Source organism: Rathayibacter tritici, from assembly GCF_001641005.1.
GTDB classification, from domain to species: Bacteria; Actinomycetota; Actinomycetes; order Actinomycetales; family Microbacteriaceae; genus Rathayibacter; species Rathayibacter tritici.
In genome coordinates this window covers 1,079,454-1,135,541 of record NZ_CP015515.1, presented here as the reverse complement: position 1 = coordinate 1,135,541, position 56,088 = coordinate 1,079,454, and the positions used below count along the sequence as shown (strand labels likewise).

Genomic DNA, 56,088 nt, shown 5'->3' with positions numbered 1-56,088 from the left:
TGGCATCGTAGGCGAGGCCGAGGCGGTACCAGGCGCGCCAGCTCTCCGGCTGCGCGTCCACCTCCTCCGCGTACCGGGGGAACAGCGCGTCGGCCTCTCCCCGTAGCGGACGTCCGCTGGCGCGCGAATCGAGGACCTCCTGCGGGAGTGCGTCCTCGCCCTCCAGCCGGCGAGCCAGCCTCTCGGCGCGCAGTCCGAACAGCAGCTCGCGGATGAGGCCCCACACCCCGACAGCGCCCAGGATCAGCAGGCCGATGCCCATGACGATCCCCGGCGCGGTCCCCGCGGCGAAGGCGACGACGGAGTACTGCAGGCACACGACCAGGTAGAGGGCGAGCAGGACCGCCATCAGGACGACTCCGACCCGGGTCCTCACGGGGCGCTGGTCGCCGCGGCGGCCTGACCGGACGGAGCCGGGCCAACCACGGGCTGCTCGTCGAGGAGCCGCTCGGCCAGAGGAGCGGCGTCGAAGGCGGCGCGCAGGTCGATCAGCGCGTCCAGACCGACCACGACGCCGGTCGTCGTCCGGACCGCGTCGAGAGCGCGAAGTATGCCCTGCTCGTAGGACGCCTGCGAGCTGGTGTCGTGGCGGATGGTCACCGTCTCGCCGGTGCCGCCGAGGACGACCTCCTGGCGCGCCTCGACTCCGGGCAGGCGAAGGCTGTGCACGGGCACACTCGCGACCTGCTGGCCGCGAGCCCGCTGATCGGTATGCGGCGCCTGCACCGGACCGAGCTCGGACCGCGCACGCAGCAACAGCTCGGCGGTGCGCACCGCGGTACCGGAGGGCGAGTCGACCTTGCGCGCTCCGTGGGTCTCGACGATCTCGGCGGCATCGAAGAACCGCACGGCCACCGTGGCGAGGGCGGTCGCGAGTACCGAGCCGAGCGAGAAGTTGGGGATGATGACAACACCTGCCTCTGGCTGCTCCGTGACGGTGCGCCGAAGCGCCGCGATGCGGCCGCCCGTCCAACCGGAGGTGCCCACGAGCACCTTCTTGCCGTTCGCCACAGCGACATCGACAATCTGCTGGCTGACGGCCGGCACGGTCATGTCGACGACGACGTCGGCCGTGAGCATCTCGGCGAGATCGCTCCGCGAGCCGAGCCGTGCGACAAGCGTGAACTCGCTCGACGCGTCGATGAGGGAGCAGGTGAAGGAGCCGAGTCGGCCGGAGGCACCGACCACGGCGACGGAAGTAGTCACCGGCTCAGCGTATCCCGCGGCGCAGTGCGCCTGGGTCGCGCTGGCGGCGGATCGCGCACCAGGGTCAGCATGGGCGCTCCCGAGAGCGGATGCGGAACGGGAGCGCCGAGGGGCCGCCATCCGGTCGAGGGCGAGAGGGCGAGCGCGGAGGCGTTCCCGGTCAGGACGTGCAGTACCACGGTCGCCGCTGCTCGTGCCGCGCAGTCCTCGACGGCCGCAAGGAGGCGCCGACCGACTCCGGCACCCTGAGCCCGCAACGGTCAGGGCGCGGGCTCAGTACGGCTGCGCCTCGGGAAGGCCGGTGCGCAATTCGACGGGGAGGTGGGACAGGTCGTTGTGCACGACGAGTACCGGCGGCTTCCGGGAGCGCACGCGGATGATCGTGAGGCCGCAGTTGGCCTGGTTCAACCCGAGCCACCGCCAGTCGGGGGCGTCGAAGACCTGGCGCACGAACCAGCCGATCACGAAGTTATGGGTGATCAGGAGGTCGTGGCGGTCCTCGCGGGACGGTGCCAGGAACTCCGCGACCGCGTCCTGCATCTGCGCGTGGCCCGCCTCGATCTCGGCCGCGGTCACGCTGCCGAAGAAGGGCTCGAACGCCTTGGGCATGTCCGGGGTCGGACCGGAGGGAATGCAGTCGAACAGCAGCGACGACGGTTGCAGGGGCAGGCTCGGGAGCAGCGTCTGGAAGCGCGCGGCCGTCTCCTCGGCCCGGCGCAGCGGCGAGTGCCACGCACCGGTGAACGGCACTCCGCCGAGCCGCTCGGCGATCAGTCGCGCCTGGCGCTCGCCTCGCGCCGAGAGGGGACCGTCCGGCAGACCGTGCTCGGCGTCCTGCTGCTCGCCGTGACGGACGAGGTAGATGTAGTGGGACACGGGAGTCCTCCCTGGTGCGGCGCAGCGGTGCGCGGTCGGCGGGCGTTCGACGATCGGATCAGATCGCGGAGGCGCTCATGACCCCGGCGATTCCGGCGAAGGCCGACTCGTCGACCGCACCGACCGCCGAGATCGATGACGGCCCCCGGGCCAAGTCTGCCGCGAGTGCCTGGACGTCCTCCGCGCCGACGAGGGCGAGTCGGCGCAGGCTCTCGTCGAGGTCCACGAACTCGCCGAAGGTCAGCTCGGCACGGCCGAGGCGGGACATCCGGGTGTCGGAGTCCTCAAGCGCGAGAGCGGCCGCTCCCGACAGCTGGCCGCGGGCGCGGATCAGCTCGTCGTCGCTCACCCCGTGCTCGGCGAGGCGGTGGAACTCGGCGAGCAAGAGCTCGGCGACCGTCCCCGCCTTCGCGGGCGTGCACGCGGCGTACAGGCCGAAAAGCCCGGCGTCGGAGTAGGAGGGCGCGAAGGAGTAGACGGAGTAGGCCAGGCCCCGCTTCTCGCGCACCTCCTGGAACAGCCGCGAGGACATGCCACCGCCGAGGATCGAGTTGAGGACGCCCATCGTCATCCTCCGCTCGTCGCCCGCAGCGAGACCGGGGAAGCCGACCAGGAGGTTCGCCTGCTCGGTGGGGCGGTGCACGACCGAGAGGGCGCTGCCGCGGGTGTAGGAGGCGCGTCCGCCGACGCGGCGCTCGACCGGGGACGCCGCCGTGCCGAGGTCCCAGCCGTCGGCGACGAGCACGCGCTCGAGCAGGGCGACGAGTGCCTCGTGGTCGACGGCGCCGGCGACAGTGATCACAACGTCGCGGGGGCGGTAGGCGGAGCGGTAGTGCGCCCATACCGCGTCGCGGGTGGCTTCACCGATGGTCGCGGCGGTGCCGCCGATCGGTCGGCCGAGGGGGTGGTCGCCGAAGACGGCCTCGAACAGCTTCTCCCCCGCGACGTCGGCCGGGTCGTCGTCCGCCATCGCGAGTTCCTCGAGGATGACCCCGCGCTCGGTCTCGAACTCGTCCGGGTCGATCAGGCTGGAGGTCACCATGTCCGCGATCACCTCGACCGCCATCGGCAGGTCGCGGTCCTGGATTTTGGCGTAGTAGCAGGTGTACTCCTTGGCGGTGAGAGCGTTGTGCTCCCCGCCGACGGAGTCGAACGACACGGCGATGTCGAGGGCCGAGCGCTTCTGCGTGCCCTTGAACAGCAGGTGCTCGAGGAAGTGCGTCGAGCCGACGTTGGAGGGCACGGCCGGCTCCCCCGCGGTGGCGGGGTGCCCGGTCCGCTCGTCGCGCGATCCCGCGGCGACCCAGAAGCCGATCGTGGCGCTGCGAGCGCCCGGCACCGCTTCGCTGAGGATGCGGACACCGCTCGGGAGAACGGAGCGGCGGACCGTGGATCCGCCTGCGGCCCGGACCGAGGTCTCCGGTTGGTCGAGGGGCAGTGCGACTCCGTGATTCATCGTGCTTACCCTAGGCCACCCCGGCGACGGGCCACCGCGGGCTGTCGCGCCGTGGCGGGTGGCGGCCGCGGGACGTCGCAGACGGGCGCAGTCAGCGGCGCGCGCGCTCCAGAGCGGCCAGGTGCCCGGCGTCGAGGTCGAGCGAGACCGCGCGTACCAGTGCATCGACATCGGCCGGTGAGCGCGGGGCGACGGTCGCCGCGGCCAGGTGCGGGCGCCCGAACAGCCAGGCGAGGGCGACGGCAGCGGGCGCGGCCGAGAGCTCGGTGCCGATCGCGTCGAGGACCGCGAGCACGCGGCGGCCCCGGCGGCCGACGTGGGCGGCGGCGAGGGCCCCGTCGGGGAGGCGGCTCAGCTCGCGACGGGTCCGCTCGACTCCGCGCAGGAAGCCGTGTGCGAGCGGCACGGTCGAGACCAGGGAGAGCCCCTGCCCCGCGGCCACCAGGCCGAGATCGCTCTCCGACTCCTGCCGCTCCAGCAGGTTCCAGCGCACCTCCGCGCCGACGAACCGGGGCAGGCCGTGAGCGGCCAGCACGCGCGCCTCGAACAGCTCCTCCGGCGAGAACCCGGAGGCGACCACCGAGCGGATCAGCCCGCGCGCCACAAGAACCTCGACGGCGCTCAGCAGCTCGTCGAGGCGACCCGCGCCGCCAGGGCGGACGGCGAGCACGTCGAGGCGGTCCGTGCGGAGGCGGCGCAGCAACTCCTCGACACGGCTGACGAGCGCGCGCGGGGTCGCGGGCGTTGCGCTCGGGGCGCCGAAGCGGCCCAGCAGGACGAAGTGGTCGCGGTCGCGGTGCCCCGCGGGCCAGCCGCCCGCGCCCTCCGCGAGGCTCGAGTCGGTAACGACGACGCCGTTGCCGCCCCACGCCCCGTAGCGCTCGAGCAGTGCCGCGCCGTCCTCGCGGCCGAGGGCGGCGGAGTCGAGCATGAAGGGGAAGAGGTCGTGGCCGGAGTCGCCCAGTGGGCGGCGGCGAGAGGGAGCGACGACGCTCGGCTCGACCGGCTCGCTCGCGGCGAGGGCACCGCCGGCGGCGCGAGCGAGGAAGCCGCGAGGGGGAAAGGCACGAGCGGGCACGGCGCGGAGGGCGACAGCGCCGTCGGGAGCAGCGCCGTCGAGAACAGCGCCGTCAGAAACTGCGCCGTTGGGACCAGCACTGTGGCGGGGCGCCTTCACGGCTGCGCCGGTCCTGTCCCTGGGCACGCCACCACTCTCCCTGCGGCGGCTCGGGCCCGCCGGGGAGAGAGTAACCGAGCAGCGGAGCCGCCACCCCGCCGGATCCGCGACGGTTCACCAGATCGTTACACGGCGCCGCTGACGGGTGCGGATCGCGCCTGAGGCTGGTGCGCCAAGCCCCCCTCCGTGTCGGTCGTCCCGGCTAGATTCGCGACCATGAACTCTGACGACTCGACCCCCTCTGTCACCGCCTCGCCGACTCCCGGATCAGCCGCACCGGACACATCGACGCCCTGGTGGACGAGCGCGGTCGTCTACCAGATCTACCCTCGCTCCTTCGCCGACTCGAACGGCGACGGCATCGGGGATCTGGGCGGCATCCGCTCCAAGCTCGACCACCTCGCCGACCTGGGTGTCGACGTGGTCTGGCTCTCGCCGATCTACCCGTCGCCGCAGCACGACAACGGCTACGACATCTCGGACTACGAGGACATCGACCCCCGCTTCGGAACGCTGGAGGAGTTCGACCTGCTGCTCGCGGAGGCGCACGAGCGCGGCATCCGCATCGTGATGGACCTCGTGGTCAACCACACCAGCAACGAGCACGCCTGGTTCGTCGAGTCGCGCTCCTCGCAGGAGGACCCGAAGCGCGACTGGTACTGGTGGCGTCGCGGGCGCCGCTCGGTCCAGCCGGGACGCGAGCTCGACGCGGCGGCCGACGCCGGGCTCGATGTCGCCGAGCCCAACGGCTGGCGCTCCTACTTCTCGGGGCCCGCGTGGACGCTGGATCCCGCGACGGACGAGTACTTCCTCCACCTCTTCGCGGTTCAGCAGCCCGACCTCAACTGGGAGAATCCGGAGGTGCGGCGAGCGGTGCACGCGATGATGAACCGCTGGCTCGACCGCGGAGTCGACGGCTTCCGGATGGACGTCATCAACCTCGTCTCGAAGGACGTCGAGGCGATCGACGGTGAGCAGGGCGGCACGGGCATCATGGGCGGCGTGGGGCCGCGGCTCCACGAGTACCTCCGCGAGATGAACGAGGCCGTGTTCGCGCACCGCGAGGGCGCCTTCCTCACGGTCGGGGAGATGCCCGGGGTCACTCTTGAGGAGGCCGTGCTGGTCACGGATCCGCAGCGGCGCGAGCTCGACATGGTGTTCCAGTTCGAACACGTCGGGATCGACCACGGCGTCGACAAGTTCCACCCGGTGCCGCTGGATCTGGTCGCGCTGAAGGCCAATCTCGCGCGCTGGCAGGAGGGTTTGGCCGAGCGCGGCTGGAACAGCCTCTACCTCGGCAACCACGATCAGCCCCGGCTGGTCTCCCGCTTCGGCGACGACGGCGCCCACCGCTACGAGTCCGCGACGCTGTGGGCGACCCTCCTGCACCTGCAGCGGGGCACGCCCTACATCTACCAGGGCGACGAGATCGGGATGACGAATGTGCCGTTCGCCGGAATCGAGGATTTCCGCGACGTCGAGTCGCTGAACTACTGGGCAGAGGCCGTCGACGAGCGCGGCGAGGACCCGGCGACGGTGCTCGCCGGGCTTCGCGCGCAGAGCCGCGACAACGCCCGGACTCCGGTGCAGTGGGACGACGGTCCGCAGGCGGGCTTTACGACCGGGGAGCCGTGGATCGCCGTGAATCCGAACGCCGCCCACGTGAACGTCGCCGCCGATCGGGCAGCCGAGCGGTCGGTGTTCGAGTACTACCGCGCCCTGATCGCCCTCCGGCACGCCGACGAGACCGTGCAGCTGGGCCGCTTCGCACTGCTGGAGGCCGAGCACCCCACCCTGTTCGCCTTCACCCGCACCGGACCCGGCGAGCTCCTCATCGTCGGAAACGTGTCGGGCGAGCCGCTCGAGGTCCCGCTGCTGGCAGAATGGGCGGGAGCCGAGGCGGTGCTCGGCAATGTCGCGGGTGCGACGGGATCGACGCTGGGTCCGTGGGAGGCGCGCATCCTACGCCGCTGAGGCGGCCGGTCGGGCTATCCGGGGCAGCCGGGGCGGGAGCCGCCGGCGCGGTCCGCCGCGAGTGCGAGCGGGCCGGCGGGCCTCCTCAGGCTGAGACGCGGTCGAGCTGGGCGATGTCGCTGCGGGTCAGCGGGAGGAGCGCCGACGCGAACAGAGCCTCGAGTTCCTCGGCGTTCCGGGCTCGCACGATCGCGGCCGAGACCTCCTGGTGCGAGAGCACCCACGCGAGCGCGACCACGGCCGGCTCGGTGCCGTGCGCCTCGGCGATCTCGTCCAGAGCCGCCAGCACCCTCGAGCCGTGCCGGCCGACGTAGTCCAGTCCCGCCTCGAACAGGGCCGACTCCGGCTCGTCGGTGCGGCTGCGCAGGGTGCCGGTGAGGTAGCCGCTGGCGAGCGGCAGACGCGCGAGGGTGCCCAGCTCGAGCCGCACCACGTCGGGCGCGACATCGGACTCATAGGTCCTGCGCTCCATCAGGCTGTACTCCGCTACGACGGCCGCGAGCGTGGGCAACGCGAACGCGGTCGCCGTCTCGTGCAACGCCGTGATCGCCGCTCCGCTGAAGTGCGCGGCACCCAGGGCTCCGACCGAGCCGTCGGCGAGGAACGGCGCGACCGCCGCCAGGCTCTCGGCGATCGGAATGTCGGGGTCCTCGCTGTCGAACGAGAGGAGGTCGATCCGGGTGCCGAGCCGCTCGAGGCTCCCCTCGATCGCGATGCGGACGTCCTCGGGTGCAAGGCCCGGCGCGTCCGGGTGCCGGCCGACCTTCGTGGCGACGAGCATCTGCTCGCGCAGCCCGCTCTGCTCCAGCCATCGCCCGATCATGTACTCGCTGCGGCCGGTCGCATAGTGGTCGGCCGTCGAGATCAGCGTGCCGCCCAGGCGCCCGAACGCATCGAGCACCTCGGTGGTGTCGTCGATGCCGGCGGCCCAGCCGAAGACGGAGCCGTCGAGCGCGAGCGGATGAACGGGGAGGCCGGTCCGGCCCAGTGGTCGCGAGAGAGGTGTTCGCGAGAGGAGTGGTCGCGAGAGAAGCGTGCTCGAGACGGAGGGCGTCTCCGGCTCGGTGGCCAGGGGCGTCGGGTCGGTCACGGAGTCCTCCGGTCGGCGCGGTGCGGTTCCGACACCGTACCCCATGTCTCCCGGCGACGACGGACGCCCGCCCCACCGAAGTGGAACGGGCGTCACGGTCGTGCGGGAGTGATCAGCTCTCGGCGGGAACCTCGGCGTCGGCTTCTTCGGCCACGACGGGCGCGAGGGACAGCTTGCCGCGGTCGTCGATCTTGGTGATCTGGACGAGCAGCTTCTGGCCGACTCCGAGGACGTCCTCGACGTTCTCGACGCGCTTGCCGCCGGCGAGCTTGCGGACCTCACTGATGTGCAGCAGTCCGTCCTTGCCCGGCAGGAGCGAGACGAACGCACCGAAGGTCGCGAGCTTGACGACGGTTCCGAGGAACTGCTCGCCGATCTCGGGGTTGGTCGGATTGGCGATGGCGTTGACCTGCGCACGCGCGGCCTCGGCGGACGGACCGTCGACGGCTCCGATGTAGACCGTGCCGTCCTCCTCGATGGAGATGTCGGCACCGGTCTCGTCCTGGATCGCGTTGATCGTCTTGCCCTTCGGGCCGATCAGCTCGCCGATTTTGTCGACGGGGATCTGCACCGAGATCACGCGGGGGGCGGTCGGAGCCATCTCGTCGGGCTGGTCGATGGCCGCAGTGAGCACCGCGAGAATCGTGGTGCGGGCGTCCTTGGCCTGCTTGAGCGCGGCGTCGAGGACCGACGACGGGATGCCGTCGAGCTTCGTGTCGAGCTGGATGGCGGTGACGAACTCGGAGGTGCCGGCGACCTTGAAGTCCATGTCGCCGAGCGCGTCCTCGGCGCCCAGGATGTCGGTCAGCGCCGCATAACGGGTCTGACCGTCGACGACGTCGGACACCAAGCCCATCGCGATGCCCGCGACCGGAGCGCGCAGCGGCACACCCGCGTTGAGCAGCGACAGGGTCGACGCGCAGACCGAGCCCATCGAGGTCGAGCCGTTAGAGCTCAGCGCCTCGGAGACCTGGCGGATCGCGTAGGGGAACTCCTCGCGGCTGGGCAGCACCGGCACAAGGGCGCGCTCGGCGAGGAAGCCGTGCCCGATCTCGCGACGCTTCGGCGACCCGACGCGGCCGGTGTCACCGGTGGAGTAGGGCGGGAAGTTGTAGTGGTGCAGGTAGCGCTTCTTGGTGACCGGCGACAGCGAGTCGATCTGCTGCTCCATCTTGAGCATGTTCAGCGTGGTGACGCCCAGGATCTGGGTCTCGCCGCGCTGGAAGATGGCCGAGCCGTGGACGCGCGGGATGACCTGCACCTCGGCGTCGAGCGGGCGGATGTCGGCCAGGCCGCGTCCGTCGATGCGCACGCCGTCGCGGAGGATGCGGCCGCGGACGACCACCTTCGTAACGGACTTGTACGCCGCTCCGACCTGGGCGTAGGCCTCGGCCGAGAGCTGACCCGAGGCGATGCGCTCGGCGATCTGCTCCTTGACGCGCGCCTTGAGGGCGTCGTCGGCGTCCTGGCGCTCGACCTTGTCGGCGATCTGGTAGACGCGGACGAGCTCGTCGTAGCTGAGTTCGGCGACGCTGTCGTAGGTGTCCTGCGCGTAGGGCAGGAACACCGGGTAGTCCTTGACCGGCTTCGCGGTCTCTGCGGCGAGCTTCGTCTGCGCCTCGACGAGCGCGCGGAGGAAGGGCTTCGCTGCCTCGAGGCCCTCGGCGACGACGTCCTCGCTGGGCTTGGTTGCACCCGCCTTGATGAGGTTCCAGGAGGACTCGGTGGCCTCGGCCTCGACCATCATGATGGCGACGTCGGAGGAACCGTCCTCGTTGGTGACGACGCGGCCCGCGACCGTGAGGTCGAAGACGGCGTTCTCGAGCTGCGAGGCCTTGGGGAAGGCGACCCACTGGTCGTTGCCGGAGCCGTCGGACATGAGCGCGAGGCGGACGCCCGCGACGGGGCCGGAGAACGGCAGGCCCGAGATCTGCGTCGAGGCGCTCGCGGCATTGATCGCGAGGGCGTCGTAGAACTCGTCCGGCGCGATGCTGAGGACCGTGATGACGATCTGGACCTCGTTGCGCAGGCCCTCGACGAACGAGGGGCGCAGCGGCCGGTCGATCAGACGGCAGACCAGGATCGCCTCGGTGGAGGGGCGGCCCTCGCGGCGGAAGAACGAGCCGGGGATCTTGCCGGCGGCGTAGGAGCGTTCTTCGACATCGACGGTCAGCGGGAAGAAGTCGAAGTTGTCCTTCGGGTTCTTCGACGCCGAGGTGGCCGAGAGGAGCATGGTGTCCTCATCGAGGTAGGCGGCGACGGCGCCCTGTGCCTGCTGCGCGAGGCGGCCGGTCTCGAAGCGGATGGTGCGGGTGCCGTACGAGCCGTTGTCGAGAACGGCTTCGGCGAATGTGATTTCAGGACCTTCCAAGAGGTCTGTCTCCTTAAACGTCTGCGGCGGCGCCCCTTCTGGGCGCCGGCGTTCGTCGGAGCAGCGGTCCGGTCAGGAATCGAGACGATCCCACGGCAGGGCTTCGCGCCGTACCGTCGTGTGGAGGGCGTTCGTGCTGGCCACCAGTAGAAAAGCTCCGGGCTGTCGCGACCGACTGCCGCTGCAACTGTCTACCGCTGCAACTATCTGCCGCTGCGGCCGTCTGCCGCTGTCCGGGACTCCACCACCGAGGACCAGCTTCCTGCCGGCCTGCTCCGTGGCTCGAATCCGGCATCGACCGGCGGTCGCTTTCGGATTCGGAACCGGTTCATGCTATCAGCAGCCGTACGGATCCTCCAGGAACCGCGCTACCGCGGCGATCCGTGGCCGACTCAGCCGCGGGTCTCGTGCATCAACAACTGCACGCGCAGACCGCCCTTCGCCGTCACGATCCGGGCGGGGATGCGGGGCGACCCGCCCGCCTCCGCGAGCCGAGCGAGAGCCGCGTCCACGACGTTCTCGAGGCCTCGTGGCACGTGGCCGACGAGTCCGGAGGGGCGCTGGGCCGCGAAGAGGCGCACCGGCATCGGAGCGTCCACGCGCTCCTCCTCGAGGGTGCGGCGTGGGATCACGGCGGTGATCTCGTCCTCGCCGAGAGCGAGCACCCGGGCGATCTCGTCCTGGTGGGGTCGGGAGTCGGCGAGGCCGAGGAGCGTGTCACCGCGCCGCGACCCCGGGCGCAGCTCGTAGTCGTAGTCGCCGAGCTTGCCCGAGCCGCGGTCGTCGGCGGGGAGGGGGTTCGCGTCACCGCGTCGGAACGGGAAGAACTTCATCCCCCCATCATGGAGCGCCTGGGCGTTCCCCCGCCGGAGTCAGGTGGTGCGGCGCATCCGCGATCACCGGGGCACGCACGACGACGACGCCGGACTAGCCTGCGAGCAGGAGGTGGCGGCGATGGGCAGGCGCGGCGTGGCACTCCTCCTGGCCGCCGCGGCACTCGTGACCGCCGCCGTCGCCGGGGTGCAGGGCGCCCTCACCGCTCAGGCCTCCCTCGGCGGAGCAGTCTCCGCAGGCTCCGACGCTCCCGCCCAGTGCGACGACAGCCGGGAGCTCTTGGCCGCTTCCTCCGCGCTGGAGGGCGGAGCGGGCGTGCCGGCCGGGCATCTCGTCGCCTGCCTCGACGAGGACCACCGCCGCCTCACCCTCCACAACCGCACGCCCGTCGTCTGGAGCCTCGGCGACTCCTCCGTGCGCGGAGTCGCAAGCGGGGTGGACGCAGTGACGGGGCTGCTGAGTCTGCACGCGTCGCAGTCCTCCTCGGGGTTGCTCCTCGCACCCGACTCGGCGGCCTCGGTCTCGGCCGGCGAGGGCAGGATCCGGCCGCGGCCCGATCGGCCGTCGACACGGCTGCAGCTCGCGCTCACCGCCCTGGTCGCCGCGCAGGATCAGGCGATCGGCCCCTCGGCCGGCCCGGACAGCATCATCCGCGGCGCCGCCCTGACCTGCGCAGTCGTGGTTGCCGAATCGAGCACCGGCTGGCAGGTGACCTCGCCGCAGGCTCTCACCGCGGTTGCCGCCGATCCGGTCTGCGCCCGTGACTGGGCCCGCGCCCAGCGCAGCGCCGCGGGCTGGCGGATCGCCCTGCCGGACCTCGTCGACGCCGTGCGGGCGCCCGGTCGCCCCGAGGCGGACGCGGTGCTCCAGCGTGCGGCGGCCGACTGGTTCTCGGCCTCGAGCGGCTTCTCGTGGGGCGGCGTCGACCGGCCGGCCCCGCTGCCCTGAGCCGGAGCGCTCCACAACGCGGAACGGACCGCCCTCCGCGAGGAGGACGGCCCGTTCGGCAAGAAGTTCGCGGTGTCATCGAGACCGCGCCCTGCTCCCAGGGGAACTAGCGGCGGAGGCCGAGACGCTCGATCAACGAGCGGTAGCGGTTGATGTCCACGTCCGAGAGGTAGCCGAGGAGTCGACGACGCTGACCCACGAGCAGAAGCAGGCCACGACGCGAGTGGTGGTCGTGCTTGTGCTCCTTGAGGTGCTCGGTGAGGTCCTTGATCCGCTTGGTCAGGACGGCCACCTGCACCTCGGGGGATCCGGTGTCACCGGGGTGGGTCGCGTACTCTTCGATGATCGCCTTCTTGACATCTGCTTCGAGTGCCATAAATGGGATCCCCTCTCTCTCGTTGCGCGGTGCCCGGCGCCTGCTGCGTGGGCTCTCTTCATCCGCGGCCGTCGAACGGCAACCTGCTGACCCTACCAGAGGGAGGTGGTGTCAGGAGCCGATGGCTCGGTTCCAGAGCACGACCAGCCACGGCGAGACCAGCAGCTGCCAGTAGACGAGCACGAGTCCGTTGGCGACGACACCGATCCAGCCTGCGATCGGCGGGCGCTTCTCGCGCCGACGGGCGCGGATCGAGGAGACGGCGAGCAGGATCCCGGCGAGCAGGACCGCGTGGATGAGCGCGGTGTAGAGCACGCCGACCAGTAGGTCGCTGACGGCCTGGTCGCCCGGGTATGCGCCGAGTGAGATCAGGGCGTACCAGACGAAGAACGAGATCGGCACGGCGAGGGCCGCGAGGAGGATCGCGACGATCCCGGCCCCGTAGCGGCGGACGAACCTGCCGGCGTCGGAGTCCGTGGCGTTCGTCCTGGACGACTCGGTGCGGGTCCCGCCGGTCGAGCTGCGCCGACCACCGGTGACCACGGCGGCGCGACGCGCACCCGCCTCGGCGGCCATACGGATCGAGCGTCGCGAGGGGGCGGCTCCGGCTGCTCGCGGGGCAGAAGGATCCTGACGCCCGGGCGCGCCGTCGGATGACGTGCTCATGACTCACACCCTAGGGTATGCCCCCTGAGCCAGGGGCTCAGCGCGACAACGGCCGCCAGGGCGACGGAGTCAGGACACTGGAGCGAGTGAGCCCGACTCCCCGCGCCCCCCGGCGCAGCCACGTCCTCGACGTCGCTCCCCTCCGCGAGTCCCCCGCCTTCGCCCGCCTCTGGGCCGGCACAGTGATCTCCGGCATCGGCGGCCAGATGACGATCGTCGCGGTCGGCCTGCACATCGACGAACTCACCGGCTCGACCCTGGCTGTCGCGCTTGTCGGCGTGGTGGCGCTGGTGCCGACCGTGATCGCCGGACTCTACGGCGGGATGCTCGCCGACGCGTTCGACCGCCGCCTGGTGCTGCTGCTCGCCGCGATCGTGGCCTGGGGCTCGACCGCGGGCATCGCCGCGCTCGCCTGGATCAGCGCCGCGACTCCGCTCTCGCTCTACCTCCTGACGGCTGCACACGCCGTGGCGACCACCGTGATCGTGGCCACCCGAATGACGCTGGCTCCGCGACTGCTCCGGACCGAGCTGGTCCCCGCGGCCGCCGCCCTGGGCGGTATCGCAAGCGGAGTGGAGGTGACGGTCGGACCCGCACTCGCCGGCGTGCTCGTGGCCTCCTCGGGCTTCGCGGTCACCTACACGATCGACGTCGTGCTCTTCCTGGCCGCGTTCCTCGGCATCGCGGGTCTGCCCGCGCTCGTACCGGAGGGAGAGCGGCAGCGGCCGGGGCTGGAGTCGCTCCGCTACGGCCTGCGCTTTCTTCGGAGTGCACCGAACGTCCGGATGTCCTTCCTCGTCGACATCGTGGCGATGGCTTTCGGGCAGCCCCGCGTAGTGTTTCCCGCCGCCGCCGCGGTGCTGCTGGGCGGCGGGGCGGTGACGGTCGGGGCGCTCACGGCAGTGTTCGCGATCGGCGCGCTGCTCAGCGGTATGTTCTCGGGGCGCCTGACCGGGGTGCGTTCGCTCTAGCCCGGTCGGCTCGCGGGACGGCGCCGGACGGGCACCGGGTCAGTCGCCGGAGGCCGCGTCCGCGCCGCCGCCGTCGGTCAGCTGCTCGTCCGAGACCGCCCCGCTGTCGTCGTCGCGGCCCACCACCCGCACGGGGCGGTAGACATGGAAGCCGTCGTCGTCGGGCTCGAGTTCCCAGACCACCTCGACTTCTTCGCCGTCGATGTCGGCGACACGGGTGAAGGAGCGCTGCGGGGAGCCGTTGATCATCTCGAGGCGGATGCTCTCCTGCTCCTCTCCGCTATCGAGGAGGGCGGTGTACGTCGATTCGGTATCCATGTCTCGACGCTAGACACGGGCGCGGAGGCGTCGCCACCCCTTGCGGCAGCGCCTGGTCCGCGTAGCGTCGGCCCCATGACCGAGACCGAGATCACCCCCGCCGACTCCGACGACCGCGCCCAGATCACCGAGCTGGTGACGAGCGCGGGCATCGGACTGCTCACCACCGTCACTGCGACCGGGCAGCTCGTCAGCCGCCCGCTGAAGGCCCAGGACATCGACTTCGACGGCGAGCTGTGGTTCTTCACGCAGGATCCGTCGCCCAAGGTCGACGACATCCGCGCGAACCCGAGCGTCAACGTGGCGTTCGAGTCCAAGAAGGGCTACTTGTCGGTGGCCGGCTCGGCGAGCATCGTGCACGACCCGGCCAAGGTGGACGAGCTGTGGTCCCCGGCCGTGGCCGGCTGGTTCCCCGACGGCAAGGACGACCCGACCGTCGCGCTGATCCGCGTGCACGCCGAGACCGTTGAGCTGTGGGCGACCGACGAGCCCCGACCAGTCGTGCTGTTCAAGGTCCTCAAGGCCGCCGTCACCGGCGGACAGCCCGACGTCGGCGAAAACCGCACCGTTTCGTTCGAGTGACGTCTTCCCTCCCGCGACATGTCGCTCGGGCGCTCCGGCCGGCAGGCCGTGCGCACGAGCCGAATGTCGCGGGAGGGAGGGTGCTCACTTCGGGCTGTCGGCGGGGCAGAAGGTCGACGGAGCCTCGCCGGGGCGGATTGCGACGGCGCAGCCAGCCGGTGCCTCAAGCGCGTCGACGCTTCCGAAGTTGACGGTCACCGTCAGCGACGACGGTGCGTCCTCGTCGCCGAAGGTCGTGCGCTGCAGATCCGGGGAAAGGCGCTCGAAGGAAGACATCGGATCGGTACCGGCGGCATCCTGCAGAAGAGCGAAGAAGGCTTGCATCGCGGCGATCTGCTGGCCGTGCTCATCGAGGACTCGATGATCCAGCGCGAGCATCGCCGGAGTGTTGGTCAGCAGCGTGCTGAGGATGCGCTCCTTCTCCCATCCCTCGAACTTGTAGAGACCCATCTCCCATCGGTCGGTCGACACGACGGAATCGTGGAGGACAGTCTCGTAGAGCGGCACGCGGAAGCGGGGATCCACCATCTCCTTCGCCAGCGCATCGGACAGCGCGACGGGCGTGAAGAAGAAGGCCGGACGCTTGGCGGGCCAGTAGCCGCCCCACTGCTTCTTGTCCTTCTGGAGCGTCCAGATGCCGTTCGAGATCGGGGTGCTCGAGCCGTGCGAGAAGGCGAGCGGAGGGTTCGCCCACCACTCCGCCTTCTCGGAGCCGACGACGAGCGGCTTCCCGTCGGAGAATCCTCCGGCCGCGAGCTTCTCCAGGCGATCGATGCGGTTCTTACGGTCCTGCGCCTCAGTCTGCGGATGAGCGGGCGTGACGTCGTGTGCCAGGTCCCCCGTGGCATCGACGTCGAGGAAGTAGGACGGGACGTTGTTCGCGGTCATGGTCCGGACGCGATCGGTGAGCACGCCCGTGTCCGCTTCCGCGTTCGCCATCGCCGAGGTACGCAGGGTGCATCCTCGGCCGGCGAACCCCTCACGACGGTCGCCGTTCTCGTCCGTCACGCAGCCGTTCGGCCAGATGTCTCCCGGCCACACGCTCGACGAGCTGTCGGACGATGACGGATCCTGCGCGTTCTCCCAGGAGTCGTACGGCGCTGCGAGGTAGCCGGCGTCCGTCACCGCTTGGACCGTGGACGAACTCATCGACGCGACATCGGCGTTGTAGCCGAGCCATGCGTTCTGGATGCCGAGCTCCTTCAATCGGCTGACGATCGTCGGGTCGTCACCGTCTCCCCAGAGATATCCGTGCACTGCGCCGAGGAGCTTGCGCGTCTGCGGATTCGCAGCGATTTTCTCGTCGAGTGTCGTGATTCCTCCCCGGGAGAGAAGAAGGCGGCGGTAGTCCTGCGCCGCTGCGACGGGATTCCCGTCCGTCGCGGCCATCGTGACTCGGAACGTCGATGTCCTCCGCGTGCTGTCGAAGGAGTGCTCGGCGGAGGCGGACAACCGCTCGTTCTGTGCAGCGAAAGCGACCTGGGTGCCGATGTCCGTGTCCGCGTCCACGATGTAGCTCACGCCCGCTCCGCCGAATGTCGTTCCCCAGAAGGGCATCGTGACGTTGTCGGTCATACCCCACGGGCTGTCCGTGAGATGCGAGTCCTTCGACCACCAGAACGGGTCATCGACCGGGATCGACTGGCCTTCGCCGTTGGGGAACTCGATCGATCGCGTCGACGGTTCCGTCGCGGTAACGGGCCAGGACACGGTGCGGTCCGTCGGGGAATCGAGGTCGACCGCGAGTCGACCGTCCTGATCCGAGACCGTGACCCTCAGGTCCGACTCCGCATAGCCCCAGGAGACGGCTCCCTCCCCGTCGAGTATCGGCGGCGTCGGGCGGCCGAGGTCGCTCGGAGTCGGTGCAGACCAGACGACCGGCGGCCCCGACGCCGGAGCGAAGGTGACGGCGAGAGTGGCAGGGTCGACCGCCGCGGCTCCTCCGCCGGTCGGGATCACGATGGGAGAAGGCGGCTCGGCCGCGGCCGACGGCACATCGGTACCGGAGGCCAGGTGGAGCCCACCGGCGATCAGAGCGAGCGAGAGCGCGCCTCCGAGACGGGCGGTCCAGCGAAGGGCGCGTGGTGGTGGAGTCATCATGGCGGCAGCCTGGCCGCCGGAGGTGAGGCGAACATGAGGTCGAGGTCGTACGCCGAGGACCCCGGGTTATCAGGCGCCGCCGAAACGCTCGGTGCGCACGCGCTCGGGGGCGTGGCCCTGCTCGACCAGGGTGGTGGCGACGGCCTCGACGAACGAGGTCGGGCCGCACAGGTACACGGTCGGCTCGAGCGAGGCCGGGAGAGCGGCGCCGGCAAGCAGTTCCGGAGTGACGCGGCCGGCCGGGCGCGCGGCTCCCGGCGGCGCCACCCGGGTGAAGACATGGTCCACCGTGACTCCGCCTGAGGCGGTCGGCCGCTCAGCGAGCGCCGCCAGCTCCTCGCGGTAGTAGGCGAATTCCGGCGAGCGGACCGAGTAGAGCAGCTGCATCCGCGCCGCACTCCCGGACCGGGCGTGCTCGCGCGCCATCGCCATCAGCGGCACGACGCCGCTCCCGCCGGCGATCAGCTGCACCGACTCCGTCTGCTCGGGGCGCCAGACGAACCAGCCGCCGATCGGACCGCGGATCTCGAGCCGGTCGCCCGCCTCGAGGCCGTCGACCAGGTACGGCGAGACCTCGCCGTCGTTGAGCCGCTCCACCGCCAGCTCGACGCGCTCGCCGTCGGCCGGGGCGCCGATCGAGTACGAGCGGCTCGCCTGATAGCCGTCGGGAGCGGTGAGGCGAACGTCGAGGTGCTGCCCGGCGAGGTGGCCCGGCCAGCGGGGCACGTGGAGCACGATCAGGCGCGAGGTGGGCGTGAGCGGGGCGGCCGACTCGGCCAGCGCCTGCATCCAGATCACCAGTAGCGTTCTTCTTTCCACGGATCTCCGTGCAGGTGGTAGCCGTTCTGTTCCCAGAAGCCGGGCTCGTCGCCGGGCATCAGGCGCAGCGTCCGCACCCACTTCGCGCTTTTCCAGAAGTAGAGGTGCGGCACCAGCAGGCGGGCGGGGCCGCCGTGCTCGGCCGCGAGCGGCTTCCCCTCGAACTCGGTGGCGATCCAGGCCTTCCCGCCGCGGATCTCGGCGAGCGGGAGGTTGGTCGTGTAGCCGCCGAAACTGTGCGCCATGACGAAGCCGGCGTCGCTCTCGAGTCCCTCCAGGAGCGTGTCGACCGACACTCCGCGCCAACTCGTGCCCAATTTCGACCAGCGCGTCACACAGTGGATGTCGGTGCGGACGTCCTCGTGCGGGAGTTCGGCGAACTGCTCCCAGCTCCAGCGGCGGACGCCGGCCGGACCGGCATCGATCGAGAGAGCCCACTGGTGAATGTTCGGGGTGGGCCCGACCGAGAGCACGGGGAAGTCGCGTTCGAGGTACTGGCCCGGCGGGAGAGCGGGATTCATGTCGCGCTTGCCGAAAAAGCCCCGCGTGATGATGCCCATGTCCGCCCTCGTCATCCTCGGGGCAGCACCCCGGGTCCGTGGAAACTGCTCGTGGCGCCCACGCTACCGCTCGCTCAGCTCAGGGACCGGGCGCGTAGCGACACACTCATGACCTTGTCGGCGGTCAGTGGGAAGATCACCCCATGAAATGCGCTGCCGTGCCACCGTACCTTCTCGTCCGCATCTCTCAGCTCGAAGATCCCGCCTTCGCCAGGGCAGCACAGGCTGCGAGCCGCTCCCTCCAGCAGGACCTGCCCTTCCGCCGCGACCGCCCAGACGAACCGGGCCATCGAGCGCCGACCGCGTCGGCGACACGGTCGACGCGCACCAGCCCGCAGGCGCTCCAGCGCACCATCTCCGACGCGAAAAACACCCAGACCCTGCCCGGCACCGTTATCCGCCGAGAAGGTGAGCCGCCGCTCGGCGACACCGCAGCGGATGAGGCGTACGACAGCCTCGGTGCGATGTCCACCTTCCTGCAGAAGGCGTACGGCCGTGCCTCCATCGATGACGCGTGGCTGCCGCTGGACGCGACGGTGCACTACGGCCATGAGTACGACAACGCCTTCTGGGACGGCTCACGGATGGTCTTCGGAGACGGCGACGGGCAGGTCTTCCGCCGCTTCACGGTCTCGCCGAGCGTGATCGGACACGAGCTCACGCACGGGATCACTGCCTCCACCGCCAACCTGGTCTACCGCGGTCAGTCGGGCGCCTTGAACGAGTCGATCTCGGACGTCTTCGGCACGCTGCTGGAGCAGTTCGGCGCAGACCAGAGCGCGAGGGACGCGAGCTGGCTGATCGGCGAGGGCCTGTTCACCGACGACGTGCAGGGCACGGCGATGCGGTCGATGCTCGCCCCCGGGACCGCGTACGACGACGACGTGCTCGGCTCCGACCCGCAGCCGGGGTCGATGGCTCACTACGTCGAGACCGACGAGGACAACGGCGGAGTGCACATCAACTCCGGCATCCCGAACCGGGCGTTCGCCGTCGCGGCGACCACGCTCGGTGGCCGCGCCTGGGAGCGCATGGGTCAGGTGTGGTACGACGTCCTCACCGGCGGGGTCCTCACGGCGACGGCCGACTTCGCGGCTTTCGCAGCGCTCACCGTGACGGCTGCTTCGGCGCGCTACGGCGCCGACTCCGACGTCGAGGACGCGGTGCGCCGGGGCTGGACAACCGTGGGCGTCGCGCTGCCGGAGTGACGTCGGGCCAGCTGCTGGCCCACGGAGAGTAACATCGCGCTCATGGACGTCATTGTGTCGCGCAGCGGTGGATTCGCCGGTCTCCGTCGCGAGTGGCGGGTCGACGTGGAACAGCAGCCCGACGAGCGAGCCTGGCACGACCTGCTCGGCTCGCTCCCCTGGGATGACGCTGACGGTGACTCCCCCGCCAGCGCCGACCGTTTCGTCTACGAGATCCGCGTGCAGACCCACCACGTCCGCCTCGGCGAGACCGAGCTCGACGGTGCCTGGCGGGAGTTGGTCGACCGCGTGAAGAAGGCGCAGCCCCGCTAGGAGCTGCGCCTTCTTCGCGGGCTCGGGCTAGCGGGTGCCGAGCAGGTCGATCACGAAGATCAGGGTCTTGCCGGAGAGCGGGTGCCCGCCACCGGCTGGGCCGTAGGCCAGCGCGGGCGGGCAGACCAGCTTGCGGCGGCCGCCGACCTTCATCCCCGGGATCCCCTGCTGCCAGGCGCGGATCAGGTTGCTGAGGGGGAAGTTGATCGACTGGTGACGGCTCCAGGAGGAGTCGAATTCGTCACCCGTGTCGTACTCGACGCCGAGGTAGTGCACCTCGACGGTCGAGCCGGGCTGCGCCTCGGCGCCGTCACCGACGACGATGTCTTCGACGACGAGAGTGTCGGGCGCCGGGCCCTCAGGTGCGTCGAGCTCGGGCTTAGTCAGGTTCTCGCTGCTCATGCCTCGATCCTACGGCGCCCGGGGGCGGAGTCTGGGAGCGGGCTGGAGGCGCTCACTCGACCAGGGTGAGGCGCTGCGTCGGCCGGGTCATCGCCACGTAAAGGGAGGCGGCGCCGCGCTCGCCGGCCTGCGCGATCAGGCGCGGGCGGGCGATGATCACAGAGTCGAACTCGAGCCCCTTGGCGTCGTTCGTCGAGAGCACGGCGATCGCGCGGTCGAGCCCGGACGCTCCGCGGCCGACCTCCCGGCCGAACCGCTCCCCGAGGCGCTCGGCTACCGCGGCGAGGACGTCGTCGGGCGCGATGACCGCGAGGGTTCCCTCCGCCTCGATCGCCCGGTCCTCGACCACGGCCGCGAGCACGCGTTCGGGAAGGCTCGCGTCACCGCGGTCGCGAATCGTCCGCACCGGCCACTCGGTGGAGCGCACGGCCTCGCCCGGAGTGATCTCGAGCCCGTTCTCGCGCGCCGTCCGCTCAGCGAACGCGACGATCTGCGCCGGCGTGCGGTAGTTGACCGTCAGCTCCTCGAGGTGCCACGGCGCCGCCTCCACTCCGCGCCCCTGGCGGCCGAAGGTGTCGCGCAGCGCGGCGTCCCAGCTCGACGCGGCGGAGGCTCCGGACGCCTGCGCGACATCGCCGACGATCGTGAAGGAGCGCATGGGGCACCGACGCAACAGCACCCGCCACTGCATCGGCGAGAGCTCCTGCGCCTCGTCGACCACGATGTGGCCGTAGGTCCAGGTGCGATCCGCCGCGGCCCGCTCAGCGGTGGTGCCGAGCACGGAGCGCTCGGCGAACCCGGCCGCGAGGTCCTTGGCGTTGACGAGTCCGTCGACTCCCATGTTGCGGATGGCCGCCTCCGCGTTCTCGATGTCGCGGCGGCGCTGCTCCTTCTCGGCCTTCTTCGACGCGTCGGCATGGTCGTCGTAGGCGCCGAGCAGTTCCGCGGCCTCATCCAGCAGGGGCACATCCGAGACCGTGAAGGGAGCGTCGCGGTCACGGCGCAGGAGCGAGCGTTGCTCCGCGCTCCAGCGCGGGGTGAGGGTGGCGAACCAGTTCGGGCGAGCGAAGAGATCCTGCAGCAGCTTCTCGGGGGTGAGCGGGATCCACGCCGTGTTCAGCGCGACGCGCACGTCGTACGCGGTGCGGACGTCCTCGCGCAGCACCGCCTCGTCGGCCTCGTCGACCGTGCTGCCGTGGCGGCGCAACTGGTCGGCGAGCTGCCGAGTCAGCTGCGAGAGCAGCGTCTTGACGAAGGTGACCCGGGCCTCGTTGTGCGGCTTGCGGGAGTCGCGGGCGCGGGTGATCGCGCGCTCCACGTCCTGGGGCTCCAGGCGCAGCTTCTCGCCGTTGACATCGAGCAGCTGCACCTCGGCCGGGACGACCTGGCGGGAGCGGACGGCACGCTTGAGCAGCTCCGCCATCCGCGCCGAGCCCTTCACGCGCGCGACCGCCGGCACATCCTCATCGACGAGGTCGAGGCCCGGGTAGAGCTGGCCGAGCGTGGCGAGGACGACGCCCGTCTCGCCGAGCGAGGGCAGGACCGCCTCGATGTAGCGGAGGAAGGAGCGCGACGGCCCGACGACGAGCACGCCGGAGGAGGCGATCCGGTCGCGGTAGGAGTAGAGCAGGTAGGCGGCGCGGTGCAGGGCGACCGCGGTCTTGCCGGTGCCGGGTCCACCCTGCACGACGAGCACGCCGCGCAACTCGGAGCGGATGATGCGGTCCTGCTCGCTCTGGATGGTCGCGACAATGTCGTGCATCCGACCGGTGCGCTGCGCACCGAGGGCCGCCATGAGAGCCCCCTCGCCCTGCAGCACGGTCCCCTCGCGTAGCAGCTCCTCGTCGAAGACCTCGTCCTCGAAGCGAAGGACCTCGCGCCCGCGAGTGGTGAGGTGGCGCCGCGCCCGGGTTCCCATCGGGCGGGCCGCGGTGGCCTGGTAGAAGGCGGCCGACTGGGGGGCGCGCCAGTCGAGCAGCAGCGTGTCCTGCTCCTCGTCGCGCAGCCCGATGCGGCCGATGTAGCGGTGCTCGGAGTCGCCATCGGCCAGAGTCAGCCGGCCGAAGGCGAGGCGGTCGTCGGCGCCGGTGAGCGAGCGGAGGCGGTCCTCGTAGAGCCGTGCATAGGCGTCGCGCTCGGAGCGGCTCTGATGGTTGCCGCCGACGCTCTCGATGCGGACGGTGTCCAGCGCCTCGCGGGTCTGGGCGATCAGCTCGTCGAGGCGCGCGTAGAGCGCCGCCACGTACTCGCGCTCACGAGAGAGCTCGGTGCCCTGGAGCGTACTGCCGTCCGTCATCGTCCGCCTTCCGTGGATCCGCCGCCGCGGGGCGGGAGGCGCGGGATGCGCTCCGAAGGCCGCGGGAAAAGAGGCGGTCCAGTCTACCGAGCGTTCGACGGCGGCCTGCGTGGCATGCAGGATCCGACTACCTCTTGCGCTCGGCGCGACCGAGGAGCATCCTTTTTCTCACGAAGAGTTCGACGCCCCGTCCGAGCAGCCGGCCCTGCCGCTGCCGCAGGGCGTCGAACTCTTTCTCGTTCCGGGCCCACGGACCGCGTCCTCCTACCGCCCGAGTCCTACCGGGCGCGCCGGGATCCTGCCGGGAACAGAACCGACCGGCTCCGCGTTGCAGGCCGCATGACCACTCCGAGTAGCAGCGTCACTGCACCCTCCCGCGCCTCAGTCGACCTCACGGAGGCGGCGCGCGCCGGCTGGGAGTCGTGGCTCGCCCGACGCGTCGAGCGCGTCACCGGACCCCGCGGCGACCTCGCCCTCGTCGAGACCCGCTGGCTCGAGCCCGGCGAGAGCGTCGACGACGAGCAAGCGCTGGCCGGCTACGGTCCCTCCGCCACCCTGACCCGCATGCGCCGCGAGAACCTCGACACCGGCGAGCCCGAATACGGCTACCGGGTGTGGGACGCCGCCTCGGCAGGCATCCGCTCGTTCGACGCCATCGAGACCTTCCCGTTCGACGCCGCCTGGGTGCTCGAGGCGTGGTTCGAGCCGGTGAGCGAGGACCGCACGGTTCCGTTCGAGCACCTGCGCGACAACGGGGCGACCCGGGACTTGGTCGTTCCCGGCGACATCATCTTCTCGCTGGTGGAGGACGGCCGCGCCCAGGAGTACACGGTGGCGGCGTTCGACGACGGCGGCACACTGCTCGTGCCGTTCGGCGACCCGACCAACCGCAGCGACGACCCTGACCTCGCAAGCTACCCTGTCGGCCGCTTCCTCGTGGTGCAGCGGATCGGCGGCGCAGCGGATGCGGGCACGCCAGGCCCGGTGCTCCTGGACTTCAACCGCGCCTACATCCCGCCGTGCGGGTTCTCGCCGCACTACAACTGCCCGCTGCCGCCCGCGCAGAACCGGCTCGGCGTGCCGGTGACGGCCGGCGAGCGGCGGGTGCGGCGCGACTCCGCCTGACGCTCAGCGGGCCTACGCGGCTCAGCGGGTCAGCGCGGCCCGGCGAGCGACGAGTTCCTCGAGCAGGACGCGCTCGTCCACCTCGCCGGTGCGCCCACCCCGGCCGAGCACGAGGTGCTGCCGGTGATGGGCGAGCCGCGTCGCCGCGCGGAGGAAGTCCCGCATCGCGCGCGGCCGGTCACCGCCCGCGCTCCGGGCCCAGTGCGCGGCGGTGCGCCGCCCCTCCGCAGTGCCGATCATCCGCACCTCAGCGGGCGAGAACCAGCCGGCACGGGCGTAATCGTCGAGCCGCGCCAGCGTCACACGCCGCTCCTGCCTGCGCAGCAGCACGACGACGACCACGGCAACCGCGAACAACGGCACCTGCACCACTCCGTAGAAACCGAACCAGTCGGACACCAGGAACGACGAGCCGTTCCACAGGCCGTGCAGGAACGCGGCGAGCGCCAGACCGAGCAGGGCGATCGGGACGCGCGCGGCTGTCGGACGGTTCGAGGCGAAGCCGAGCGCGGCACCTGTGCAGGCGGTGAACAGCACGTGCGCGAACGGCGAGAGCACTCCGCGGAGGAAAAAGGTGACGGCGAGCGAATCGAAGCCGCCCTCGACCAGCGCGCTGCCGAAGTAGAGGATGTTCTCGACGAAAGCGAACCCGGATGCGACGACGGCCGCGTAGACGACGCCGTCGACCGGGCCGTCGAAGGTGCGGCGCCAGATCAGCAGCACGAGGAGGACACCGAGTCCCTTGGCGCTCTCCTCCACCAGCGGCGCCTGGATCACGGCGCCGACGAGGTCGGATCCGCTCGGCTGCCGGCCCGAGGCGTAGACCGCGATCTGCACGCCGAGGTCGACCAGGAGTGCGATCGCGACGGACCCCGCCGCGCCCCAGAGGAACGCGAACCAGAGGCCGAGTGGCGGCTCCGGCTCCCAGCGGTCGACCCAGTGGACGCCGAGGAGCACCACGGTGAGCGGGACGAGCGCGATCACCGCGCAGACCGCCGCTGCGCTGACGCCGAGCCCCAGCACAACGTAGGCCAGCACGAGCAGCAGCAGAATCCCGAGCAGTGCGACGCCGATCGAGCCGAGCACGGTCGGAACAAGGGAGGGACGGGCGGGCGCGGGGGCGGGCGGCGGAGAGGCGCTCATGGGGCCGAGAGTAGGGCACGGGCGGGGTGCGCCGTCGGCGGTTGACGCGCACGGCACGACCGGACCAGGACACGGTCGGGCGACCGGAGGAGGACAGGGCTGCGCGACCGGAGCAGGACAGGGCTGCGCGACTGGAGCAGGCCTGGAGGGCCCACCCAGGTGTCCGATTCCCGCCACCGGCCGGGGAGCGGACGTGCCAGGCTCGAGGAGTGCCCGACTCCGACCCGCTCTTCGAGGAGCGATACCGCGCCGTCGCCTCCCGCGACTCCCGATTCGACGGCCGCTTCCTGACCGGCGTGCACTCCACCGGCATCTACTGCCGCCCGAGCTGCCCAGCCATCACGCCGCAGCGCGCGAACGTGCGCTTCTACCCCACGGCGGCCGCGGCGCACGAGGCGGGCCTGCGTGCCTGCAAGCGCTGCCTACCCGATGCGGTGCCCGGCTCCCCCGAGTGGAACCTCCGCGACGACACGGCGGCGCGCGCGATGCGAATGATCGGAGACGGCGTCGTCGACCGGGAGGGGGTCGAGGGGTTGGCCGCGCGGCTCGGCTACGGGGCGCGGCACCTCGGCCGGATCCTGCGCGAGGAGCTGGGCGCGCCTGCCCTCGCCCTCGCCCGCGCCCAGCGCGCCCAGACCGCACGGCTGCTGCTCACGGGCACCGACCTGCCGGTGTCCGACGTGGCGTTCGCGGCCGGATTCGCGAGCATCCGGCAGTTCAACGCGACCCTCGTCGAGGTGTACGAGCGGACGCCGACGGCCCTGCGCGCCTCGGCCCGCGGTGTCCGCTCCGGCGCGGCGGTTCACGACGGGGCGACGACGCTCGAACTCCGGCTCCCGGTGCGCGCACCCTTCGATGCGGGAGTCCTCGACCAGCTCGGCGCCCGCGCGCTCCCCGGGCTGGAGGAGGCGTCGCCCGGCGGCTACGCGCGCTCGCTCCTCCTGCCCGCAGGCCCCGCGCTGGTCCGGCTCGGAGTGGACGGGGAGAGGGTCCGCTGCCGCGCCACCCTTGTCTCGGTCGCCGACGTCGGGCCGCTGGTGGCTCGCATCCGGCGGCTGCTCGATCTCGACGCGGACGCGCGCGCCGTGGACGAGGCGCTCTCAGCCGATCCCGCTCTCGCCGCGAGCATCGCCGCGCGCCCGGGGATGCGCGTACCCGGCTCCGTGGATCCGGCCGAGACCCTCGTTCGCGCGCTGGTCGGCCGACGAACGGTCGGCCGCCTGGTCGCTGCGCTGGGTGAGACGCTTCCGGAGGCGGTGGCGAGCGGATCCATCACGCGGACGTTCCCCTCCCCCGCCGTGATCGCGGAACACGCCGGGGGGCTACTGCGCGGGTCCGCCGAGGTCCTCCTGCGGGTCTGCGGGCTGCTCGCGGACGGCTCCCTCCGACTGGACGCCGGCAGGGACGAAGTCCTCGAGCAGTTGCTGGCCGTCCCGGGCATCAGGCGGTCGACGGCCGCCGCGGTGGCCCTCCGCGCGACCGCCGATCCGGACGTGCTGCTCACCGGCGACCCCGCGGTCCGGAGAGGGGCGGCTGCGCTCGGCCTGCCCGCCGGGGAGCGCGCTCTGGCCGAGGCGGGCCGCCGCTGGGCGCCGTGGCGCAGCTACGCCGGGGCGCACCTCGCGGCCGCAGTCACTCCTTCGGCGCGGGGTCGATGATCGGGAGCGCGGCGGTCATCGCCTCGATGCCCGAGAGGCGGGCGGGCGAGATGAGCCGCAGCACCTCCTCGCGCGACATCAGCCCCGCCTCGACCACCAGATCCGCCACGTTGCGGCCGGTCGCGAGCGCGGCCTTCGCCAGGGCAGCGGAGGCGGTGTAGCCGATACTCGGGGTCAGCGCCGTGACGACACCGACCGAGGACGCGACCATCGCCTCGAGCCGGTCGATGTTGGCGGTGATGCCGTCGATACAGTTCTCGCGGAGCGTCCGGCAGGCCTGCGTCATCCAGGTGATGCTCTGCAGCAGCGAGTGCGCGATCACCGGCTCGAAGGCGTTGAGCTGCAGCTGCCCCGCCTCGGCGGCCATCGTGACCGTGACGTCGGCGCCGGCCACCGAGTAGGCGACCTGGTTGACGACCTCGGGGATGACCGGGTTCACCTTGCCGGGCATGATGCTCGATCCGGCCTGACGCGGCGGCAGGTTGATCTCACCGAAACCGGCCTGCGGGCCCGAGGAGAGCAGCCGCAGGTCGTTGCAGATCTTGGACAGCTTGATCGCCGAGCGCTTGAGCGCGCTCGAGAACGACATGAAGACGCCGGTGTCGCTGGTCGCCTCGACGAGATCCTGCGCCATCTCGAGCTCGAGATCGGTGATCTCGTTGAGATGGCGGACGGCCGCCGCACCGTAGCGCGGGTCGGCCGTGATGCCGGTGCCGATTGCGGTGGCTCCGATATTGACCTCGGCGAGCAGCCAGATGGTCTCGGAGAGTCGCGCGTGATCCTCGCCGAGGGTGGTCGCGAAGCCGTGGAACTCCTGGCCGAGCGTCATCGGCACAGCATCCTGCAGCTGAGTGCGGCCAACCTTGAGCACGCTGCCGAACTCGACGGCCTTGCGGGAGAACGACTCGCGCAGCAGCGCCAGCTCGTCGAGCAGACGGCGAAGCGACCAGGTCATCGCGATCTTGATCGCCGTCGGGTACACGTCGTTCGTGGACTGGCTGCGGTTGACGTCGTCGAGCGGGTGCAGGTGCGCGTACTCGCCACGCCCGTAGCCGCCGATCTCGAGCGCGACGTTGGCGACGACCTCGTTCGCGTTCATGTTCGTCGAGGTGCCGGCTCCGCCCTGGATCACTCCGACCACGAACTGGTCGTGGAACTCGCCGTCGATGATCCGCCGACACGCGGTCTCGATCAGCTCGGCCTTGACCGGAGCGAGACTGCCCAGCTCGGTGTTGGCCCGAGCGGCCGCGAGCTTGACCGTGGCGAGCGCCCGGACCAGGTCGGGGTAGATCGAGATCGGGCGCTTGGAGATCGGGAAGTTGTCGAGGGCGCGCGCCGTATGAATGCCCCAGTAGGCCGCCGCGGGAATCTCCATCGAGCCGAGGGAGTCGCTCTCGGTGCGCGTGGCGGGGGTCTCGGTGTGGTCCAGTGCTCTGCCTTCCGGGTCGCTGTCGGGGAGGGTGCTCGGTGCGAGGGTCACGTCCAGCTCCGTTGCTGTCGTCGTGCGGCCCCGGAGGAGCAGGGGGTCCGCGAACTGCGCAGCCAGCCTATCGCCGGGGTGCGGGGCGAGGACGGTCTGCGGCGCGAGAACGACCCGCGCCTCCCTCCGCCGAAGCGGACAGGAGGCGCGGGTCGGATCGCGGAGGATCAGAGGTAGGAACTGTCCGACGCGACGCCCTCGAGCGGTACCAGCACCAGCAGGACGACCATCGCGATGGCGAACAGCAGCACGATGCCGAGCATCACGGAGTTGAGCACGATGCCCCAGATCGAGAGCGTGCGGCCGGTCGGCTCCCGGCGCAGGCCCAGGATGCCGAAGACGAGGCCCACGGTCGGGGCGATCACGGTCAGCCCGAAGAAGACGGAGGTGACGCCGAGGATCAGGCTGGTGAGGGAGAACGGGGTGGAGGGAGCAAGGGCGAGCACCGCGGGCGGGACGGACGGGGTGCCGTAGGGGGCGTACGGCGGGTGGGAGGCGGCGGGCTGGTCGGCCGCGGGGCGGTCCTCGGTGAGGACGGCGGTGGCACCCAGGTCCACGGTCGGCTGCTCGTCGGCGGAGGTGGAGAGGCGGGCGGTGCGGTCGTCGGTGGTCACGGGGTGCTCCTTTGGAGGGGTGCCGGTCGCCCGGCGGGATGCGATGATGCCGGCTGCGGCCGGCGGTGGTGCCGGCTGTGCTCCGGCGATGCCTCTACGCTACGGACGGGCTCCAGCCCGCCCCATCCGGTGAACCCCCGGAACTCGGGGGCGATCCCCCGCAGGAGAGCGGGGGCGGATGCGAGACTGGAGCCGACGCGAGGAGGCGGCGACTGATGGACGACGACGAGCTGCGGCACCGCACCCGCGATGGCAACGGTGCCCGAGCCGTCTGGTTCGCCGGGCTCTCGGCGCTCGCCGGCTTCGTGGTGGTCTCCCCTGTGATCTCCCTCACGGCAACGGTGATGGTCTGGGGGTCGCGGCGGCGGATCGGCACCCTCAGCGACCGGAACGGCCTAGTGGCCGTGAATTGGCAGCTCACCTACCTCGCGCTCCAACTGATGCTGGTGCCGCTGCACCTCGCGCTGGTGTCGGTGCGCGACTCGCTCAGCGGCGACTGGCCGCTCGTGACGATCACCGCGATCCTCGCGCTGGCCGTGCTCAACCTCGTGCTGTGCGTCATCCTGGGGATCCGCTCCGGCCGGGGCCGGACCGTGCGCCTCTGGTTCGCCGTGCCGTTCGCCCGCTCCACTCGCCCGCCGCGCTGACCGTCGCGGCTCCTCCGCGTCCGGCCGCTGCGGCGGGACGCCCCTCCTGACGCTCCGCCGCGGCGTGTCGTCCGTACGGGTGGCCGCGCAGCAGCAGCGGGCAGGGTGGTGCGGTGATCGCATTCCCCCCGCCCGTGTACGTCGTGGCCGATGACGGGGTGCGACTCGCCACCTACTCCGTCGGTGAGGAGGGAGCGCCGACCGTGCTGGCAGTGCAGCTTCGCGTCGAACGCGGTGCTCAACTGGGAGACGGCGGGCTGGCTGCGCACCCTCAACCGGGTCGGCTACCGCGTGGTCGCACTCGACCAGCGGGGACACGGTTCGAGCGAGAAGCCGCACCACTCCGACGCCTACAGCGTGAGCGCGATGGAGAGCGACCTGGTGCGGGTGCTCGACTCCTACGACCTCGACGCGCCGCACGTGCTCGGCTACTCCCTCGGCGCTCGGATGGGCTGGGTGCTCGGACTCGAGCACCCCGAGCGGATCGCCTCGCTCAGCCTGGGCGGGCTCACCGTCGGCGAGCCGCTGCGCCACTTCGACGCGGCGGCTGCTCGCTGAGGGCGTCCGATTTGCAGGAGCGTGTGCGATCTGCAGGGGATGCGCGCGTGAGAGCGTTCTCTCCCGCATGAACGGCGTCGCAGGGTCGGGATCCCCTGCGAATCGCACCTCCGCCATCGGGCGCTGAGGCGCGCGGCGTAGCCTCGGACGTATGCAGGCGATCCGCGTCGAGAACCCCGGCCCCGACTCCCGACTCGTGCTCGACGAGGTGCCGACTCCGTCTCCCGGCCCCGGCGAGGTCCTGATCCGCGTCGCAGCCGCCGGCGTCAACCGGGCCGACCTGGGCCAGCGCGGCGGCGTCTACCCGCCGCCGCCCGGCGCCTCCGAGATCCTCGGGATGGAGGTCTCGGGGTCGATCGCCGCGCTCGGCGTCGGAACGACGGGACTCGCGGAGGGCGACGAGGTCTGCGCGCTGCTCTCGGGCGGCGGCTACGCCGAGTACGTCACGGTCGACGCAGGGCTGGTGCTGCCGGTCCCGGAGGGCGTCGGCCTGGTCTCTGCGGCGGCCCTTCCGGAGACGACCGCCACCGTCTGGTCGAACCTCGTGATGGTCGCCGGACTCGCCTCGACCGACACCGTCCTCCTCCACGGCGGCGGGAGCGGGATCGGCACCACCGGCATCCAGATCGCCTCCGCCCTCGGCGCCCGCGTCGCGGTCACGGCCGGCAGCCCGCGCAAGCTCGACGCCTGCCGCGCGCTCGGCGCCGACATCCTGATCGACTACCGCGAGGAGGACTTCGTCGAGCGGATCCGCGACGAAACCGGCGGCCGCGGAGTCGACGTGATCCTCGATCCGGTCGGTGGCGACTACCTGGCGCGCGACCTGGAGGCGCTGGCCGTCGGCGGACGGGTCGTCTTCATCGGTAACCAGTCGGGCACGCTCGGCGCCCTCGATCTCGGCGTGTTGATGCGCAAGCGTGGGACAGTCCACGCCACGACCCTCCGCGCCCGACCCCTGAAGGAGCGGCGCGAGATCATCGCGCAGGTGCGTGCCGAGGTCTGGCCTCTGGTCGCGGGCGGGACGGTCCGCCCAGTGGTGGACGAGGTGATTGCGCTCGCGGAGGCCGAGCGGGCGCACGAGCGGATGCGCTCGTCCGGCCACATCGGCAAGCTGCTGCTCACTCCGTGATGCACAACGTCAGCTGAGAGGCCCTGTCATCCACGATGGTGGATGAGCAGGCTTCTCAGCTGACGTTGCGCGGACGAGGCCTGGTCAGACGCTGGAGCGCAGGAGTCCGAGCGACCGGTTGATCGCGTCCACGTCGACCGCTGCCGGGTCGAACGAGGCGCCGGCGGCGAGACCCAGGGCCTCGAGCGCCTCGGCGTGATCGACCGAGGACGGATCGGTCGCGGCCCGCACCGTGTCGGCCCAGGTCTCAGGGCCACCCGGCACGTCCAGCGGAGCCGCGCCGCGCGCCGCCGTGCACCGCGGCAGAGCGGTCGACAGCGGCGCGATCGACTCCAGGCGGATGACGTGGCGCCACTCGTCCTCGAGGTCGTAGACGTAGAAAAGCTCGTCCTGCTCCTGCTCGAGGACTTCGGCGAGCGCTACGCCCGACTCGTCCACGAGATCGGCGCCCAACTCCTCGGCGTCGGCAGGCGAGCCGATCGGCGTCTGCTCCTCGTCGGGCACGTCGAGGGTGAAGTAGTGCGGCTGCGCGTCGGTCCAGCCCAGCGAGAGCTGGAGCGCGAGGTGCAGATCGCGCAGGGACGACTCAGAGGAGAGTTCGAGCCGGCGCCAGACAGCGGGTCTGGTGCCCAGCAGCGCGACCGTCAGGGCGTAGGCGGTGGCGGTGTCCTGGGTCGCCTCATCGAGGATCTCGAGACGGGTCGCCTCGCGTTCGTTCAGGAGCACGACGGTCGCGCGGACGACGGCGGCGAGAACGGGGGCCAGGCCCGCCGGCAGCGCGTAGCCGAACTCGGGCGAGTGCAGCAGCAGCCCCAGCTCGGCGGCGTCGTCGAGCATCCGCTCGGCCGACCCGACCATGCGCTCACGCTCGTCCAGCGCCTCGTCGAGCGAGACACCGGAGTCGGCGGCCAGCTCGTCGACCAGCTCGCCGACGACCAGGCCCGGGTGGATCTCGGCCTGGCAAGCGACGGCGATACGCACCAGCACGGCGTCGGTGGTGGTGACCGCGCGCTCCTCCGGGGAGAAGGCGCCGTCCTCGGCGTCGGCCGCGGCGAGCGCGGACTGCGCGCTGAGGAGCCACTGTTCAAGGAAACGGGCGACGTAGGCGACGCGCTCGGCGGCGGCCTCGTGCGCGTCGGAGCTGCGCCAGAGCACGGCGGCGTCGCCGAGCCCTGCTACCGTCCCGTCCCGCTCGAGGACGGCCGAGCCGACCAGCGCGTCCCACCAGGCCGAGACCGGGATGCGGACGGAGTCGTCGCTCGGGGTGGACCCGGCGGAGGAGATTCCCGCCTCGATGGCGATCTCGCGGGCGGCGCGCTCGGTGAGGGTCGCGCCCTCGGTGGCGGCGAGGTGCTCGACCACGATGTCGGCGGCGTGCACGAGAGCGGTGGCGCGGATGGCCGCGAGCTGCTCTTCGGCCGGGACCTCGTCGAGCTCGGCCAGGTCATCGAGCACGGCCTCGACGAAGGAGCCGGCCAGGTCGAGGACCTCGTCGAGGACCGCCTGGCACTCGTCCAGCTCCTCGTCGGTGCCGGTCCAGAGGTCCTCGTCGGTGAGGAAGTCGAGGAAGTGCTCGATCACCTCGGCGACGGTGAAGAGGGTGTCGTCGAGATCGGCCTCGCTCTCCTCCCCGGACAGGTCGGCCTCGATCTGGTCGAAGACGGCCTCGAGAAGTTCGGCGTCCGGCTGGGCGAAGGAGCCGCGCGGCCGCAGATCGCGGGTCATCGCAAAGAGGTCGGTCAGCACCTCGACGGCCTCGTCGACCTCCAGGTGCTCGTGCTCGATGCCGACCTCTGCGAGGTGCGAGCGGTACCAACTGCGGAACCGCACCATCAGCGCGGTCTCGGCCGTGCGTCCGCCGCCCTGCCCGCCGGAACCGCTGCGACCGCCTCCTGATCGTCCCTGGTTGCGCTTCTTTCCCATGATTCCTCCGCGACCGCTCCACTCACGACGAAGCGCTCCAGCCTACCCAGTGCGGGCACTCAGCGGCACTCGCCGACGCCCCCCTGTTCGCCCGGCAAGGAGTGTGCCCGCCGGTGTTTCGGTTATGAGAATTTTCGCAGCGATCGGGCGCGTGGGCTTGCGCCTCGGGTACCTCCTTCGCTGGAGTAGCCGGATGACCGATACCACGGACACCGCCGAGACCGCTGCCGGAAAGGCGTCGCTCAAGCGGGTGATCACCGGACCGCTGCTGTTCGCCTTCATCGTGGGCGACACGCTCGGGGCGGGCATCTACACGCTGGTCGGCACGATGGCGGAGGACGTCGGTGGCGTGATCTGGCTGCCGCTGCTGATCGCGCTGGTGGTCGCTCTGCTCACCGCGGGCACTTATGCCGAGCTGATCACCAAGTATCCGCACGCCGGCGGCGCGGCGCGCTACGTCGACCGGGCGTTCGGGAAGCCGTATCTGTCGTTCCTGATCGGCTTCCTGATGATGGCCTCGGGTATCACGACGGCCGCTTCCCTCGCCAATGCTTTCGCGGGCGACTACCTCGGGGCGCTGCTCGATGTGCCGCCGATCCCCACCGCGATCGTGTTCCTCGCGATCCTCACCCTCGTGAACCTGCGCGGAGTAAAGGAGTCGCTGACCGCGAACCTGGTCGCCTCGGTGATCGAGGTGAGTGGCCTCATCATCGTGATCGTCTGCGCCGCGGTGTTCTTCGGAGCCGGAAACGGCGATGCCTCCCGCGTGCTCGAGTTCAACCCGGATGTCGCTCCGCTGCAGGGCGCGTTCGCCGCCTCCATCGTCGCCTTCTTCTCGTTCCTGGGCTTCGAGGCCGCGGCGAACATGGCTGAGGAGGTGCGAAACCCCTCGAAGGTGTACCCGCGGGCCCTTTTCGGCGCGCTGATCACCGCGGCCGTGGTCTACCTCCTGATCGCGCTCGGCGCCGTCATCGTGCTGCCGAACGACGAACTCGCGGCCTCGAGCGGGCCGCTGCTGGACGTGGTCGCGGCGAGCGGAGTGGCGGTGCCGCCGTGGCTGTTCGGCCTGATCGCGCTGGTCGCGATCGCGAACGGCGCGCTGCTGTTCATGGTGATGGCCTCACGGGTCGGCTTCGGGCTGGCGACCTCGGGCCTGCTGCCGAGCGCGTTCGGGAAGGTGCTGCCCGGCCGCCGCACGCCGTGGGTGTCGATCGTGGTGGTCGGCGGTGTGACGATGCTGCTCAGCCTGATCGGCGACGTCGGGACGCTCGCCGAGACGACGGTGCTGCTCCTCCTGCTGGTGTTCATCGCGGCGAACGTGTCGGTGCTGGTGCTGAAGAAGGACCGCGTGGGCCACTCCCACTACTCCGTGCCGCGCGTGGTGCCGGTGCTCGCGATCGTGGCGAGCGTGGTGCTTCTGACACAGCAGACGGGTGTGGTCTGGCTGGCGACGGCGGGGTACGTCGTGGTCGGGACGCTGCTGTTCCTCGCGACGCGGCTGGGGAAGCGGAAGCACGCCGAGCGCGACGCGAGCTGATCGCCGACTGCCACAGTGGAGGGATGACCGTCACGCTCGCGCCGATGTCCTCCTCCGCTCGCGCCTCGTGGATGCGGGTCCAGCGGTCGGCGTACATCGCCGATCGGATGCGGGCGGGCGACGACGAGGCGGCCGCGACTCGCAACGCCGACACCTCGTACGAGAAGTACTTCCCGAACGGCTCCCCCGCCCCAGGGCACGACGTTCTCGACGTCCTGGAGGAGGGGCGCGCCGTCGGGTCGGTGTGGCTCGGCCCGCACCCGAGCGATCTCGAGGGCGTCTGGTACGTGTGGGACGTGCAGATCGATGCCGCCGAGCGCGGCCGGGGACTCGGCCGGGCGGCGATGCTGCTGGCGGAGTCGCACGTCCTGTCTCGCGGAGGCTCCGCCCTCGCGCTGAACGTCTTCGGCTTCACCATGCCGGCCCGGGCGCTGTACGAGTCGCTCGGCTACGAGACGACGGCGGTGCAGATGCGGAAGGCGCTCGGCTGAGCACGCCCGACCCCATGCCCGAAGCATCGCGGATCATGCCGGACCGGGAGTGGCGCTCGCGTCGAGGGCCGCCCGTTCCTCCTCCGTCAGCCTCACCGGCACGACCTGCGAAGCGGCGGCTCCGCGACCGGGACGCCCGCGACCGCGCTGCTTCAGGGCGGCCGCATCATCACCGGCTTCGGCCTCGGCAGCCCAGGCAGCACTTTGCGCCTCGGTCACCGGCACGCCGTCGACGGTCCCTTCTCCCGCCAGGGGAATAATCGTGTCCCTAGGAAAGGGCGGCTCAGCCCTGCGCGAAGGCGGACGCCAGCACGGTGCCGCCGACGAGGACGGCGACGGCGGTGGCGTAGTAGCCGAGGATCAGCGCGAAGACGGTCAGGCCCCAGCCGGCCTCGCCGGTGCGGCGGATCTGCGCGCGGGCGAGGTGGCCGCCGACGACTCCGGCGAGACCGACGACAAACGAGAGCACGAACGCCGTGATGGCCAGCGGATTCACGTTCGGGTCGGTGACGAGGCCGGCCTCGCGGCGGGCGCGGCCCTGCACGAGGGCGACCGGGAGGCCTACCGCCAGCAGGATGACGGGCGAGAGGATGACGAAGATGATGAGCAGGTGCCAGCCCTGCAGCCCGGCGAACATACATCGAGGGTAGCGGGACGCGGGGGTCAGGCGGTCCGTTCGATCAGGTTCGCCTCGTCCGTGGCGAGCTGGCGGGCCTTGACTCGCGAGCCGCGTTGATCCGGGCGACGTCGGCTTCGCGACAGACGCGCTCGATCTCCTCTGCGCCGAGCGCCTCGATGTTTTCAGCAGTTGAGGAACAGCCCAAGAGTGGCGAGGCCCCAACCGGCCTCGCGGTGCGCGCGACCCTGCGTCACAGCGATCGGGACGCCGATCATCGAACCGGATCTGCGGTACGACCCGGCTGAGCACCGGATCGTCGTCGACCGCGCGAACTACCACGACAAGAAGGGGCGCGAGAACACTTCGAGCCTCGGGCTCCGCTACAGCGACGAGGATCTGCTCGCGTATGTCCGCAACATGTCCACGGTGCTGCTGACGCGCGGGATCAGGGCGACGTACGTGTGCGATGCCGCGCTACGCGACCATCTCGCGCCTTACTTCTGACGAACGAATCCGCCCGTCTTGCGTCGTGATGATGCTCAACAAAAGGAAACACCGCGACCTGCGTGGGAAATGCCACACACGCCGCGGTGCTTCGCCGCATGCACGCTCCACCACAGTGAGACACCACAATGAAGCGACAGGACTAGCGCGTTCGTCGGTGCGTGACTACCGCATCTTCTCGAAGGCAGACTTAATGTTCGTGTACTCCGCCTGAGTCACCCGCACTGCTTCGAACGAGTAATTGGCCTTGCGCTGGGCCAGAATCTTATTCATCGAACTCTGGAATACGTTCCAGTACCCCCGATTGCTGGGAGCGATCTCCTGATAGAGAAGACCGCCACCGAAGATCGCGATCCACTTGTCACTCGCAGCGCCAGTCTCCTCGCATACCACAGCCATTGCCATATCGTCATCCTCCATAGTGATCGTTTCAATGGGCGAAACAGGAACGTTCCCCACTGTGTTCGTAATGAATTTCGTCATGTCCACGCGACGACCCTGCGCGTCGAGGCCATGAACATGCAGATGCGTGTCTCCGCCATTGTCGTTGCCATCAACAGAAGCGCCGGACTTGCCGATGTACTCGCCGACCTCTTTGTGTCCCGCCGAACCAAACTGGGCCTGGTGTTGAACAACGATGGCGACCATCGGCCCTGCCGCTTCAGGCGGCACCGACTCAGCCGCGTGGACACGATTGATCGGAGTGTCGAGGATGAGAATGGAGCGCCGACCGGCAGTTCCCACCCATCCCGCGGCGAATTCGCCGGAGCCTCCGGAAGTCCTGAGCGTCCCTGCAGCCGGAGCGACCAGATCGGTGCCGTAGGCCAGGGGGTAGTCTATTCCGCCCTGACTGTACTCCGCGTGCTCTCTCCACGTGCCGGTAATGCGATAATCGGCCCACGGATTATACGGCTGCACCGCCGCATTCGCTCGCGGCGCATCACCGACGATGGAGACTCCGACGGCAGTTGCAGCCGCTCCGATCCCAAGGCCCAGAAACATTCTTCGCCGAACGGAGACCATAATCTGGTCGACGCTGGCAGACGCGCCAATGGATTCGTCCAATTGCACCCCCCTTTCTCTCGAGATTGACATTCCGCGACAAAAATTTCCTCGGCCGGCAACCCGACCGCACATGTTTGTCGCGTCGTCATCGACCATATCACCTTTTCAAGGCTCGACAGAGTCCTCATAAGGAGGGACCCTTTGGGGGTACAAACGGATGGAACCCGGAGCGGAAATCGAGTTACGGATCCCGACGCCCTAGAGCACTTACCTTCATGCACCGCTCGGACTTGGCGCGACTACGCGCCATCGGTCGACCATCTCGATATTAGGTTCGCTCGCTCTTCTTCTGACCATGCGAACGGCAACTCCCCGCCTTGAACGGAATAGCCTCATGCACCTCCGCCCTGTTTCGGCGGACTATCTGGCTCCGACGTCGCTCCCACCAACCAACGATTGATCAGCGTCTACCATCGCGCGGTTCGGAGTCGAGAAGCGCGCCGCGCCCCTTCTCTGCACGCAGGGTCGCGGACACGCCCACGGCGTGCGTGTCGGATCCGATGGTCCGATCGACGGGCGACCGGAACGAGGCGAAGACGCCGCCGGCCATCGCATCATGGGGTGTTTGACGCGGCACCGAAATCGAGAAGACCCGGCGATCCCGCCGGGGCTTATGACGTGCACGAACGTCGGTCAACGCGATCCATCGCTTTTGCGAAGCCGCGCATGGCTGGGGTACCTGGACTCGAACCAAGAACAACTGAACCAGAATCAGCCGTGTTGCCAATTACACCATACCCCAATGGTCATCCGGGGGTGACCCCGGGACCAGGCGGCGACCGGATCGAGACCCGAGCGCCGAGAGACGACAGTACCCTACCGACGGACCCCGCTCAAATCGACCCGCGGACCACAGACCCCTCCGACTCCGGAGCGGCCTCGCCGAGGCGGGCGCGCACGAGATCGCGGTTGATCGCAGAGGCGACCTGCGCACCCGACCCGGCGGCGACGATCAGCTGCTGCGGCCCGGGAGGGGTGACCTCGCCCGCGGCGTACAGGCCCGGCACGGAGGTGCGGCCGCCCGCATCCACGCGGAGGAAGCCGTCGGCGTCGCGCTCGGGGCCGGCGGCGTCGAGGTAGTCGAGCACGGGCGTCCACACGGGGCGGACGAAGGCTCCCGTCCGCGGGACGACGTCACCATCGGCAAGCAGCACGCCGGTCATCTCGGCCCGCTCCCCCGCCAGGTCGGCGACGGGCCGGCGGTCGACGCGGATGCCGATGGAGGCGAGGAGCGACTCGTCGGCGTCGCTGACGACTCCGACTCGGTTGGTGAAGACGATCAGGTCGGTCGACCACTGCGAGAGGAGCATGGCCCGCTCGGCGAGGTCGTCGGTCTCGCCGATCAGGGCGAGCGCCTCCCCCGCCTTCTCGTAGCCGTCGCACTCCATGCAGCTGTGCACGGCGGTGCCGTAGTAGGCGCGCAGGCTCGGCAGCGCGGGCGGCGTCTCGAGCAGCCCGGCGGCGACGACGACGGCGGTGGCGAGAACCGATCGGTCGGCGCTGCCGCGCACGCCGCGGGCGCCGACGACGAATTCGCCGCCGGAGCGCTCGACGGAGGTGACCAGCGCGTTGTGCACCTCGGCGGCCTCGTAGCGCTCGAACTCCTCGCGGCCGAGACGGCGCAGCTCCAGCGGCGAGATGCCGTCGCGGGTGAGGAAGCCGTGCGAGTGCAGGGTGGCGGCATTGCGCGGGCGGTTGCTGTCGAGCAGCAGGACGCTGCGGCGCGCGCGGACGAGATTGAGCGCGGTCGAGAGCCCGGCCGGTCCCCCTCCGATCACGACGACGTCGTAGTGGCCGCCGACCGTCTCCGCCACGATCAGGCCTGCCGGGAGGCGCCGAGGCGATCGAGGCGGGCGATCGACTCCTGCTTGCCGAGGATCTCCATCGACTCGAACAGCGGCGGCGAGACGCGGCGGCCCGAGATCGCGGTGCGCAACGGCCCGTAGGCGAGGCGCGGCTTCAAGCCGAGTCCCTCGATCAGCGCGGAGGCGAGCGCCTCCTGGATCGCGGCGGTCAGCCACTCCGACTCCGGAACCAGCTCGAGCGCGCCGACGGAGGCGGCGAGCACCTCGCCGGCGTTCGCGGGCAGGCCCTTGAGCGCGTCCTCGTCATAGCTGAGCGCGGCGGCCGTGGTGAAGAGGAAGCCGAGCATGCCGGGGGCCTCACCCAGCAGGCCGATCCGCTCCTGGACGAGCGGCGCGGCGGCGGCGAGGACCGCGCGCTGCTCGGCCGTCGGCTCGCCGCCCAGCACACCGGCGGCGATGAGATACGGGATCGTCCGCTCGGTGAAGTCGTCGACGGCGAGGAGGCGGATGTGGTCGCCGTTGATCGACTCCGCCTTTTTGAGGTCGAAGCGCGCGGGGTTGGGGTTCACGTCGGCCACGTCGAAGGCGGCGATCATCTCGTCGATCGAGAACACGTCGCGGTCGTGGGTGAGCGACCAGCCGAGCAGGGCGAGGTAGTTGACCAGGCCCTCCGGGATGAAGCCGCGGTCGCGGTGGTGGAAGAGGTTCGAGGACGGGTCGCGCTTGGAGAGCTTCTTGTTGCCCTCGCCCATCACGTACGGGAGGTGACCGAAGCGCGGGACGAAGCTCGTCACTCCGATGTCGATCAGCGCGTGGTACAGCGCGATCTGGCGGGCAGTCGAGGGCAGGATGTCCTCGCCGCGGAGCACGTGGGTGATCTGCATCATCGCGTCGTCGACCGGGTTCACCAGCGTGTACAGCGGCTGTCCGTTGGGGCGGACGACGACGAAGTCGCTGAAGGAGCCCGCGGGGAAGGTGATCGGGCCGCGGACCAGGTCGTCAAAGGACAGATCAGCGTCCGGTACGCGCAGGCGCAACGCCGGGGCTCGACCCTCGGCGCGGAAGGCGGCGCGCTGCTCCTCGGTGAGGTCGCGGTCGTGGTTGTCGTAGCCGTGCTGCGTGGCGCGGCCGGCCGCCTCGTTGCGCGCGTCGATCTCCTCCGCCGTGGAGTAGCTCTCGTAGAGGTGGCCGGACGCCGTCAGGCGCGCGATCACGTCGAGGTAGACATCGGTGCGCTCGGACTGGCGGTACGGGCCGTGCGGGCCGCCGACTCCGACTCCCTCGTCCCAGTCGAGTTTCAGCCAGCGCAGGGCGTCGAGGATCTGCTCGACGCTCTCCTCGCTGTCGCGCGCGGCATCGGTGTCCTCGATGCGGAAGACGAAGGTGCCGCCGGTGTGGCGCGCGTACGCCCAGTTGAACAGGGCGGTGCGGATCAGGCCGACGTGCGGCGTCCCGGTCGGCGACGGGCAGAAGCGGACGCGGACGTCGCTCCCGGTCGCGGTTGTGAACGGGTGCGCGTTGCTCGCGCGGTTCAGGGGCGGGGTGAGCTCAGACATACGGGGATGATCCTACCGGCGGGAGGCGGGACGGCGCCCGGGATCGCGGGGCTGCGGGTGCTGCTTCTACCGCGAAGCACTGCTCCGAGTCAACGGACTCCCGGAGCGAGCAGGAGCAGTGGTGCGCTGACCTCTGGGCCTCTCGTCGAGGGGGTCCGAGCGCCGCACCGCAGGCCGCGCCGGGCCTTCGCGCAAGCGCGCCCGGAAGGAGCACTGATGAGCACGATCGACACCGGCACCGGCCGTCCGAGCATCCTCACCGAAGCGGCACGGGAGGAGAAGGATGCCCGCACGCTCGCGCTCTTCCAGGCCGCGGTCAGCGCGGAGGCTGCGGAGGGCGACCGGATTCGCGAGCGCATAGTACTCGACCATCTCGGCCTCGCCGAGGCGATGGCGCACCGGATCTCGCGGGGAGGCGGCGCCCGCGCAGGAGGATCCCCGGGAGGGGGCGCCCACCCAGGTGGCGCCCCTGCAGGAGGTGCCCACGCGGGAGGAGCCCATGCAGGAGGTGACTGGGCGGATCTGCGCCAGGTCGCCTATGTGGGCCTGGTCAAGGCCGCCCGCCGCTTCACTCCGGATCGCGGCGAGAGCTTCGCTGCCTTCGCCGTCCCCACGATCACCGGCGAGCTCAAGCGACACCTCCGCGACCTCGGCTGGATGATCCGCCCGCCGCGCGGGGTGCAGGAGCTGCACCGCCGCTCGGCGGTCGTCGCCGACGAGCTCGCGCAGGAATTCGGCCGCCACCCCACCGACCACGAGATCGCACGACGCCTCGGCGTCGACGCCGCCGACGTCGCAGACGCGCGCTCGGCCGGACATCCGCTCTCGCTGGACGAGACCGTGGGCGAGGGCGGCGCGGGTCTGGGCGACACGCTCGGCGGCGAGGACGCGCGCCTTGTCGAGATCGACCGGCGGCACGGGCTCGCCGAGGCTCTGGCCGAACTCGAGGAGGGACAGCGCGAGCTCCTGCGGATGCGCTTCGTCGAGGAGCGCACCCAGCAGCAGATCGCCGATGCGCTGGGGACGACGCAGATGCAGGTTTCGCGCCTGCAGCGCCGCATCCTCGCGCAGCTCGCCGACCGGCTCGGTGCCCCCTCGCGCAACCATCAGCCGCGCGCGGCCCGGGCTCGGGTGGCCACGGTCACACCGGTGCGCCCGACGACGCGGCTGAAGTCCGCCTGAGGTGGGCGTCGGAACGCGTCGGGAGCGAGGCGAGGGCGGCGAGGACGTCGTCGACCCCGACGGCGAGCAGCGCCGGATCGGGCTCGGTCGAGAAGACGTCGCCGCGGCGGAGCGAAGCGTCGGTCAGCACGCGGTGCGGGCCGGAGGCGGGCGGGCCCCAGGCCTCGGGCGGGGCCGGTCCGAAAATCACGACCGAGGGAATGCCGTACGCCGAGGCGAGGTGGGCGGCGCCGGTGTCGACGGTGACCACCACCTCGGCCGCCGCGACAACCGCGGCGAACTCGCTGAGCGAGAGCCCTCCCGCCAGTACTTCGCCCGTGCCGGCCAGCTCGGCGACGCGGCGGGCGCGGTCGGCCTCGTTCGCTCCTCCGGTGTAGACGACGCGGTGTCCCTCGGCAGCGAGGGAGCAGGCGACCGCGGCGAAGCGCTCCTCGGGCCACTCGCGCGAGCCGTAGAAGGCGCCGATGTGCACGACGGCGGCGGCGGAGACGGGGGCGGGTGCCTCGGGGACGGCGATCGCGACGTCCTCGGGGTCGGCGTCGAGGCCGAGGGAGTTCACCAGGCGGGCCCAGCGGGCCCGTTCGAGTTCGCCGTCGAGCCAGAGTGGACGCGGATCACCGGGGCCCGCGCCCGGGTCGAGCGCGGGGACGCGGAACTCGAGCGTGCGCTCCGGGGCGATCTCGCGCAGCCGCAGCCGCGACTCCGGGCCGTTGCCGTGCAGGTTGACGCCGAGTTCGACCCGGCCGGCGGCCATCGGCAGTGGGTCGTCGAGGCCGTGGAGGGTGGGCACCAGCGCGTCCAGACCCTCGACCAGGTCGACGATCGGTTCGAGCCAGGGCGTCGTGGCCAGGATCAGCCGGTGCCCGGGGAAGCCGCGACGCAGCGCCTTCAGCGCAGGGACCGCGACGAGCAGGTCGCCGAGTTTGAGGGCGCGCAGCGCGAGGATCTCCGGAGTGCGGTCCGGGGCGGTGAGAGCGCGCACGGCGCCTCCTTCCTGTCGGGGTCCCCATACCCCGCCGCGGGCGGCTCAGACGCGGTGTGCGCGGATCGGAGCGACGCGCCCGGCGCGACCGACTTCTCCGCGAGGGGGTTTACGTCCCTGGGCACGGGGTATGAGGAGAAGGTGAACGACTCCTCCTCCCGGAGCGCCGACCAGCGCACGAGGGCCCCGCGACTGCGGGGGATCCTCTTCGACCGCGATGCGACGCTCGTGGTCGACGTGCCCTACAACGGCGACCCGACGCAGGTGACGCCGATGCCGACGGCCCTCGATGCGGTCGAGCGGGCGCGCGAGGCGGGACTTGCTCTGGGCGTGGTCACCAACCAGTCCGGGATCGCGCGCGGGATCATCGACCGCGCGCAGGCCGACGCGGTGAACGAGCGGGTCGATGAGCTGTTCGGCGGCTTCGACGTGTGGATGCTCTGCCCGCACGGGCCCGAGGACGGTTGCTCCTGCCGCAAGCCCGAGCCCGGCATGGTGCTCGGCGCGGCGGAGTCGCTCGGCCTCCCCGCCGACTCCCTCGCCGTGATCGGCGACATCGGCGCGGACGTCGGTGCCGCGGCGGCCGCCGGTGCCCTCGGCGTGCTGGTGCCCACTCCGATCACCCGCGACGAGGAGGTGGCCGCCGCCCCGCTCCGTGCAGCGACGCTTCTCGAGGCGGTTGAGCTGCTGCTGGCGATGCAGCCAGACGGGGACTCCGAGTGAGGCGCCGTGTCCTCGTCGCCCGCCTGGACAGCGCGGGGGACGTGCTGCTCTGCGGGCCGGCGGTGCGCGCGATCGCGGCCGACGCCGAGGTTCTGCTGCTGAGCGGGCCGCAGGGCGCGCCCGCCGCCGCTCTGCTGCCGGGACCCTCCTCCGTCCGCACCTGGTGGTGCCCGTGGATCGGCGACTCCTCCCGCCCGGTCGATGCGGTGCTCGTCGACGAGCTGCGCGCGATCGTCGAGGAGTTCGCGCCGGCCGAGGCCGTGATCCTCACCTCCTTCCACCAGTCGCCGCTGCCGCTGGCGCTGCTGCTCCGCCTGGCCGGCGTCACCCGCATCACGGGCGCCTCGGTCGACTTCGCGGGCGCCCTGCTCGACGTGCGCCTGGTCCCGGGCGAAACCCTGGAGGAGGACCAGCCCGAGCCGGAGCGCGCGCTCGCCATCGCTGCGGCGGCCGGATTTGCGGTGCCCGCCGGTGATGACGGCCGGCTGCGGGTGCGGCGCGAGGGCACCCTGCCCGGCGCGCTCGACGGGATCGGCCCCTACGTCGTGGTGCATCCGGGAGCCGCCGTTCCCGCCCGTGCCTGGCCCGCCGCGAATGCCGCGCGCGCCGTCGAGCTGCTCGCGGACGCGGGACTCGCCGTCGTCGTCACCGGCGGACCGGGCGAGCGGGCGCTCACGGCCGAGGTCGCCGGCACCCGCGGTATCGACCTCGGCGGAGCCACCGACTTCGCCGGTGCCGCCGAGGTGCTGGCCTCCGCCGACGTCGTGATCAGCGGTAACACCGGTCCGGCGCACCTCGCCGCCGCGGTCGGCACGCCGGTGGTCAGCCTCTTCTCACCGGTCGTCCCGGCCGTGCGCTGGGCGCCCTACGGCGTCCCGGTCGCACTGCTGGGCGATCAGGAGGCCCCGTGCGCCGGCTCGCGCGCGCGGATCTGCCCCGTCCCCGGCCACCCGTGCCTCGCCGGGGTGAGCGCCGAGGAGGCGGTCGCCGCCGCCCTCCGACTCCGAACCACGACGTCCCCGAGAGAGGCCATCGCATGAAGATCCTGCTCTGGCATGTGCACGGCGGCTGGGCGGACGCCTTCGTCCGCGGCGCCCACAGCTACCTGCTCCCCACCACTGCGGCCCGCGACGGTTGGGGCCTGGGCACCGGCGGCCGCGACTGGCCGGCCGCGGTCGAGGTCGCGCCGGAGGAGCTGCACGACGCCGAGGTCGACGCGGTGCTGCTCCAGCGACCCGAGGAGCTCGCCGAGGCGGAGCGCCTGCTCGGGCGCAGACTCGGCCGCGACGTGCCGGCGGTCTACGTCGAGCACAACACCCCCCGCGGGAACGTCCCGGAGAACCGGCACCCACTCGCCGACCGCGACGACCTGCTGATCGTCCACGTCACTCACTTCAACGCCCTAATGTGGGACACCGGCTCGACGCCGACGACAGTGATCGAGCACGGGATCCACGACCCGGGCCCCCTGTACACCGGCGAGCTGCCGCACTTCGGCGTGGTCGTCAACGAGCCGGTGCGCCGCGGCCGGGTGGCCGGGACCGACCTGCTCCCCCGTTTCGGCGCCGTCGCTCCGCTGGACGTCTTCGGGATGAAGACCGACCAGCTCGCCGCGCTGCCGGGCCTTCGGGACGTGAACGCCATCGGGGACGTGCGTACGCAGGCGATGCATGCCGCTCTCGCCCGCCGCCGGGTCTACCTGCATCCGTTCCGCTGGACCTCGCTCGGCCTCGCGCTGCTCGAGGCGATGCACCTCGGGATGCCCGTAGTCGCGCTCGACGTGACGGAGGCAGGGCGCGCTGTCCCGCCCGAGGCCGGAGCGGTCTCGAACGACCTCGACTCGCTCGTCGCCTCCGCCCGGGCGCTCGTCGAGGACCCGGATCGCGCCGCCCGCGCCGGCGCCGTCGCCCGCGAGGCGGCGCTCGCCCGCTACAGCCTCGCCCGATTCCAGCGCGACTGGGACGAGGTCCTGGCCGACCTCCCCCGGCGCCGGTCGCCGGAGCCCGCACTGGAAGGGAGCACCCGATGAAGCAGCACCTCTCCGCCGCGCCCGCGCTCACGATCGCGATGGTCTCCGAGCACGCCAGCCCGCTGGCGACCCTCGGCGGCGTCGACGCCGGCGGCCAGAACGTGCACGTCGCCGCGCTCGCCGATGCGCTCGCCCGCCGCGGCCACCGCGTCGTCGTCTACACCCGCCGCGACGACCCCTCCCTCCCTCGGCGCGTGCCCTTCACCTCGGGCGTCGAAGTGGTGCACATCGACGCCGGGCCGCCCCGCCGCGTCTCCAAGGACGAGCTGCTGCCGTTCATGGGCGACTTCGCCGTCGACCTCGCCGAGGAGTGGCTGCAGGAGCGGCCGGACCTCGTGCACAGCCATTTCTGGATGTCCGGGGTTGCCGCGCTCGACGCCTCCGAGCGGGTCGAACGCGCAACCGGGCGCCGCGTACCCGTGTTCCACACCTTCCACGCGCTGGGCGTGGTGAAGCGCCGCCAGCAGGGCGCGCTCGACACCAGCCCCGAGGAGCGCGCCTGGCTGGAGCCGGGAGTGGGCCAGCGGGCGGACGGCGTCATCGCCACCTGCTCCGACGAGGCCTTCGAGCTGAAGGGTCTCGGCGTACCGACCTCGCGCATCTCGGTGGTGCCCTGCGGAGTCGACATCGACCGGTTCTCGGTGCAGGGCCCGGTCGCTGCCCGCGACGGACGCTCGCGGCTGATGACGATCGGCCGCCTGGTGCCACGCAAGGGCATGGGCATCGCGATCGAGGCGCTCGCGCACCTGGTCGCGGTCGGGCACGACGCCGAGTTGGTCGTCGTCGGCGGCTCCGGCTCGGGCGACGCTCTGACGGCCGACCCCGAGTACCGACGGCTGCACGGCGTGGCCCGGAGCCTCGGAGTCGCCGACCGCGTCGACTTCGTCGGCCAGCTCTCGCAGGCGGCGATGCCCGCGATGCTCCGCTCGGCGGACGTCGTGGTCTGCGCGCCCTGGTACGAGCCGTTCGGTATCACTCCGCTGGAGGCGATGGCGTGCGGAGTGCCGGTCGTCGCCTCCTCCGTCGGCGGGCTGATCGACACCGTGGTCGAGGACGTGACGGGGGTCCACGTGCCCCCGCGCGACCCGGTCGCCCTCGCCTCCGCCCTCGGCTCGCTGCTCGCCGACCCGACCCGCGCCCGCGCCTACGGGGCCGCCGGCCGCGAGCGCGTCGAGTCCCGCTACTCCTGGGACCGCGTCGCCGCCGACACCGAGCGGGCCTACGTCACCACTCTCGCCGGCCTCGGCGACGAGTCGGTCCTCACCGGCGCCACGAGCGCACCCTCATCCCCCACCACCCGGAAGGCGGCTCCGCGACGATGACCATCGACACCGCGACCATCGACACCGTTCTGGACACCCCGACGGACGCCGTCCGGCGCCTCGTCGACGACCACGTGGCGCACGCGCTCGATGCGGTCGCCCAGCTCCAGCACCACTCCGAGCGGATCACCGCCTGGGGCGTCGAACTCGCCGACCGCCTGCACACCGGCGCACGACTGCTCGCCGCGGGCAACGGCGGTTCGGCGGCCGAGGCGCAGCACCTCACCGCGGAGCTGGTCGGCCGCTTCGACGGCGACCGCATCCCCTTCTCCGCCCTCTCGCTGCACGCCGAGACGTCGAGCCTGACCGCGATCGGCAACGACTACGGCTTCGACCATGTGTTCTCCCGGCAGGTCACCGCGCACGCCCGAGCGGGAGACGTGGTGGTGCTGCTCTCGACCAGCGGCCGCAGCGCGAACCTCCTGCACGCCGCCGAGGCCGCCCGCGCAGCCGGCGCCCGCTCCTGGGCGCTGACCGGCGAGGGGCCGAACCCGCTGACCGAGCTGTGCGACGAGGCGATCGCGCTCGAGGGCCACGGCGCCAACGTGCAGGAGGCGCAGCTGGTGCTCGTGCACGCGCTCTGCCGGGCCTTCGAGCACCGGATCCGCGCGCGGACGGCGGCCGCCTCGTGAGCCGGCTGCACCTGGTCGTCGTCGGCGATGTCGTGCTCGACGTCGACCTGTCCGGACCTGCCGAACGGCTGAGCCCGGACGCGCCGGTTCCCGTGGTCGACGTCACGGCCCGCAGCGCCCGCGCCGGCGGTGCCGGGCTGGTCGCGCGGATGCTCGCCCGCGACGGGCACGAGGTGACTCTCGTGACGGCGCTCGCCGACGACTCCGACCCGGATGTGGCGGAGCTGCGCGCCGAACTCGACGGCGTTCGGGTGATCGCCGGGCCCTCGGGGGCGCCGACGCCGGTGAAGACGCGGGTCGCCGCCTCCGGCCAGGCCGTGGTGCGGATCGACCGCGGCTGCGAGACCCTACCCGTTCCCGGCGTGAGCGTCGCGATGCTCGCGGCGCTCTCCGACGCCGACGCGGTGATCGTCGCCGACTACGGCCGCCGCCTCACCGAGGACGCCTCGCTCCGTGCCGCGCTCGACGCGCTCACCGTGCCGCTGGTCTGGGATCCGCACCCCCGCGGCTCGCAGCCGGTCGCCGCGACCACGCTCGCGACTCCGAACCTCGCCGAAGCCACCACGTTCTCCGGAGCCACCGGGCGCGGAGTGACGCGCGCCGAGTCGGCCGCGACCACGCTCCTCGAGCGCTGGGGCTGCGGGGCGGTCGCCGTGACGATGGGCTCCTCCGGGGCTCTGCTGCGCGCCCGCGGCGCCGGCGTGCCGGTCGTCGCTCCGGCCGCCTCCGTGCCGCCCACCGACCCGTGCGGAGCGGGCGACCGGTTCGCCGCCTCCGCCGCGGTCGCCCTCGCCAGGGGCTCCAGTGCATCCGAAGCCGTCCAGGCCGCTGTCGCCGACGCCGGCGCCTACCTGCTCGCGGGCGGAGTCGCCTCCCTCGCCGCTCCCGCCGACGCCGCACCACTTCGCGGCGGCGGGGTTGATGCGCTGCGCGTCGCGGAGGCCGTGCGCGCCTCGGGTGGAACCGTCGTTGCAACCGGCGGCTGCTTCGACCTCCTGCACGCCGGCCACGCCCGCACGCTCTCGGCCGCCCGCGCACTCGGCGACTGCCTGATCGTGTGCCTGAACTCGGACGACTCCGTGCGCCGCCTCAAGGGCGCCGCGCGCCCGATCATCCCCGAGGACGACCGCGTCGACCTCCTCCTCGCACTGGAATGCGTCGACGCCGTGCTGGTCTTCGGCGAGGACACGCCGGACGAGGCGCTGCGCCGCATCCGCCCCGATGTCTGGGTGAAGGGCGGCGATTACTCCGCCGAATCCCTCCCCGAGACGGCGACCGTGGCGGAGTGGGGCGGCCGCGTCCTCACCGTGCCCTACCACCCCGGCCGCTCGACCACTCATCTCGCCGCCGCGCTCGCGCGCGTCGGCTGACCCGAGGCCCACAAGGCCCGCAGCCCACCCCCGGAAGGACACCATGAGCACCACTGCCACCCCCATCGGCCGCGTTTTGATCACCGGAGGAGCCTCCGGGCTCGGTGCGGCCGTCGCCGCCGCGGTCACCGCCGCCGGCGGCACCCCGATCGTGCTCGACCGCGACGTCTCCGCCGTGCAGGAGGGCGTCGCCGCCTACCAGGTCGACGTTGCGAAGACCCGCGAGGCCGAGAAGGCGGTCGCCGAGATCGCCCGCGAGCACGGCGGGCTCGACGCCGTCGTGACCGCGGCCGGCATCGACCGCTGCGGCCGCCTGGTCGACGTCGAGCCGGAGGAATGGGAGCGCGTCATCTCGGTGAACCTCCTCGGCACCGCGGCCGTCGTCCGCGCGGCACTGCCCTTCCTCACCGAGACCCACGGGCGCGTCGTCACCGTCGCCTCCTCGCTGGCGATCAAGGCCGTGTCGGACGCGACCGCGTACTGCGCCTCGAAGTTCGGCGTGCTCGGCTTCACCCGCGCGCTCGCCGCCGAGACCAAGGGCGAGATCGGCGTGACCACGCTGATCCCCTCCGGCATGAAGACCCGCTTCTTCGACGACCGGGACGAGCAGTACAAGCCCGGCCCCGACGCGCTGCTGAACGACCCGGAGAACGTCGCGAACGCCGTGATGTTCATCCTCGGCCAGCCCCGCGCCTGCGAGATCCGCGAACTCGTCATCACCCACGAGGAGGAGCCCTCCTGGCCCTGACCCCCTCGGCCTCCCCTCCGCGAGATGCCACTTGGGTACGCCCGCTCCGGCGTGTCGCGTACCCAAGTGGCATCTCGCGGTCAGCGGGTGGACGCGAGGACAGCGCGGACGTCCTCGAGGACGGTTGCGACGCGGACGTCGTCGACGAAGGTGACGTCGTGCTCGCAGCGCGGGGCCGTCCAGCCGACCTGCGTCACGTCGACGCCGCAGACCGGGCAGCGCGTGGTCCAGCTGAGCTGCACCCGGTGACGCTGCCTCCCGAGCGGAGCGGCGTTGATCGCGTTGCCCACCCAGAAGACCCCGACCGTCGGGGCGCCGACTGCGGCCGCGAGGTGCCGGGGCCCGGAGTCATTGCCGAGCACCAGATCGGCGAGCGAGAGCAGCGGAGCGAGATCCGGCAGGTCGACGATGCCCGCCCACGAGACGGCTCCCGGCGCTCCGGCGACGATCTCGTCGGCGGCGGGCACATCGGAGTCGTCGCCCACCACGAGCACACGCGCGCCGTCGGCCAGCAGCTCCGTCGCCACGGCGGCGAAGGAGGCGGCCGGCCAGCGCCGGCGGACATCCGTCGCGCCCGGGTGGATCAGCACCAGCGGGCCGCCCGAGGGCAGCGCAGCGGCCAAGCGGTCCCGCCGCTCCGGATCCACGGCGAGCGCCGGCTCGAGCCGGGTCGCGGCCGCTCCGGCCAGCCCGACGATCTCGAGCGCGCGCAGCATCTCATGCTGGTAGTAGACGTAGGGGATCGTGCGCTCCAGCTCCTCCGCGTCGGGCGTACGCGAGCCGACCGTGTGCCGCGCGCCGAGCCGCTGCAAGAACGGGTTGGAGTAGCGCCCGCCGCCGTGCAGCTGTACGGCCAGGTCGAAGCGGCGCGCGCGCATCCGGTCGGTGAAGTCCTCGACCACCCGCGGATCCTCCCCCTCCCCGTCGCGGACTCCCTGCGCGATCGGCAGGATCTCGACCTCGGCGATCGGCGACTCGACCCCCGAGAGCAGCACCCGGTGCGCGGGTGTGCCGAGCAGGGTGATCTCGGCGCCTGGGTACGCGGCCGCGAGCGCGTCGACGGCGGGGAGGGCGAACAGCAGATCGCCGAGACCGCCGCCGCGCAGGACGGCGATCCTCTCGACTCCGGCGAAGGGCTCTCGGAGGGGGGCGATGGCGACCACGGCGGGTTCCTCTCAGCTGCGAAGGCGCGCGGACGCGGCTCCGGGGATGGTGCACTTCTCCATTTCCCCGCCACGGCCGATCCGAAACCGGATCGCCAGCGCACAACGTCAGCTGAGAGCACGTCTCATCGATGATGGTGGATGAGACCTGCTCTCAGCTGACGTTGTGCGGAGCAGGACGAGTGCCCTGATGGCAACAGTGGCGCTGGCGAGATCCGGCGAGACCGGCATGCTCATCGCCGGTGTCACCCTGACGATCGATGGTGTCCTGATGATCGGGCTGGCGAGCGGAATCGCGCGATTCCGCGTCACTCTCCGCGACGACCGGATCGACGTCGTCCCCGTGGCTGGGCGCCCGCGCTCGGTCCCGCTCCGCGACATCGCCCGGATCACCCCCGCGGGAGGCAGGTACGGCGGGCTGAGCGTTTACGACGTGCGACGCAAGCGCCTCTTCTCCGTCACGACGATCACGCTCGGCTTCCCGCTCCTGGTGCCGTTCCTGCAGTGGAACGCACCCCTCGCCTGGGAGGAGTTCGCGCGCAAGCACGAGCGGAACTTCCCCGTCATCCTCGGACCCGCGGCGCCGCGCCCGCAGGAGCGCTGAATTCCCGACTCCTCCGTGTCTAGGTCCCCAGCACCCGGGTACCGGTCGGATGCGCCCGCCACTCCGCGCGCGCCCCCGACCGAGAGGTGACCGTGACCATCGACATCACGACCCCCGCCACCGCCGACACCGTCCGCCGTGCGCGGACCGCGTTCCCCGGGTGGGCCGCCACCGCGCCTGCCGAGCGCGGCGCCCTCCTCCGTGCCGCCGCCCACCGGGTGGCCGAGCGCGAGCAGGAGCTCGCCGACCTCAACACGCAGGAGACGGGCAAGCCCGCCGGCGACGCACTGGGCGGCGTCCGCGCCGGAGTCGACACGCTGCTCCAGTACGCCGAGCTCGGCCCGCTGCACCGGGGAAAGAGCCTGCGCGGAGGGGCCCTGAACGTCGATCTGGCCCTGCCGCATCCGCGCGGTGTCGTCCTCGCCCTCACTCCGTGGAATGACCCGGTCGCCGTCGCCGCGGGTCTCCTCGGCGCCGCGATCGTCTCGGGGGACGTCGTCGTGCACAAGCCGAGCGAGCGCAGCCCGGGTACGGGCGCACTGTTCACGTCAATCCTCGCTGCGGCGTTGCCCGAGGGCGTGCTGACGCTGGTCGAGGGCGACGGCACGGTCGGCGACGAGCTCGCCCGCACCGAGGGCGTCGATGTCCTCGCCCACGTCGGCTCGACCGCGACGGGCCGTGCCCTCGCCCGGGTCGCCGCCGTCACCGGAGCGCACGTGATCCTTGAGAACGGCGGCAATGACGCACTGGTCATCGACCGCGACGTCGACCCGGTCTGGGCCGCCGAGCAGGCCGCCCTGGGCGCCTTCGCGAACGCCGGCCAGATCTGTACCTCCGTCGAGCGGATCTACGTGCACCGCGACATCGCTGACGCGTTCACCGCCGCGCTCGTCGCCGAGGCCGACCGCTGGAGCGCCGGCCCCCTCCCCCGGCTCGTCGACGCCCGGATGCGCGACGCCGTCCACGAGCACGTCACCGAAGCCCTCGGCAGCGGCGCCCGCGCCCTCACTGGCGGCACCCCCGGCGACGGCACGTTCTACCCCGCCACCGTCCTCGCCGACTGCACCGAGTCGATGCTCGTGATGACGGAGGAGACGTTCGGGCCCGTCGCGCCGATCGCCGTCGTGGACTCCTTCGACGAGGGTCTCGCCCGCGCCGCCGCGAGCCCCTACGGCCTGGCCGCGTCGATCCTCACCGCCGACATGGAGCACGCCCACCGCGCCGCCGCGACCCTGCCCGTCGGCACGGTCAAGGTCAACGGCGTCTTCGGAGGCGCGCCCGGCGGTAGCGCCCAGCCCCGCGGCGCTTCGGGATCGGGCTTCGGCTACGGCCCCGAGCTGCTCGAGGAGATGACCACCACCACGGTCGTCCACTTCGGGCTCCCCGTCCTGCCGGGACGTGCCCGGTGAGCCTCGAGGGCTCGGCGCTCCAGCGGGCGAGCGCACTGCTGGCGCACGTCCACGAGCGTCCGCCGGTGGTCGCCGTGATCGGAGACCTGATCCTCGACTCCTGGTGGCTCGGCGAGGCCGAGCGAGTCACGCGGGAGGCGCCCGCGCCGGTCCTGCGGCTGGAGGATATCGTCGATGTCGCGGGTGGCGCGGCGAATACCGCCGCGAATCTGCGTGCACTGGGGGCGGTGGTCCGCACGGTCGGAGTGGCCGGGCGCGACGCCGAGGGCGACCGCCTCGTGCGCGCCCTCGAGCGGGCGGGCCTGGACACCTCCGCGGTCGTCCGGACCGGAGCGGCGACGACGATCAAGACCCGCGTCGTCGGCGGAGACAGCGTGATGCTGCGCGTCGACTCCGGCCCGCACCGTCCCTCCGACGACGAACTCACCCTGCTGGCCGACGCCGCCGCTCGGGCCGGCGCGGGAGCCGACGCCGTTCTGGTCTGCGACTACGGCTCCGGGATCCTTCGCGCGGCGCTCGAACGCCTGCTCGCCATCGAGCGCCCCGACCTCCTCGTGATCGACGCGCACGAGCTCGCCGACTGGGCCTTCGCCCGGCCCGACCTCGTCACTCCGAACGCCAAGGAGGCGGAGCGGCTGCTCGGCGCCGCCCTCGGCCGCGGCTCCGAGCGCGCCGCCGCCGTCCGCGACGCCGCCGAGGAGCTACGCGCGCGCTCGGGCGCGCGGCACGTGGTGGTCACCCTCGACCGCGACGGCTCCACCGCCCTCGATGAGGACGGCACGATCAGCCGCACCTTCGCGCAGCCCGCGGAGGAGAAGCAGGCGTCCGGGGCCGGCGACACCTTCGCCGCGGCCGCCACGCTCGCCCTTGCCGCCGGCCGCTCCCTCGCCACCGCCGTCGACCTCGCGCAGGCCGCCGCCGACGTGGTGGTGCAGCGCCCGGGCACCTCCGTCTGCACGGGCGAGGACCTCCTCGCCTCCCTCGCGGCGCCCGGCGCCATCGTCCTGGGCGAGGAGGCGCTGGTCGAGGTGCTCGCGGAGCAGTCGCGCCGCGGCCGCCGCGTGGTGTTCACCAACGGCTGCTTCGACGTCCTGCACCGAGGGCACACCGCCTACCTCCGCCAGGCGCGTGAGCTCGGCGATGTGCTCGTGGTCGCCGTGAACGATGACGACTCCGTCCGCCGGCTGAAGGGCGAGGGTCGGCCGATCAACCCGGAGGGCGACCGCGCCGGAGTGATCGCCGAGCTGGGCTGCGTCGACTTCGTGACCCTCTTCGGCGGCGACACTCCGATTCCGCTGCTCGAACGGGTGCAGCCCGACGTCTACGTCAAGGGCGGCGACTACAACCCGGACATGCTCGCGGAGGCGGCGGTCGTCCGCTCCTACGGCGGCACCGTCACCACGGTGGGCTACGTCTCCGAGCACTCCACGACCGAGATGGTTCAGCGAATCCGATCGGCCGCACCGTGACGAGCCGCCGCTGGTCCGGGCGCTGGGGGGTCGCCGAGGCGCCCGAGCAGCCGCTGATCGACGTGCTCGTGCCGACGGTCGGGCGCCGCGCCGAGCTCGCCGCGATGCTCGCCGGACTGGCCGCTCAGGACGATCCGCCCTTCCGCGTGATTCTCAGCGACCAGTCCGACGCGGCGGTCGCCGAGACCGACCCGACGATCCGGGCGATGCTGCGCGTGCTGGAGGCGCAGGGCCGGTCCCCGATGGTGCGCCGGCACCTGCCCCGCCGGGGCCTCGCGGAGCAGCGCCACTACCTCCTCTCCCTGGCCACCGCCCCCGCTGTCCTCTTCCTCGACGACGACGTCTGGCTCGAACCGGGCACGCTCGCGCGGCTGCACGAGGCGCTGGAGCGGCTCGGCTGCGGCTTCGTCGGCTCCGCGGTGCAGGGCCTGTCGTACCTCGAGGACGTGCGCCCGCACGAGACAGCGGCGTTCGAGACCTGGGAGGAGCGCGTCGAGCCGGAGCGGGTGCGGCGCGGCACCCCCGAGTTCGAGCGGTGGCCGCTGCACAACGCCGCGAACCTCACGCACGTCGCTGCCCGCCTCGACGTCCCGGAGGGGGCCTGGCGCGCCTACCGAGTCGCCTGGCTGGGCGCCTGCGTCCTCTACCGCCGCGACGCCCTGCTGGCCGTCGGCGGCTTCGACTTCTGGGAGCAGCTGCCCCCGGAGCACAGCGGCGAGGACGTCGCCGCGCAGTGGCGCGTCATGGAGCGCTTCGGCGGCGCGGGCCTGGTGCCCAGCGGTGCCGTGCACCTCGAGACGCCCACGACGGTCACCGACCGGCGCGTCGACGCCTTCGACCGGCTCTTCGCCGAAGAGCACTCGTAACACTCCGACGAAAGGACAGCACGATGGACGTTCCCAACCCGATCCAGATCCAGAAGTACCTCTCGGGCATCGACTACCCCGCCTCGAAGGACACGATCGTCGAGACCGCCGAGAAGGAGGGCGCCGACGGCGACGTCCTGGAGGCACTCCGCGCGATCCCCGACGCCACGTACGACAAGCCCACCGACGTGAGCTCGGCCGTCTCCAAGGTCTGACCTCCCCTCCGCGAGATGCCACTTACGTCTGCGACACGCCGTGTCGGACGTACTCAAGTGGCATCTCGCGGCCGGAGAAGCACGGGGGGCAGGTTAGGCGGAGGCGTGCTCGCGGAGGGCGCCGGACTCGAGGGCCTGGAAGGAGAGGACTTTATAGCCTTCGGACTCGAAGAAGATCGTCGCGCGGTCGGCCTCGACGCTCATCACGGTACCTGCGCCCCATTCGCGGTGCTCAACGGCCTCGTCGACGCTGAGCGGAGCGTCGACCGGCGCCTCGGCGGTGTCCCCGCCCGCCTCGTGCCGCTCGCACCCGTCGCAGTTACCGCACCACTCCGGCGACTCCACACCGAAGTAGTCGAGCAGAACCCGGCGTCGGCACTGGGTGGTCTCGGCGTACGCCCGCATCATCTCTAGTCGCGACTCCGCGATCCGCTCTCGCGAGGCGAGGGCTTCTTTCACCGCGTCCACGGCCTCGTCGCCGGAGGCCTCGCGCGTGGCGCGCAGCCCAGAGCCGGTCTCGACCAGCCCCGCGTCCGCGAGATCGTTCACGATCCGGGCGATCGTGCGGGCCGGCGTGTCCAGCTCCTTCGCCAGTGCGCCGGAGTCGAGCCCCGGCTGCTCCGACACGGCCGCCCAGACCAGCCGCAGCGCGGCTTTATCGACCGAGCGCTTGGCGAAGAAGCGGCGCAGCCCCAGGTCCTCGGCGCGGTAGTGCAGCGCGCCGGTCGCGGGCTCGCCATCGCGGCCCGCCCGGCCGATCTCCTGGTAGTAGGCGTCCAGCGACTCGGTGGTCGTGGCGTGCAACACGAAGCGGACGTCGGCGCGGTCGATGCCCATCCCGAAGGCCGAGGTGGCGACGACGACGTCGAGTTCGCCGGCCCGCCACTGCTCGTGCACGACCTTGCGCTCCGACACCTTGAGCCCCGCGTGGTACGCCGCGACCCGGCGCCCCTCCGCCGCGATATCGGCAGTGTAGGC

Annotated in this window: 54 protein-coding genes and 1 tRNA gene (2 of these 55 running past the window's edge); 27 read left to right on the top strand and 28 right to left on the bottom strand. The window is 71.7% G+C overall.

The annotated features are described in order from the left end of the window. The 5 genes from A6122_RS05100 to A6122_RS05080 all read right to left on the bottom strand — a co-directional run. Positions 1-376, bottom strand: the 5' portion of a protein-coding gene (locus A6122_RS05100) for a hypothetical protein (RefSeq protein ID WP_068252344.1). It extends 71 nt beyond the left edge of the window; only the first 376 of its 447 coding nucleotides appear in the window; the start codon lies at positions 374-376; its stop codon lies off the left edge, out of view. Then, positions 373-1,206: a 4-hydroxy-tetrahydrodipicolinate reductase gene (gene dapB / locus A6122_RS05095; RefSeq protein WP_068252343.1), complete on the bottom strand. Its 834-nt coding sequence runs from the start codon at positions 1,204-1,206 to the stop codon at positions 373-375. The genes A6122_RS05100 and dapB overlap by 4 nt, the downstream gene beginning before the upstream one ends. 273 nt (positions 1,207-1,479) lie before the next feature. Then, the gene (locus A6122_RS05090; protein ID WP_068252340.1) at positions 1,480-2,082 is read right to left on the bottom strand and encodes a histidine phosphatase family protein; all 603 of its coding nucleotides are present in this window, start codon (positions 2,080-2,082) and stop codon (positions 1,480-1,482) included. Between the two features lie 58 nt (positions 2,083-2,140). Next, positions 2,141-3,538, bottom strand: a complete 1,398-nt coding sequence (locus A6122_RS05085) for a M16 family metallopeptidase (RefSeq protein ID WP_068252338.1) — start codon at positions 3,536-3,538, stop codon at positions 2,141-2,143. Positions 3,539-3,629: 91 nt separating this feature from the next. Continuing rightward, a complete protein-coding gene (locus A6122_RS05080; RefSeq protein WP_146085095.1) occupies positions 3,630-4,742 on the bottom strand; it encodes an aldo/keto reductase in 1,113 nt (370 codons plus the stop codon). Between the two features lie 189 nt (positions 4,743-4,931). On the opposite strand from A6122_RS05080, the gene A6122_RS05075 reads away from it, so the two are divergent. Then, positions 4,932-6,689 (top strand): glycoside hydrolase family 13 protein, encoded by a 1,758-nt coding sequence (locus tag A6122_RS05075; protein WP_084415829.1) that lies wholly within the window; start codon positions 4,932-4,934, stop codon positions 6,687-6,689. Positions 6,690-6,774: 85 nt separating this feature from the next. Here A6122_RS05075 and A6122_RS05070 read toward each other — a convergent pair whose 3' ends face one another. From A6122_RS05070 to A6122_RS05060, 3 genes are all read right to left on the bottom strand, one after another. Further along, positions 6,775-7,779, bottom strand: coding sequence for an aldo/keto reductase (locus tag A6122_RS05070; protein ID WP_167542347.1), 1,005 nt, complete (start codon positions 7,777-7,779; stop codon positions 6,775-6,777). 112 nt (positions 7,780-7,891) lie between these two features. After that, positions 7,892-10,150, bottom strand: a complete 2,259-nt coding sequence (locus A6122_RS05065; protein WP_068252333.1) for a polyribonucleotide nucleotidyltransferase — start codon at positions 10,148-10,150, stop codon at positions 7,892-7,894. A gap of 392 nt (positions 10,151-10,542) precedes the next feature. Further along, positions 10,543-10,983, bottom strand: a complete 441-nt coding sequence (locus tag A6122_RS05060) for a hypothetical protein (RefSeq protein WP_068252330.1) — start codon at positions 10,981-10,983, stop codon at positions 10,543-10,545. 136 nt (positions 10,984-11,119) lie between these two features. On the opposite strand from A6122_RS05060, the gene A6122_RS05055 reads away from it, so the two are divergent. Then, the gene (locus A6122_RS05055) at positions 11,120-11,932 is read left to right on the top strand and encodes a hypothetical protein (protein WP_208855049.1); all 813 of its coding nucleotides are present in this window, start codon (positions 11,120-11,122) and stop codon (positions 11,930-11,932) included. Positions 11,933-12,038: 106 nt separating this feature from the next. Here the strand turns inward: A6122_RS05055 and rpsO are convergent, their stop codons facing one another. Together rpsO and A6122_RS05045 are read right to left on the bottom strand one after the other, a co-directional pair. Beyond that, positions 12,039-12,308, bottom strand: coding sequence for a 30S ribosomal protein S15 (gene rpsO / locus A6122_RS05050; protein ID WP_068252328.1), 270 nt, complete (start codon positions 12,306-12,308; stop codon positions 12,039-12,041). Between the two features lie 111 nt (positions 12,309-12,419). Then, positions 12,420-12,974, bottom strand: a complete 555-nt coding sequence (locus A6122_RS05045) for a hypothetical protein (protein ID WP_146085096.1) — start codon at positions 12,972-12,974, stop codon at positions 12,420-12,422. 86 nt (positions 12,975-13,060) lie between these two features. On the opposite strand from A6122_RS05045, the gene A6122_RS05040 reads away from it, so the two are divergent. Continuing rightward, positions 13,061-13,945, top strand: coding sequence for an MFS transporter (locus tag A6122_RS05040; protein WP_068252323.1), 885 nt, complete (start codon positions 13,061-13,063; stop codon positions 13,943-13,945). Positions 13,946-13,984: 39 nt separating this feature from the next. Here A6122_RS05040 and A6122_RS05035 read toward each other — a convergent pair whose 3' ends face one another. After that, positions 13,985-14,263, bottom strand: a complete 279-nt coding sequence (locus A6122_RS05035; RefSeq protein ID WP_068252321.1) for a hypothetical protein — start codon at positions 14,261-14,263, stop codon at positions 13,985-13,987. 75 nt (positions 14,264-14,338) lie between these two features. On the opposite strand from A6122_RS05035, the gene A6122_RS05030 reads away from it, so the two are divergent. Further along, positions 14,339-14,845: a pyridoxamine 5'-phosphate oxidase family protein gene (locus A6122_RS05030; protein ID WP_068252318.1), complete on the top strand. Its 507-nt coding sequence runs from the start codon at positions 14,339-14,341 to the stop codon at positions 14,843-14,845. A gap of 84 nt (positions 14,846-14,929) precedes the next feature. On the opposite strand, the gene A6122_RS05025 is transcribed toward A6122_RS05030, so the two are convergent. The 3 genes from A6122_RS05025 to A6122_RS05015 all read right to left on the bottom strand — a co-directional run bounded on the left by A6122_RS05025 (position 14,930) and on the right by A6122_RS05015 (position 18,324). Continuing rightward, entirely contained in the window at positions 14,930-16,945 is a 2,016-nt protein-coding gene (locus A6122_RS05025) for a glycoside hydrolase (protein ID WP_068252315.1), read from the bottom strand. Between the two features lie 69 nt (positions 16,946-17,014). Further along, entirely contained in the window at positions 17,015-17,734 is a 720-nt protein-coding gene (locus tag A6122_RS05020; protein WP_068257070.1) for a ferredoxin reductase, read from the bottom strand. A 5-nt stretch (positions 17,735-17,739) separates the two neighbouring features. After that, complete coding sequence (locus tag A6122_RS05015) at positions 17,740-18,324, bottom strand: molybdopterin-dependent oxidoreductase (protein WP_068252310.1); 585 nt, start codon at positions 18,322-18,324, stop codon at positions 17,740-17,742. 143 nt (positions 18,325-18,467) lie between these two features. Here A6122_RS05015 and A6122_RS05010 point away from each other — a divergent pair, with 143 nt between their 5' ends. After that, positions 18,468-19,532 carry a M4 family metallopeptidase gene (locus A6122_RS05010; RefSeq protein WP_068252307.1) on the top strand — a complete coding sequence of 355 codons (1,065 nt, stop codon included), beginning with the start codon at positions 18,468-18,470 and terminating at the stop codon, positions 19,530-19,532. A 42-nt stretch (positions 19,533-19,574) separates the two neighbouring features. Next, positions 19,575-19,844: a protealysin inhibitor emfourin gene (locus A6122_RS05005; RefSeq protein ID WP_068252304.1), complete on the top strand. Its 270-nt coding sequence runs from the start codon at positions 19,575-19,577 to the stop codon at positions 19,842-19,844. Between the two features lie 27 nt (positions 19,845-19,871). Here A6122_RS05005 and A6122_RS05000 read toward each other — a convergent pair whose 3' ends face one another. Together A6122_RS05000 and A6122_RS04995 are read right to left on the bottom strand one after the other, a co-directional pair. Beyond that, a complete protein-coding gene (locus A6122_RS05000; protein ID WP_068252302.1) occupies positions 19,872-20,246 on the bottom strand; it encodes an FKBP-type peptidyl-prolyl cis-trans isomerase in 375 nt (124 codons plus the stop codon). Between the two features lie 52 nt (positions 20,247-20,298). Next, positions 20,299-22,542: a HelD family protein gene (locus A6122_RS04995; RefSeq protein WP_068252299.1), complete on the bottom strand. Its 2,244-nt coding sequence runs from the start codon at positions 22,540-22,542 to the stop codon at positions 20,299-20,301. Positions 22,543-22,881: 339 nt separating this feature from the next. Between A6122_RS04995 and A6122_RS04990 the strand changes: the two genes are divergently transcribed. Next, positions 22,882-23,667 carry a DUF1684 domain-containing protein gene (locus A6122_RS04990; protein ID WP_068252297.1) on the top strand — a complete coding sequence of 262 codons (786 nt, stop codon included), beginning with the start codon at positions 22,882-22,884 and terminating at the stop codon, positions 23,665-23,667. 21 nt (positions 23,668-23,688) lie between these two features. Here the strand turns inward: A6122_RS04990 and A6122_RS04985 are convergent, their stop codons facing one another. Next, positions 23,689-24,810, bottom strand: a complete 1,122-nt coding sequence (locus A6122_RS04985) for a PrsW family intramembrane metalloprotease (protein ID WP_068252294.1) — start codon at positions 24,808-24,810, stop codon at positions 23,689-23,691. A gap of 209 nt (positions 24,811-25,019) precedes the next feature. On the opposite strand from A6122_RS04985, the gene A6122_RS04980 reads away from it, so the two are divergent. Then, a complete protein-coding gene (locus A6122_RS04980; protein WP_068252291.1) occupies positions 25,020-26,468 on the top strand; it encodes a DNA-3-methyladenine glycosylase 2 family protein in 1,449 nt (482 codons plus the stop codon). On the opposite strand, the gene A6122_RS04975 is transcribed toward A6122_RS04980, so the two are convergent. Both A6122_RS04975 and A6122_RS15685 read right to left on the bottom strand, forming a co-directional pair. Further along, positions 26,443-27,843 (bottom strand): aspartate ammonia-lyase, encoded by a 1,401-nt coding sequence (locus A6122_RS04975; RefSeq protein WP_068257067.1) that lies wholly within the window; start codon positions 27,841-27,843, stop codon positions 26,443-26,445. The two genes, A6122_RS04980 and A6122_RS04975, sit on opposite strands and share 26 nt — an antisense overlap. A 272-nt stretch (positions 27,844-28,115) precedes the next feature. After that, on the bottom strand, positions 28,116-28,562 hold the full coding sequence (locus A6122_RS15685; RefSeq protein WP_104261911.1) for a DUF4190 domain-containing protein: 447 nt from the start codon (positions 28,560-28,562) through the stop codon (positions 28,116-28,118). 215 nt (positions 28,563-28,777) lie between these two features. Between A6122_RS15685 and A6122_RS04965 the strand changes: the two genes are divergently transcribed. From A6122_RS04965 to A6122_RS04955, 3 genes are all read left to right on the top strand, one after another. Beyond that, positions 28,778-29,209 (top strand): magnetosome magnetite crystal formation protein family, encoded by a 432-nt coding sequence (locus A6122_RS04965; RefSeq protein WP_068252288.1) that lies wholly within the window; start codon positions 28,778-28,780, stop codon positions 29,207-29,209. A 183-nt stretch (positions 29,210-29,392) separates the two neighbouring features. After that, the gene (locus A6122_RS04960; RefSeq protein ID WP_167542346.1) at positions 29,393-29,767 is read left to right on the top strand and encodes an alpha/beta fold hydrolase; all 375 of its coding nucleotides are present in this window, start codon (positions 29,393-29,395) and stop codon (positions 29,765-29,767) included. 151 nt (positions 29,768-29,918) lie between these two features. After that, positions 29,919-30,896 carry an NAD(P)H-quinone oxidoreductase gene (locus tag A6122_RS04955; protein WP_068252282.1) on the top strand — a complete coding sequence of 326 codons (978 nt, stop codon included), beginning with the start codon at positions 29,919-29,921 and terminating at the stop codon, positions 30,894-30,896. Between the two features lie 84 nt (positions 30,897-30,980). On the opposite strand, the gene A6122_RS04950 is transcribed toward A6122_RS04955, so the two are convergent. Continuing rightward, entirely contained in the window at positions 30,981-32,819 is a 1,839-nt protein-coding gene (locus A6122_RS04950; protein WP_068252279.1) for a plasmid pRiA4b ORF-3 family protein, read from the bottom strand. 193 nt (positions 32,820-33,012) lie between these two features. On the opposite strand from A6122_RS04950, the gene A6122_RS04945 reads away from it, so the two are divergent. Beyond that, complete coding sequence (locus tag A6122_RS04945; RefSeq protein WP_068252277.1) at positions 33,013-34,356, top strand: APC family permease; 1,344 nt, start codon at positions 33,013-33,015, stop codon at positions 34,354-34,356. A gap of 23 nt (positions 34,357-34,379) precedes the next feature. After that, positions 34,380-34,847, top strand: coding sequence for a GNAT family N-acetyltransferase (locus A6122_RS04940; protein ID WP_068252271.1), 468 nt, complete (start codon positions 34,380-34,382; stop codon positions 34,845-34,847). 283 nt (positions 34,848-35,130) lie between these two features. Here the strand turns inward: A6122_RS04940 and A6122_RS04930 are convergent, their stop codons facing one another. Further along, positions 35,131-35,484, bottom strand: a complete 354-nt coding sequence (locus A6122_RS04930) for a DUF4190 domain-containing protein (protein WP_068252266.1) — start codon at positions 35,482-35,484, stop codon at positions 35,131-35,133. A 189-nt stretch (positions 35,485-35,673) separates the two neighbouring features. Here A6122_RS04930 and A6122_RS04925 point away from each other — a divergent pair, with 189 nt between their 5' ends. Beyond that, complete coding sequence (locus A6122_RS04925) at positions 35,674-35,970, top strand: DNA/RNA helicase domain-containing protein (RefSeq protein WP_068252262.1); 297 nt, start codon at positions 35,674-35,676, stop codon at positions 35,968-35,970. 165 nt (positions 35,971-36,135) lie between these two features. Here A6122_RS04925 and A6122_RS04920 read toward each other — a convergent pair whose 3' ends face one another. The 4 genes from A6122_RS04920 to gltX form a co-directional block, all read right to left on the bottom strand. Further along, positions 36,136-37,041 carry a hypothetical protein gene (locus tag A6122_RS04920; RefSeq protein ID WP_146077255.1) on the bottom strand — a complete coding sequence of 302 codons (906 nt, stop codon included), beginning with the start codon at positions 37,039-37,041 and terminating at the stop codon, positions 36,136-36,138. Positions 37,042-37,702: 661 nt separating this feature from the next. Continuing rightward, positions 37,703-37,777, bottom strand: a tRNA-Gln gene (locus A6122_RS04915). 91 nt (positions 37,778-37,868) lie between these two features. Beyond that, complete coding sequence (locus A6122_RS04910; protein WP_237358238.1) at positions 37,869-38,849, bottom strand: NAD(P)/FAD-dependent oxidoreductase; 981 nt, start codon at positions 38,847-38,849, stop codon at positions 37,869-37,871. Between the two features lie 2 nt (positions 38,850-38,851). Continuing rightward, entirely contained in the window at positions 38,852-40,396 is a 1,545-nt protein-coding gene (gltX, locus tag A6122_RS04905) for a glutamate--tRNA ligase (RefSeq protein WP_068252254.1), read from the bottom strand. Positions 40,397-40,612: 216 nt separating this feature from the next. Here gltX and A6122_RS04900 point away from each other — a divergent pair, with 216 nt between their 5' ends. Beyond that, a complete protein-coding gene (locus A6122_RS04900; protein ID WP_068252252.1) occupies positions 40,613-41,578 on the top strand; it encodes a sigma-70 family RNA polymerase sigma factor in 966 nt (321 codons plus the stop codon). On the opposite strand, the gene A6122_RS04895 is transcribed toward A6122_RS04900, so the two are convergent. Further along, a complete protein-coding gene (locus A6122_RS04895) occupies positions 41,538-42,560 on the bottom strand; it encodes a glycosyltransferase family 9 protein (protein ID WP_068252250.1) in 1,023 nt (340 codons plus the stop codon). The genes A6122_RS04900 and A6122_RS04895 overlap by 41 nt on opposite strands. A gap of 141 nt (positions 42,561-42,701) precedes the next feature. Here A6122_RS04895 and A6122_RS16955 point away from each other — a divergent pair, with 141 nt between their 5' ends. From A6122_RS16955 to A6122_RS04860, 7 genes are read left to right on the top strand one after another with little or no spacing between them, the layout of a single operon-like run. Then, positions 42,702-43,283 carry a D-glycero-alpha-D-manno-heptose-1,7-bisphosphate 7-phosphatase gene (locus A6122_RS16955; protein ID WP_237358237.1) on the top strand — a complete coding sequence of 194 codons (582 nt, stop codon included), beginning with the start codon at positions 42,702-42,704 and terminating at the stop codon, positions 43,281-43,283. Then, positions 43,280-44,323, top strand: a complete 1,044-nt coding sequence (locus A6122_RS04885; RefSeq protein ID WP_068252248.1) for a glycosyltransferase family 9 protein — start codon at positions 43,280-43,282, stop codon at positions 44,321-44,323. Before A6122_RS16955 ends, A6122_RS04885 begins: the two co-directional genes overlap by 4 nt. Further along, positions 44,320-45,312 (top strand): glycosyltransferase, encoded by a 993-nt coding sequence (locus A6122_RS04880; RefSeq protein ID WP_068252247.1) that lies wholly within the window; start codon positions 44,320-44,322, stop codon positions 45,310-45,312. The genes A6122_RS04885 and A6122_RS04880 overlap by 4 nt, the downstream gene beginning before the upstream one ends. Further along, positions 45,309-46,634 (top strand): glycosyltransferase, encoded by a 1,326-nt coding sequence (locus tag A6122_RS04875; protein ID WP_068252246.1) that lies wholly within the window; start codon positions 45,309-45,311, stop codon positions 46,632-46,634. The genes A6122_RS04880 and A6122_RS04875 overlap by 4 nt, the downstream gene beginning before the upstream one ends. Next, complete coding sequence (locus A6122_RS04870; RefSeq protein ID WP_068252244.1) at positions 46,631-47,266, top strand: D-sedoheptulose-7-phosphate isomerase; 636 nt, start codon at positions 46,631-46,633, stop codon at positions 47,264-47,266. The genes A6122_RS04875 and A6122_RS04870 overlap by 4 nt, the downstream gene beginning before the upstream one ends. Before the next feature lie 5 nt (positions 47,267-47,271). After that, a complete protein-coding gene (locus tag A6122_RS04865; protein WP_068257061.1) occupies positions 47,272-48,636 on the top strand; it encodes a PfkB family carbohydrate kinase in 1,365 nt (454 codons plus the stop codon). Between the two features lie 43 nt (positions 48,637-48,679). Continuing rightward, positions 48,680-49,384: an SDR family oxidoreductase gene (locus A6122_RS04860; RefSeq protein ID WP_068252241.1), complete on the top strand. Its 705-nt coding sequence runs from the start codon at positions 48,680-48,682 to the stop codon at positions 49,382-49,384. 80 nt (positions 49,385-49,464) lie between these two features. Here the strand turns inward: A6122_RS04860 and A6122_RS04855 are convergent, their stop codons facing one another. After that, positions 49,465-50,547 (bottom strand): glycosyltransferase family 9 protein, encoded by a 1,083-nt coding sequence (locus A6122_RS04855; protein ID WP_068252239.1) that lies wholly within the window; start codon positions 50,545-50,547, stop codon positions 49,465-49,467. A 190-nt stretch (positions 50,548-50,737) separates the two neighbouring features. Between A6122_RS04855 and A6122_RS04850 the strand changes: the two genes are divergently transcribed. The 5 genes from A6122_RS04850 to A6122_RS04830 all read left to right on the top strand — a co-directional run bounded on the left by A6122_RS04850 (position 50,738) and on the right by A6122_RS04830 (position 55,110). Continuing rightward, complete coding sequence (locus A6122_RS04850) at positions 50,738-51,151, top strand: hypothetical protein (protein WP_104261912.1); 414 nt, start codon at positions 50,738-50,740, stop codon at positions 51,149-51,151. A gap of 92 nt (positions 51,152-51,243) precedes the next feature. After that, on the top strand, positions 51,244-52,560 hold the full coding sequence (locus A6122_RS04845; RefSeq protein WP_237358236.1) for an aldehyde dehydrogenase family protein: 1,317 nt from the start codon (positions 51,244-51,246) through the stop codon (positions 52,558-52,560). Then, positions 52,557-54,029, top strand: a complete 1,473-nt coding sequence (gene rfaE2, locus A6122_RS04840) for a D-glycero-beta-D-manno-heptose 1-phosphate adenylyltransferase (RefSeq protein WP_068252233.1) — start codon at positions 52,557-52,559, stop codon at positions 54,027-54,029. The genes A6122_RS04845 and rfaE2 overlap by 4 nt, the downstream gene beginning before the upstream one ends. Beyond that, the gene (locus tag A6122_RS04835; protein ID WP_068252232.1) at positions 54,026-54,895 is read left to right on the top strand and encodes a glycosyltransferase family 2 protein; all 870 of its coding nucleotides are present in this window, start codon (positions 54,026-54,028) and stop codon (positions 54,893-54,895) included. Before rfaE2 ends, A6122_RS04835 begins: the two co-directional genes overlap by 4 nt. Before the next feature lie 23 nt (positions 54,896-54,918). Continuing rightward, positions 54,919-55,110 (top strand): DUF2795 domain-containing protein, encoded by a 192-nt coding sequence (locus tag A6122_RS04830; RefSeq protein WP_068252230.1) that lies wholly within the window; start codon positions 54,919-54,921, stop codon positions 55,108-55,110. A 93-nt stretch (positions 55,111-55,203) separates the two neighbouring features. Here A6122_RS04830 and A6122_RS04825 read toward each other — a convergent pair whose 3' ends face one another. Further along, positions 55,204-56,088: the 3' portion of a RecQ family ATP-dependent DNA helicase gene (locus A6122_RS04825; protein WP_068252221.1), read on the bottom strand. The gene runs 750 nt beyond the window's last position; the window shows 885 of its 1,635 coding nt (coding positions 751-1,635); its start codon lies beyond the right edge, outside the window; its stop codon occupies positions 55,204-55,206.

What these genes read in the sequence shown, in the direction of transcription:
- A6122_RS05030 (WP_068252318.1), top strand. Translation starts at nt 14,339, where the DNA reads ATGACCGAGACCGAGATCACCCCCGCCGACTCCGACGACCGCGCCCAG.
- A6122_RS04945 (WP_068252277.1), top strand. Translation starts at nt 33,013, where the DNA reads ATGACCGATACCACGGACACCGCCGAGACCGCTGCCGGAAAGGCGTCG.
- A6122_RS04830 (WP_068252230.1), top strand. Translation starts at nt 54,919, where the DNA reads ATGGACGTTCCCAACCCGATCCAGATCCAGAAGTACCTCTCGGGCATC.
- gltX (WP_068252254.1), bottom strand. Translation starts at nt 40,396, where the DNA reads ATGTCTGAGCTCACCCCGCCCCTGAACCGCGCGAGCAACGCGCACCCG.
- rpsO (WP_068252328.1), bottom strand. Translation starts at nt 12,308, where the DNA reads ATGGCACTCGAAGCAGATGTCAAGAAGGCGATCATCGAAGAGTACGCG.
- A6122_RS04975 (WP_068257067.1), bottom strand. Translation starts at nt 27,843, where the DNA reads ATGGAGATTCCCGCGGCGGCCTACTGGGGCATTCATACGGCGCGCGCC.
- A6122_RS05025 (WP_068252315.1), bottom strand. Translation starts at nt 16,945, where the DNA reads ATGATGACTCCACCACCACGCGCCCTTCGCTGGACCGCCCGTCTCGGA.
- A6122_RS04850 (WP_104261912.1), top strand. Translation starts at nt 50,738, where the DNA reads ATGGCAACAGTGGCGCTGGCGAGATCCGGCGAGACCGGCATGCTCATC.
- A6122_RS04875 (WP_068252246.1), top strand. Translation starts at nt 45,309, where the DNA reads ATGAAGCAGCACCTCTCCGCCGCGCCCGCGCTCACGATCGCGATGGTC.
- A6122_RS04965 (WP_068252288.1), top strand. Translation starts at nt 28,778, where the DNA reads ATGGACGACGACGAGCTGCGGCACCGCACCCGCGATGGCAACGGTGCC.
- A6122_RS04985 (WP_068252294.1), bottom strand. Translation starts at nt 24,810, where the DNA reads ATGAGCGCCTCTCCGCCGCCCGCCCCCGCGCCCGCCCGTCCCTCCCTT.
- A6122_RS05015 (WP_068252310.1), bottom strand. Translation starts at nt 18,324, where the DNA reads ATGGGCATCATCACGCGGGGCTTTTTCGGCAAGCGCGACATGAATCCC.
- A6122_RS04940 (WP_068252271.1), top strand. Translation starts at nt 34,380, where the DNA reads ATGACCGTCACGCTCGCGCCGATGTCCTCCTCCGCTCGCGCCTCGTGG.
- A6122_RS04950 (WP_068252279.1), bottom strand. Translation starts at nt 32,819, where the DNA reads ATGGGAAAGAAGCGCAACCAGGGACGATCAGGAGGCGGTCGCAGCGGT.
- A6122_RS05075 (WP_084415829.1), top strand. Translation starts at nt 4,932, where the DNA reads ATGAACTCTGACGACTCGACCCCCTCTGTCACCGCCTCGCCGACTCCC.
- A6122_RS04990 (WP_068252297.1), top strand. Translation starts at nt 22,882, where the DNA reads ATGACCACTCCGAGTAGCAGCGTCACTGCACCCTCCCGCGCCTCAGTC.
- A6122_RS05010 (WP_068252307.1), top strand. Translation starts at nt 18,468, where the DNA reads ATGAAATGCGCTGCCGTGCCACCGTACCTTCTCGTCCGCATCTCTCAG.
- A6122_RS05045 (WP_146085096.1), bottom strand. Translation starts at nt 12,974, where the DNA reads ATGAGCACGTCATCCGACGGCGCGCCCGGGCGTCAGGATCCTTCTGCC.
- A6122_RS04900 (WP_068252252.1), top strand. Translation starts at nt 40,613, where the DNA reads ATGAGCACGATCGACACCGGCACCGGCCGTCCGAGCATCCTCACCGAA.
- A6122_RS04860 (WP_068252241.1), top strand. Translation starts at nt 48,680, where the DNA reads ATGAGCACCACTGCCACCCCCATCGGCCGCGTTTTGATCACCGGAGGA.
- A6122_RS05060 (WP_068252330.1), bottom strand. Translation starts at nt 10,983, where the DNA reads ATGAAGTTCTTCCCGTTCCGACGCGGTGACGCGAACCCCCTCCCCGCC.
- A6122_RS04955 (WP_068252282.1), top strand. Translation starts at nt 29,919, where the DNA reads ATGCAGGCGATCCGCGTCGAGAACCCCGGCCCCGACTCCCGACTCGTG.
- A6122_RS05085 (WP_068252338.1), bottom strand. Translation starts at nt 3,538, where the DNA reads ATGAATCACGGAGTCGCACTGCCCCTCGACCAACCGGAGACCTCGGTC.
- A6122_RS04930 (WP_068252266.1), bottom strand. Translation starts at nt 35,484, where the DNA reads ATGTTCGCCGGGCTGCAGGGCTGGCACCTGCTCATCATCTTCGTCATC.
- A6122_RS04995 (WP_068252299.1), bottom strand. Translation starts at nt 22,542, where the DNA reads ATGACGGACGGCAGTACGCTCCAGGGCACCGAGCTCTCTCGTGAGCGC.
- A6122_RS04870 (WP_068252244.1), top strand. Translation starts at nt 46,631, where the DNA reads ATGACCATCGACACCGCGACCATCGACACCGTTCTGGACACCCCGACG.
- A6122_RS05020 (WP_068257070.1), bottom strand. Translation starts at nt 17,734, where the DNA reads ATGCAGGCGCTGGCCGAGTCGGCCGCCCCGCTCACGCCCACCTCGCGC.
- A6122_RS05035 (WP_068252321.1), bottom strand. Translation starts at nt 14,263, where the DNA reads ATGGATACCGAATCGACGTACACCGCCCTCCTCGATAGCGGAGAGGAG.
- A6122_RS04880 (WP_068252247.1), top strand. Translation starts at nt 44,320, where the DNA reads ATGAAGATCCTGCTCTGGCATGTGCACGGCGGCTGGGCGGACGCCTTC.
- A6122_RS05000 (WP_068252302.1), bottom strand. Translation starts at nt 20,246, where the DNA reads ATGAGCAGCGAGAACCTGACTAAGCCCGAGCTCGACGCACCTGAGGGC.
- A6122_RS05005 (WP_068252304.1), top strand. Translation starts at nt 19,575, where the DNA reads ATGGACGTCATTGTGTCGCGCAGCGGTGGATTCGCCGGTCTCCGTCGC.